The 56200-nt window shown below is 71.0% G+C and carries 55 protein-coding genes (1 of these 55 cut by a window edge); 32 read left to right on the top strand and 23 right to left on the bottom strand.

The window, feature by feature from the left end; genetic code table 11:
* The 4 genes from MKL01_RS24175 to MKL01_RS24160 all read left to right on the top strand — a co-directional run.
* Positions 1–767: the 3' portion of a methyl-accepting chemotaxis protein gene (locus MKL01_RS24175; RefSeq protein WP_243907714.1), read on the top strand. It extends 925 nt beyond the left edge of the window; 767 of the gene's 1692 nt are visible here — the last part of the coding sequence; the start codon falls outside the window, past its left edge; the stop codon is at positions 765–767.
* A gap of 118 nt (positions 768–885) precedes the next feature.
* Positions 886–1782: an EamA family transporter RarD gene (gene rarD / locus MKL01_RS24170; protein ID WP_243907713.1), complete on the top strand. Its 897-nt coding sequence runs from the start codon at positions 886–888 to the stop codon at positions 1780–1782.
* A 129-nt stretch (positions 1783–1911) separates the two neighbouring features.
* A complete protein-coding gene (locus MKL01_RS24165; protein ID WP_243907712.1) occupies positions 1912–4302 on the top strand; it encodes a response regulator in 2391 nt (796 codons plus the stop codon).
* On the top strand, positions 4299–4580 hold the full coding sequence (locus MKL01_RS24160; RefSeq protein ID WP_243907711.1) for a hypothetical protein: 282 nt from the start codon (positions 4299–4301) through the stop codon (positions 4578–4580). Before MKL01_RS24165 ends, MKL01_RS24160 begins: the two co-directional genes overlap by 4 nt.
* Before the next feature lie 746 nt (positions 4581–5326).
* Here MKL01_RS24160 and MKL01_RS24155 read toward each other — a convergent pair.
* On the bottom strand, positions 5327–6352 hold the full coding sequence (locus tag MKL01_RS24155) for a P1 family peptidase (protein ID WP_243907710.1): 1026 nt from the start codon (positions 6350–6352) through the stop codon (positions 5327–5329).
* Positions 6353–6455: 103 nt separating this feature from the next.
* On the opposite strand from MKL01_RS24155, the gene MKL01_RS24150 reads away from it, so the two are divergent.
* On the top strand, positions 6456–7325 hold the full coding sequence (locus tag MKL01_RS24150; RefSeq protein ID WP_243907709.1) for an NAD(P)-dependent oxidoreductase: 870 nt from the start codon (positions 6456–6458) through the stop codon (positions 7323–7325).
* Positions 7326–7422: 97 nt separating this feature from the next.
* Complete coding sequence (locus MKL01_RS24145; RefSeq protein ID WP_243907708.1) at positions 7423–9141, top strand: methyl-accepting chemotaxis protein; 1719 nt, start codon at positions 7423–7425, stop codon at positions 9139–9141.
* An 18-nt stretch (positions 9142–9159) separates the two neighbouring features.
* Here the strand turns inward: MKL01_RS24145 and MKL01_RS24140 are convergent, their stop codons facing one another.
* On the bottom strand, positions 9160–10026 hold the full coding sequence (locus MKL01_RS24140) for a S49 family peptidase (protein ID WP_243907707.1): 867 nt from the start codon (positions 10024–10026) through the stop codon (positions 9160–9162).
* A gap of 216 nt (positions 10027–10242) precedes the next feature.
* Here MKL01_RS24140 and MKL01_RS24135 point away from each other — a divergent pair, with 216 nt between their 5' ends.
* From MKL01_RS24135 to MKL01_RS24100, 8 genes are all read left to right on the top strand, one after another.
* Positions 10243–10560, top strand: a complete 318-nt coding sequence (locus tag MKL01_RS24135) for a hypothetical protein (protein ID WP_243907706.1) — start codon at positions 10243–10245, stop codon at positions 10558–10560.
* Between the two features lie 175 nt (positions 10561–10735).
* Entirely contained in the window at positions 10736–13507 is a 2772-nt protein-coding gene (gene gyrA / locus MKL01_RS24130; RefSeq protein ID WP_243907705.1) for a DNA gyrase subunit A, read from the top strand.
* A gap of 240 nt (positions 13508–13747) precedes the next feature.
* Positions 13748–14251: a pantetheine-phosphate adenylyltransferase gene (gene coaD / locus MKL01_RS24125; RefSeq protein ID WP_243907704.1), complete on the top strand. Its 504-nt coding sequence runs from the start codon at positions 13748–13750 to the stop codon at positions 14249–14251.
* A 27-nt stretch (positions 14252–14278) separates the two neighbouring features.
* The gene (locus MKL01_RS24120; protein ID WP_243907703.1) at positions 14279–14827 is read left to right on the top strand and encodes a peptidylprolyl isomerase; all 549 of its coding nucleotides are present in this window, start codon (positions 14279–14281) and stop codon (positions 14825–14827) included.
* A gap of 7 nt (positions 14828–14834) precedes the next feature.
* Positions 14835–15332, top strand: coding sequence for a hypothetical protein (locus MKL01_RS24115; protein WP_243907702.1), 498 nt, complete (start codon positions 14835–14837; stop codon positions 15330–15332).
* Positions 15333–15411: 79 nt separating this feature from the next.
* Complete coding sequence (locus tag MKL01_RS24110; RefSeq protein WP_243907701.1) at positions 15412–15873, top strand: peptidylprolyl isomerase; 462 nt, start codon at positions 15412–15414, stop codon at positions 15871–15873.
* 135 nt (positions 15874–16008) lie between these two features.
* Positions 16009–16395 (top strand): type II toxin-antitoxin system RelE/ParE family toxin, encoded by a 387-nt coding sequence (locus MKL01_RS24105; protein WP_243907700.1) that lies wholly within the window; start codon positions 16009–16011, stop codon positions 16393–16395.
* On the top strand, positions 16373–16696 hold the full coding sequence (locus tag MKL01_RS24100) for a helix-turn-helix domain-containing protein (RefSeq protein WP_243907699.1): 324 nt from the start codon (positions 16373–16375) through the stop codon (positions 16694–16696). The genes MKL01_RS24105 and MKL01_RS24100 overlap by 23 nt, the downstream gene beginning before the upstream one ends.
* Here MKL01_RS24100 and mobA read toward each other — a convergent pair.
* Together mobA and MKL01_RS24090 are read right to left on the bottom strand one after the other, a co-directional pair.
* Positions 16647–17300 (bottom strand): molybdenum cofactor guanylyltransferase MobA, encoded by a 654-nt coding sequence (mobA, locus tag MKL01_RS24095; protein WP_313901485.1) that lies wholly within the window; start codon positions 17298–17300, stop codon positions 16647–16649. The genes MKL01_RS24100 and mobA overlap by 50 nt on opposite strands.
* Before the next feature lie 10 nt (positions 17301–17310).
* Entirely contained in the window at positions 17311–18459 is a 1149-nt protein-coding gene (locus tag MKL01_RS24090; protein WP_243907698.1) for an Mrp/NBP35 family ATP-binding protein, read from the bottom strand.
* 239 nt (positions 18460–18698) lie between these two features.
* Here MKL01_RS24090 and MKL01_RS24085 point away from each other — a divergent pair, with 239 nt between their 5' ends.
* From MKL01_RS24085 to MKL01_RS24050, 8 genes are all read left to right on the top strand, one after another.
* The gene (locus MKL01_RS24085; RefSeq protein WP_243907697.1) at positions 18699–19202 is read left to right on the top strand and encodes a pyridoxamine 5'-phosphate oxidase family protein; all 504 of its coding nucleotides are present in this window, start codon (positions 18699–18701) and stop codon (positions 19200–19202) included.
* Positions 19203–19324: 122 nt separating this feature from the next.
* Positions 19325–20617, top strand: a complete 1293-nt coding sequence (pncB, locus tag MKL01_RS24080; RefSeq protein ID WP_243907696.1) for a nicotinate phosphoribosyltransferase — start codon at positions 19325–19327, stop codon at positions 20615–20617.
* 115 nt (positions 20618–20732) lie between these two features.
* The gene (locus MKL01_RS24075; RefSeq protein ID WP_243907695.1) at positions 20733–22187 is read left to right on the top strand and encodes an MmgE/PrpD family protein; all 1455 of its coding nucleotides are present in this window, start codon (positions 20733–20735) and stop codon (positions 22185–22187) included.
* 114 nt (positions 22188–22301) lie between these two features.
* Positions 22302–24329, top strand: coding sequence for an AI-2E family transporter (locus tag MKL01_RS24070; protein ID WP_243907694.1), 2028 nt, complete (start codon positions 22302–22304; stop codon positions 24327–24329).
* 95 nt (positions 24330–24424) lie between these two features.
* On the top strand, positions 24425–25213 hold the full coding sequence (gene hisN, locus MKL01_RS24065) for a histidinol-phosphatase (protein WP_243907693.1): 789 nt from the start codon (positions 24425–24427) through the stop codon (positions 25211–25213).
* A gap of 88 nt (positions 25214–25301) precedes the next feature.
* The gene (locus tag MKL01_RS24060) at positions 25302–26438 is read left to right on the top strand and encodes a hypothetical protein (RefSeq protein WP_243907692.1); all 1137 of its coding nucleotides are present in this window, start codon (positions 25302–25304) and stop codon (positions 26436–26438) included.
* 72 nt (positions 26439–26510) lie between these two features.
* Positions 26511–27956 carry a YcjX family protein gene (locus tag MKL01_RS24055; RefSeq protein WP_243907691.1) on the top strand — a complete coding sequence of 482 codons (1446 nt, stop codon included), beginning with the start codon at positions 26511–26513 and terminating at the stop codon, positions 27954–27956.
* A gap of 83 nt (positions 27957–28039) precedes the next feature.
* Positions 28040–29068: a YcjF family protein gene (locus MKL01_RS24050; protein ID WP_243907690.1), complete on the top strand. Its 1029-nt coding sequence runs from the start codon at positions 28040–28042 to the stop codon at positions 29066–29068.
* Positions 29069–29082: 14 nt separating this feature from the next.
* Here the strand turns inward: MKL01_RS24050 and MKL01_RS24045 are convergent, their stop codons facing one another.
* From MKL01_RS24045 to MKL01_RS24035, 3 genes are all read right to left on the bottom strand, one after another.
* Positions 29083–29310 carry a hypothetical protein gene (locus MKL01_RS24045; protein WP_243907689.1) on the bottom strand — a complete coding sequence of 76 codons (228 nt, stop codon included), beginning with the start codon at positions 29308–29310 and terminating at the stop codon, positions 29083–29085.
* Between the two features lie 87 nt (positions 29311–29397).
* Entirely contained in the window at positions 29398–29949 is a 552-nt protein-coding gene (locus MKL01_RS24040) for an RBBP9/YdeN family alpha/beta hydrolase (RefSeq protein ID WP_243907688.1), read from the bottom strand.
* A gap of 45 nt (positions 29950–29994) precedes the next feature.
* Positions 29995–31068: a UV damage endonuclease UvsE gene (locus MKL01_RS24035; RefSeq protein ID WP_243907687.1), complete on the bottom strand. Its 1074-nt coding sequence runs from the start codon at positions 31066–31068 to the stop codon at positions 29995–29997.
* A 129-nt stretch (positions 31069–31197) separates the two neighbouring features.
* Between MKL01_RS24035 and MKL01_RS24030 the strand changes: the two genes are divergently transcribed.
* Complete coding sequence (locus MKL01_RS24030; RefSeq protein WP_243907686.1) at positions 31198–32421, top strand: YihY/virulence factor BrkB family protein; 1224 nt, start codon at positions 31198–31200, stop codon at positions 32419–32421.
* Between the two features lie 28 nt (positions 32422–32449).
* Here the strand turns inward: MKL01_RS24030 and MKL01_RS24025 are convergent, their stop codons facing one another.
* A complete protein-coding gene (locus MKL01_RS24025) occupies positions 32450–33439 on the bottom strand; it encodes an extensin family protein (RefSeq protein WP_243907749.1) in 990 nt (329 codons plus the stop codon).
* Between the two features lie 111 nt (positions 33440–33550).
* Between MKL01_RS24025 and MKL01_RS24020 the strand changes: the two genes are divergently transcribed.
* A complete protein-coding gene (locus MKL01_RS24020; protein ID WP_243907685.1) occupies positions 33551–34783 on the top strand; it encodes an amidase in 1233 nt (410 codons plus the stop codon).
* A 19-nt stretch (positions 34784–34802) separates the two neighbouring features.
* Here the strand turns inward: MKL01_RS24020 and MKL01_RS24015 are convergent, their stop codons facing one another.
* Complete coding sequence (locus MKL01_RS24015; protein ID WP_243907684.1) at positions 34803–35948, bottom strand: AI-2E family transporter; 1146 nt, start codon at positions 35946–35948, stop codon at positions 34803–34805.
* 161 nt (positions 35949–36109) lie between these two features.
* Here MKL01_RS24015 and MKL01_RS24010 point away from each other — a divergent pair, with 161 nt between their 5' ends.
* Positions 36110–36256 (top strand): hypothetical protein, encoded by a 147-nt coding sequence (locus MKL01_RS24010; RefSeq protein ID WP_243907683.1) that lies wholly within the window; start codon positions 36110–36112, stop codon positions 36254–36256.
* A gap of 5 nt (positions 36257–36261) precedes the next feature.
* Here the strand turns inward: MKL01_RS24010 and MKL01_RS24005 are convergent, their stop codons facing one another.
* Positions 36262–36729 carry a molybdenum cofactor biosynthesis protein MoaE gene (locus MKL01_RS24005; RefSeq protein WP_243907682.1) on the bottom strand — a complete coding sequence of 156 codons (468 nt, stop codon included), beginning with the start codon at positions 36727–36729 and terminating at the stop codon, positions 36262–36264.
* 126 nt (positions 36730–36855) lie between these two features.
* On the opposite strand from MKL01_RS24005, the gene MKL01_RS24000 reads away from it, so the two are divergent.
* Positions 36856–37875, top strand: a complete 1020-nt coding sequence (locus MKL01_RS24000; protein ID WP_243907681.1) for a gamma carbonic anhydrase family protein — start codon at positions 36856–36858, stop codon at positions 37873–37875.
* Between the two features lie 384 nt (positions 37876–38259).
* On the opposite strand, the gene MKL01_RS36285 is transcribed toward MKL01_RS24000, so the two are convergent.
* The 11 genes from MKL01_RS36285 to MKL01_RS23950 form a co-directional block, all read right to left on the bottom strand.
* Complete coding sequence (locus tag MKL01_RS36285; RefSeq protein WP_409566327.1) at positions 38260–38505, bottom strand: colicin E3/pyocin S6 family cytotoxin; 246 nt, start codon at positions 38503–38505, stop codon at positions 38260–38262.
* Positions 38506–38747: 242 nt separating this feature from the next.
* Positions 38748–39476 (bottom strand): amino acid ABC transporter ATP-binding protein, encoded by a 729-nt coding sequence (locus tag MKL01_RS23995; RefSeq protein ID WP_243907748.1) that lies wholly within the window; start codon positions 39474–39476, stop codon positions 38748–38750.
* 152 nt (positions 39477–39628) lie between these two features.
* The gene (locus MKL01_RS23990) at positions 39629–40321 is read right to left on the bottom strand and encodes an amino acid ABC transporter permease (protein WP_243907680.1); all 693 of its coding nucleotides are present in this window, start codon (positions 40319–40321) and stop codon (positions 39629–39631) included.
* 54 nt (positions 40322–40375) lie between these two features.
* On the bottom strand, positions 40376–41098 hold the full coding sequence (locus tag MKL01_RS23985) for an amino acid ABC transporter permease (protein WP_243907679.1): 723 nt from the start codon (positions 41096–41098) through the stop codon (positions 40376–40378).
* 227 nt (positions 41099–41325) lie between these two features.
* Positions 41326–42249, bottom strand: a complete 924-nt coding sequence (locus tag MKL01_RS23980; RefSeq protein WP_243907678.1) for an amino acid ABC transporter substrate-binding protein — start codon at positions 42247–42249, stop codon at positions 41326–41328.
* 402 nt (positions 42250–42651) lie between these two features.
* Positions 42652–43773 carry a branched-chain amino acid ABC transporter substrate-binding protein gene (locus tag MKL01_RS23975; RefSeq protein WP_243907677.1) on the bottom strand — a complete coding sequence of 374 codons (1122 nt, stop codon included), beginning with the start codon at positions 43771–43773 and terminating at the stop codon, positions 42652–42654.
* 50 nt (positions 43774–43823) lie between these two features.
* Positions 43824–44192 carry a DUF6867 family protein gene (locus MKL01_RS23970; protein WP_243907747.1) on the bottom strand — a complete coding sequence of 123 codons (369 nt, stop codon included), beginning with the start codon at positions 44190–44192 and terminating at the stop codon, positions 43824–43826.
* Positions 44193–44197: 5 nt separating this feature from the next.
* Positions 44198–44995 carry an ABC transporter ATP-binding protein gene (locus MKL01_RS23965; protein ID WP_243907676.1) on the bottom strand — a complete coding sequence of 266 codons (798 nt, stop codon included), beginning with the start codon at positions 44993–44995 and terminating at the stop codon, positions 44198–44200.
* The gene (locus MKL01_RS23960) at positions 44992–45897 is read right to left on the bottom strand and encodes an ABC transporter ATP-binding protein (RefSeq protein ID WP_243907675.1); all 906 of its coding nucleotides are present in this window, start codon (positions 45895–45897) and stop codon (positions 44992–44994) included. The genes MKL01_RS23965 and MKL01_RS23960 overlap by 4 nt, the downstream gene beginning before the upstream one ends.
* Positions 45897–47291 carry a high-affinity branched-chain amino acid ABC transporter permease LivM gene (gene livM, locus MKL01_RS23955; protein WP_243907674.1) on the bottom strand — a complete coding sequence of 465 codons (1395 nt, stop codon included), beginning with the start codon at positions 47289–47291 and terminating at the stop codon, positions 45897–45899. The genes MKL01_RS23960 and livM overlap by 1 nt, the downstream gene beginning before the upstream one ends.
* On the bottom strand, positions 47291–48208 hold the full coding sequence (locus MKL01_RS23950) for a branched-chain amino acid ABC transporter permease (RefSeq protein WP_243907673.1): 918 nt from the start codon (positions 48206–48208) through the stop codon (positions 47291–47293). The genes livM and MKL01_RS23950 overlap by 1 nt, the downstream gene beginning before the upstream one ends.
* Positions 48209–48452: 244 nt before the next feature.
* Here MKL01_RS23950 and MKL01_RS23945 point away from each other — a divergent pair, with 244 nt between their 5' ends.
* From MKL01_RS23945 to MKL01_RS23925, 5 genes are all read left to right on the top strand, one after another.
* Positions 48453–49733: a dicarboxylate/amino acid:cation symporter gene (locus MKL01_RS23945; protein ID WP_243907672.1), complete on the top strand. Its 1281-nt coding sequence runs from the start codon at positions 48453–48455 to the stop codon at positions 49731–49733.
* A gap of 243 nt (positions 49734–49976) precedes the next feature.
* The gene (locus tag MKL01_RS23940; RefSeq protein WP_243907671.1) at positions 49977–50882 is read left to right on the top strand and encodes an amino acid ABC transporter substrate-binding protein; all 906 of its coding nucleotides are present in this window, start codon (positions 49977–49979) and stop codon (positions 50880–50882) included.
* 159 nt (positions 50883–51041) lie between these two features.
* A complete protein-coding gene (locus tag MKL01_RS23935) occupies positions 51042–51713 on the top strand; it encodes a DUF1007 family protein (RefSeq protein WP_243907670.1) in 672 nt (223 codons plus the stop codon).
* Positions 51704–52693, top strand: a complete 990-nt coding sequence (locus tag MKL01_RS23930) for a nickel/cobalt transporter (RefSeq protein ID WP_409566324.1) — start codon at positions 51704–51706, stop codon at positions 52691–52693. Before MKL01_RS23935 ends, MKL01_RS23930 begins: the two co-directional genes overlap by 10 nt.
* 59 nt (positions 52694–52752) lie before the next feature.
* A complete protein-coding gene (locus MKL01_RS23925) occupies positions 52753–53469 on the top strand; it encodes a hypothetical protein (protein WP_243907668.1) in 717 nt (238 codons plus the stop codon).
* Here MKL01_RS23925 and MKL01_RS23920 read toward each other — a convergent pair whose 3' ends face one another.
* Together MKL01_RS23920 and MKL01_RS23915 are read right to left on the bottom strand one after the other, a co-directional pair.
* Positions 53470–54057 (bottom strand): histidine phosphatase family protein, encoded by a 588-nt coding sequence (locus MKL01_RS23920; RefSeq protein ID WP_243907667.1) that lies wholly within the window; start codon positions 54055–54057, stop codon positions 53470–53472. It abuts the gene before it with no gap.
* A 53-nt stretch (positions 54058–54110) separates the two neighbouring features.
* Entirely contained in the window at positions 54111–54506 is a 396-nt protein-coding gene (locus MKL01_RS23915) for a VOC family protein (RefSeq protein ID WP_243907666.1), read from the bottom strand.
* Positions 54507–54929: 423 nt separating this feature from the next.
* Between MKL01_RS23915 and MKL01_RS23910 the strand changes: the two genes are divergently transcribed.
* A partial coding sequence (locus MKL01_RS23910) for a methyl-accepting chemotaxis protein (RefSeq protein ID WP_243907665.1) occupies positions 54930–56200 on the top strand: 1271 nt, incomplete at its 3' end.

Genomic DNA, 56200 nt, shown 5'->3' with positions numbered 1-56200 from the left:
CCGCCCTGCAGGCCACCGCCCGGACCATGACCGACACCGCGGCGCGGACCGCCGACCAGTCCACGATGGTCACGGGCGCCGCCGAGGAGGCCGCCGCCTACGTCAACACCGTAGCGGCGGCGGCCGAGCAGCTCGGTTCCTCCGTCGGGGAAATCAGCCGACAGGTCAGCGGCTCGGCCGCGCTCGCTCAGAGCGCGGTCTCCGAGGCCGACCGGACCGCGACCCTCGTGCAGGATCTCAGCGCCGCCGCCGCCAAAGTCGGCGCGGTGGTGGAGTTGATCGCGGCCATCGCGAGCCAGACCAATCTGCTGGCCCTCAACGCCACCATCGAGGCCGCCCGCGCCGGCGAGGCGGGACGCGGCTTTGCCGTGGTGGCGGGCGAGGTCAAGGATCTGGCCGCGCAGGCGGCCCGGGCGACGGGGGAGATCTCGGGGCAGATCGGCCGGATCCAGGGCGCGACCGGTCAGGCGGTCTCGGTGATCGCCTCGATCACGGCCCGCATCCGCGAGATCGACGCGGTCGCCGCCAGCATCGCGGCGGCGGTCGAGCAGCAGGGCGCGGCCACCCAGGAGATCGCCCGCAACGTCGCACAGGCCTCCTCCGGCACGCGCGCGGTCACCGCCACCATGGCGGGCGTCGCCGCGGCCGCCGGAGAGACGGGGACGGCCGCCGGCCAGGTCCTGGCCTCGGCGTCGGCGCTGGCCCGGCAATCCGAGGACCTCGGCGGCGAGGTCCGGCGCTTCCTCGCCACCCTTCGGACCGCCTGAGGCCCCGGTCCGCGGCCTCCCGGATATCAGCCCTGCGCCGCTGCCCCTGACGCGCGCCGGCTACCCGCGCTACAGGCTGCGGACCCGGCCGCCCATCCGGGTCGACCGGGAGGAACCCGTGGGCTTGGTCTACGCGCTCGCCGCCTACCTGAGCTGGGGCTTGGTGGTCCCGCTGCATTTCCGGCTGCTCGGCGCCTATACGCCGAACCACATCCTGGCCGAGCGGATCGTCTGGTCGAGCCTGTTCGCCGGGGGGCTGGCCCTGGTCCTGGCGTCGCGCCACCGCCTCAACCTGCCGATGCCCCTGCGGCGGCGCCACGCCCTGCTGCTGCTCTCGGCCGCGATGATCGGGGTGAACTGGCTGCTCTACCTCTACGCCGTCAGCGGCGGCCACCTGCTCGACGCGAGCCTCGGCTACTACATCAACCCGCTGGTCAGCGTGGCGCTCGGGCGGATCGTCCTCGGCGAGCGCCTCCGCCCGATGCAGGCTGTCGCCGTGAGCATCGCGACGGCGGGAGTGGTGGTCGCGGTGATCTGGGCGGGCGAGCTGCCCCTCACGTCCCTGTCGCTGGCGGTGTCGTTCGCGCTCTACGGGCTCGCCCGGAAGATCGTCGCGGTGGACGCGCTCGTCGGCTTCCTGGCCGAGACGCTGCTCCTGTTGCCGGCGGCGATCGCGTGGCTCGTCCTCACCCCCGAACCCGTCCTGCCCGCGGAGCCCGCGAGCCTCGCGCTCCTGGTGCTCACCGGGTTGACCACGGCGCTGCCGCTAATCTGGTTCGCCGCCGCGGCCGTGCGTCTGCGCCTGACGACGCTCGGCCTGCTGCAATACGTCGCCCCGACCTGCCTGCTCGGCCTCAGCGTCCTGGCCTTCGGCGAGCGGGTCGAGCCGCCGCGGGCGGCGATGCTCGCCCTGATCTGGGTCGCGCTCGCGCTCTACACCCTCGATGCCCTGCGAGACCGCCGCAATCCCGTCCCCGAAACGGTCCGGTCCGATCCGGACACGATGCGTGTATAAGGAATACCGGTATAAGGGCATCTCAGACGCCCGCGCCGCGGAGTCGCGGGCACAGGGCTAACGGCCGGCGGTCGGGATCTATAGATGCGCAGGCCGCCGCGGGGCGGAGGATGGGATGTCGCGTGGCCGATGAGCGAAACTGAGCGCGGCGCACGGGCCGTCACGGATGCCGACTACCGGAACCTCGCCGAGACGCTGCCGCAGCTCGCCTGGATCGCCGAGGCCGACGGGACCATCATCTGGTACAACCAACGCTGGTACGACTACACCGGCACAACCCTCGAGGAGATGCGCGGCTGGGGCTGGCGCAAGGTCCACGATCCCGACCACGTCGCGGCCGTGACCGAGCGCTATCAGGCCGCCATCATGCTGGGGCGGTCCTGGGAGGACACCTTTCCGCTGCGCGGGCGGGACGGCAGCTATCGCTGGTTCCTGTCGAAGGCGATGCCGCACCGCGATGCCGACGGGCGGATCCTGCGCTGGTACGGGACCAACACCGACATCACCGGCCGCCGCGCCGTCGAGGAGCGCCTGCGCCATTCCGAGCAGCGCTTCCGCGCCCTGGTCGATGCTTCGGCGGCGGTGATCTGGAACACCAACGCGGCCGGCGAGCTGATGCCGCCGCAGGTCCGGTGGAGCACCTATACCGGGCAGAGCGAGGAGGCCTACCAGGGCTGGGGCTGGCTCGATGCGGTCCATCCCGACGACCGGGGCCACGCCGCCGACGCCTGGGCGGCCTGCGTGGAGGCGCGCCAGACCTACGAGGTCGAGTACCGCCTGCGCCGCCACGACGGGAGCTGGCGCGCCATGGAGGTGCGCGGCGTGCCGGTCCTCGCCGAGGACGGGACGCTGCGGGAATGGGTCGGCACCTGTGTCGACGTCACCGAGCGGAAGGAGGCCGAGGAGGCGGTGGAGCGCGCCCGGCAGGCCGCCGAGGCGGCCAACCGGGCCAAGAGCCAGTTCATCGCCAACATGAGCCACGAGCTGCGCACCCCGCTCTCGGCGGTGATCGGCTACTCGGAGATGCTCGGCGAGGAGCTGGAGGATATCGGCCAGGCCGCCCTCCTGCCGGACCTGCGCAAGATCGAGGCGGCGGCGCGCCACCTGCTGTCGCTGATCAACGACGTCCTCGACATCTCGAAGATCGAGGCCGGCCGCATGACCGCCTCGGCCGAGACCTTCGCGGTGGCGGACCTGCTCCAAGATGTGCGCGATTCCACCGGCTCCCTGGTGGAGAAGAAGGGCAACCGCTTCGTGCTCGACGCGGGCGCGGAGGAGGGCGGCGCGCTCTGGTCCATGCACCAGGACCAGACCAAAATCCGCCAATGCCTGCTGAACCTGATCGGCAACGCCGCCAAGTTCACCGAGGCCGGGACCATCACTGTGACGGTGCGGCGGCACCGGGAGGCGGCGGCGGACTGGCTGTCTTTCGCGGTCGCCGATACCGGCATCGGCATGACCGAGGCGCAGATCGGGCGCCTGTTCGAGCGCTTCGTCCAGGCCGACGAGTCGACCACGCGCCAGTTCGGCGGCACCGGGCTGGGGCTCGCCATCACCCGGGCGTTCTGCCGGACGATGGGCGGCGACATCAGCGTCACCAGCACCCCGGGCGCGGGCGCGACCTTCACGATCCGCCTGCCCGCGATCCTGCGGCCGGAGGATGCGCCGCCGGCCGAGGCCGAGGCCGAGGCGCCGGTGGAGCCGCACGAGCAGCACGAGACCGTGCTGCTGGTCGACGACGACCCGGCCGCCCGGGAACTTCTCCAGCGCTTCCTCGAGCGCGAGGGTTTCCACGTCCGCAGCGCCAATGACGGCCGTGCCGGCCTGACGCTCGCCCGGGCGCTCAGGCCGCGGGCGATCCTGCTCGACGTCGAGATGCCGCGCATGGACGGCTGGGCGGTTCTGCACGCGGTGCGCAACGATCCCGACCTGGCCGGGACGCCGGTGATCATGACCTCGGTGGTGGCCGAGCAGGGCCTCGGACAGGCGCTCGGCGCCACCGACTACTTCGTCAAGCCGATCGACTGGGACCGGCTCAAGGGCCTGATGGAGCGCTACCGGCCGGAGGCCCCCGGCGAGGCCCGGATCCTCGTGGTCGACGACGACCCGGACGCCCGCGAGCGCCTGCGCCGGTCGCTGGGCCGGGAGGGCTGGACCGTCGACGAGGCGGAGAACGGCCGGATCGCCCTGGAGCGGGTCAGCCAGGCCCGCCCGAGCCTGATCCTCCTCGACCTGATGATGCCCGAGATGGACGGGTTCGGCTTCCTCCGGGCGCTGCGCGCCCGGCCGGACGGCGACGTGCCGGTGGTGGTCCTCACCGCCAAGGAGATCACCAACGCCGAGAAGGCGAGCCTCGGCGCCCAGGCCGACCGGGTGATCGCCAAGGGCTCCATGAGCCTCGCGGAGATCGGCCGGCAACTGCGCGTGCTCTACGCGCGTTCGGCGAGCGAGCCGGTGCCGGGGCAACTTCAGGGGCTGATCGCCCGGCTCGCCGAACAGGACGGGAAGGACAGGGCATGAGCGGCGACGGGATCGATCCGGACAAGGCGGTGGCGATCCGCCTGCGGGCGCGGCTGGCGGTGGTGGAGCGGGCGGCGTGGTTCGGCCTGGTCCACGCCATGAAGACACGGCCGGCCGAGACCGAGGCCTACATCGCCTCCGAGCGGGCGCGCTGCACGGACGGGTTCGGCAGGGGCGCCTGGGCGAAGGATCTGACCGACGCGGAGCGGAAGATGCTGGCGGATGAGGTCGATGCCGGGCTGGCGCAGCTGATCGAGGATGCCCGCGGGGAGGTGTAGGCGCCGTCTTTGCGGGCGACGCGAGGCAATCCAGGCGCTCTACGATGGCCGATGTCGCGCCGTCCTGGATAACTTCGCTGCGCTCGCGATGACGGGTATGCTCAAGCCGCGTGTTTGACCGCGTGTGAAGTGCCCGGGCGGGCACAGCGCAGGATCGAGACCCCTAAGCTCACGGCGCGCCCGTCCCGGACAGGTGGGGCGTTGGGGGAACCTGATTCGGGATCCAGCACGAAGAGCGGCGCGCAAGGGGCGCAACGAGATGGCACGCGATGCGTGAGAGTGGCGAATCAGTGCGGCCAAGTGCAATTCGTCCTGATCTCGCGGCCGCCTGTGTAGCCGTAAAGTTGGGGCGGCCAAACCGCGCACGCAAATACTTTGATTGCAATCAGGCCGGCCGGTTAACGAGACGGTGGTCGATGGGCCGGCAATTCTCCGCGATCCACCACGCGTCGAAACGGTCAGGAAGTGCAATGCGTCGCACAACCATACAGGATGGGAGCATAACCATATTGAACGCCGAAACAGCGTGGAGCCATGTTGTCGTAGGGTTCTTCAGGAAATCAGAGAGAATTTGACTTCACCACGGGATCCAACAAACTTTCCGGCCATGAGAGCGTTTTCTTCATAGCCGGACATTTTATGAGAAATACAAAGGAAAGACCATCGAATAAGCGCAGGACAAAGGGTTGTTCCTGGCGCCGAACTGACGAGACCAGCGCGCATCGTTTCGCGCGCAATCCCTGACCCTAAGCCCCACGAAACACGTCCTCCCAAGCCGGCGGCAGGCCCGTCCAGGCCAGCGGCGACGCCGCCGCGTGCCCCGGCAGCCGCGTGGCGGAAAACACCCCCCGCGCCACGGCCCGCGCCAGCACCCGCGCGGCCACGTCGCCGAGCCGCGCGAGATCCGCCACCGGATCGGCCAGCGGCACGGCGCCGGTCGCCGCCGCGAAGACCAGATCGCCGTCCAGCGGCGTATGCGCCGGCACGAGGGCGCGGGCGAGGCCGTCCTGGGCCGCCACCGCGAGGCGGCGGCACTGCGCCTTGGTCAGCGCCGCGTCGGTCGCCACAACGGCGAGCGTCGTGGCGGCGCCCGGCAGCGCCCGGGCCGGGAAGGCGATGGCGTCGGCCGGCACCCGGGCCGGAGAGCCCAGGCCGCCGAACTCAGCGCCCTCCTCGAAGGGCGCGGCCCAGAAATGCGGCCCGTCGCCGATCGTGGCGTTGCCGAAGGCGTTGACGGCGGCGAGCGCCCCGACCCGGAAGCCGGTGCCCGCCACGGTGGCGGAGGCCGAGCCGATCCCGCCCTTCAGGCGCCCGGTGCGCGCCCCGGTCCCGGCCCCCACCGAGCCCAGCTCGAAATCCTCGGCCGCCGCCGCTGCGGCGGCGAAACCCATTTCGCGATAGGGCGGGTAGCGGCCCCATTCCTTGTCGCCGCCGTTGAGCAGGTCGAACAGGATCGCACCCGGCACGATCGGCACGCGCAGGCCGCCCACCGGGAAGCCCCGCCCGGCCTCGGCGAGCCACGCGGTCACGCCCGCGGCGGCATCGAGCCCGAAGGCCGAGCCGCCGGAGAGCACCAGGGCGTCGATCCGCTCCACGGTGCGTTCCGGATCGAGCAGGTCGGTCTCGCGGGTCCCCGGGCCGCCGCCGCGCACGTCGACGGAGGCGGTGACGGGCGCGTCGAACAGGATCGCGGTGACGCCGCTGGCGACCGCCAAGTCGCTCGCGTGGCCGACCCGCAGGCCGGGAATGTCGGTGATGCGGTTGCGCAGCATGGACCCAGCTTGCCATGCCCGGAGATCGGGACAAATCCCCGCCTGCGCCATCGCGGTCCGCACCGGACCCGGGCGCGGGCCGATCAGCGTCAAGGAGCACGTCATGGACGTCGGATTCATCGGGATGGGGCGGATGGGCCGGGGCATGGCCGCCAGCCTCGCACGGGCGGGCCACCGGGTCCGGGCCTGGAACCGCACCCCGGAGGCCGCCCAGGGCATCGCGGGGGTGACACCCGTGGGGAGCGCCGCAGAGGCCTTCGCCGGCGAGGCGGTGATCACCATGCTGGCCGACGACGCGGCCCTGGAGGCGGTGATCGTGGCCGGCGGCCTCCTCGACCGGCCGGAGCGCCCGGGCCTGCATGTCGGCATGAGCACGATCTCGGTGGCGCTGGCCCGGCAGCTCACCGCCGTGCACGGGCGCGCGGGCGTGCCCTACATCTCGGCCCCGGTGTTCGGACGACCGGACGTGGCCGAGGCCGGCAAGCTCAACATCGTTGCGGCGGGCGAGGCGTCCCTGATCGATCGCGCAGCTCCGCTCCTCGACGCCATGGGCGCCAAGACCTGGCGGTTCGGCGAGGATCCGGCGCGGGCCAACGCCGTCAAGCTCGCCGGCAACTTCATGCTGATCTCGGCGATCGAGGCCATGGCGGAGGCCTGCGCCCTCACGGAGGGCCACGGGGTCGCGGGCGCCGACTTCCTCGATCTGATGACCAACACGCTGTTCGCCTCGCCGGTCTACAAGGGCTACGGCGCCTCGATCGCCCAGAACCGCTACGAGCCGCCGGGCTTCATCCTCAAGCTCGGCGCCAAGGACATGCGGCTCGCCCTCCAGGCCGCCGAGGGCGCCGGCGTGCCGATGCCCTTCGCCAGCGTCCTGCGCGACGGCCTGATCGAGGCGATCAGCCACGGCGACGGCGAGAAGGACCTCGCGGCCCTGGCACGCGTCTCTGCGCGCCGCGCCGGGCAGGGCTGAATCCTTGAACAATCGGGCGCCTCTGTCGGAGGGTTTAACGGTCCTTTCAGGCACAACTTTCAGTGTCCATGCGACCAATACGCGTGGATACCGCCCGATGCTAAGGAATTATTTCTCCCGACTGACGGCGACGCTGTCGACCAAGGTGATCCTGCTGGCGATGCTCGCGGTGACACTCACCGCGGGCGCGATCTGGATCACCGTGTCGCGTCAGACCTGGTCGCAGATGGAGGAGCGGCAGCGCAACAACGGCGAGCGCAACGTGCGGACGCTGGCGCTGATCCTCGCGGCGCGGCTGGACGGAGCGAAGGCGGAGCTTGCCGGCACGCGGATCACCCGGGTGGTCGCGCCGAACCTCTCCGGCTTCACCGATGCGGGGGTGGTGGACGATGCGGTCGCCTATTCCGGCGGCGTCGCCACGGTGTTCAGCTTCGAGCCCACCCGAGACAGCTTCGTGCGCCGCCAGACGACCGTGCGCCGCGAGGACGGCACCCGGGCGGTCGGGACGGCGCTCGCCGCCGACAGCCCGGCACAGGTCGCCGTGCGCGCCGGCCGGACCTACGAGGGCCCTGCGATCCTATTCGGGAACCGCTTCTACACGGTCTATCAGCCCACCTTCGACGCCGACGGAACGGTCAACGGCATCCTGTTCGCCGGCCTGCCGATCCAGATGTACTTCGACGCCTACGCGCAGACCATGACGAGCCTCAGCGTGGCGGCTTTCGTGATCGCGATGCTGGCCTGTGTCCTGGTCGGGATGGCGGCGGCGCGGCTGTTCCGGCCGTTCTCGGCGATCTCGGTCCGGATCGAGGCCCTGGCGGCGGGGGACCTGGAGACGGCGGTCCCGCATGCCGACCGGGGCGACGAGGTCGGCGCGGTGGCCCGCTCCCTGGAGGTGCTCCGCGGCGCCGGCCTTCGGACCCGGGAGCTCGAAGGCCTGCAGAGCGCCGGCGCCGCCGACGAGGCGCGCCGCCGGGCCGGCCTCGACCGCGCCATCGAGGCGTTCCGGGGTCAGATCGTGGTCCTGAAGGGCGCGCTCACCGCCAGCACCGGCGCGATGCGCGCCCGGGCCGGTGAGATGGCGGCGAGTTCCGCCGAGGCGGAGGCGGCCGTGGCGGAGACCGAGCGGGGCTCGCACGAGACCTCGGCCAGCGTCCAGACCGTGGCGAGCGCGGCCGAGGAGCTCTCCGCCTCGATCGCCGAGATCGGCACGCAGCTCGATCAGGCCGAGGCGCTCGTCGCCACCGCGACGGCCGAGTCGGAGGCGATGAACACCGAGATCGACGGCCTGGCCGCCGCGGCCGGGCGGATCGGCGACGTGGTCGGGCTGATCCGGCAGATCGCCGAGCAGACCAACTTGCTGGCGCTCAACGCCACCATCGAGTCGGCCCGGGCGGGGGCGGCCGGCAAGGGGTTCGCGGTGGTGGCCGCCGAGGTGAAGGCCCTGGCTGCGCAGACCGCCAAGGCCACGGAGGAGATCGGCAGCCAGATCGCCGGCGTACAAGCCTCCACTGCCGCATCGGTCGCGGCGATCGGCCGGATGGGCGAGCGGATGCGGGCGGTGAGCGCCACCACGGGCGGGATCGCCTCCGCGGTCTCGGCCCAGGGCGCGGCCACCGCCGAGATCTCGCGCAACGTCGCCGAGACGGCCGGCGCCACCGAGGCCATCGCCGGCGGCCTGGGCACCGTGGCGGGGGCCGCCCGGCGCTCGGCCCAGATGGCCGCCACCGTCACCGAGGCGGCCCAGACGGTCGACGTCGTCGCGGCCGACCTGGAGAGCGAGATCGAGCGGTTCCTGAGGCAGGTCGCCGCCTGAAGGGGCGAGGGCGCGCCGTCAGAGCCCGTAGCGGGCGTAGGCCGCGCGCTCCTCGAGGGCGGCCACGGCGCCCTCGGCGAGACCGATCCCGGCCTCGATCCCGCCCGGCGCGCCGCCCCGGCGCAGCAGGCGCGACAGGAATCCGCCCCGGGCCTCGGCCACGAGCCGGAGGTCCACCTTCTCGCCGAAGCGGGCGCGCATCGCCGTCCGCACGTCGCCCAGGGCATCGACGAGCCCGAGCGCCAGCGCCTGTCGCCCGGTCCAGACCGCCCCGGTGAACAGGTTCTCGGAGGTCGACAGGGTCGGACGGCGGGCGGTGACGAGGCCCGTGAACAGATCCTGGACATCGGCCTGGATGCGCATCAGGCGGTCCACGTCGGCGGGATCCTCCGGGCGGAACGGGTCGAGCATCGACTTCGCCTCGCCCTGCGTGTGCACCCGGCGCTCGACCCCGAGCTTCTCCAGCAGGCCGTGGAAGCCGAACCCCGCCGAGACCACGCCGATGGAGCCGACGATCGAGGTCGGGTCGGCGACGATCTCGTCCGCCGCGCAGGCGATCATGTAGCCGCCCGACGCCGCCACGTCCTCCACGAAGGCGATCACCGGCAGCCGCTTCTCCTCGGCCAGGGCCCGGATGCGGCGGTGGATCAGGTGCGACTGGGCGGGCGAGCCGCCGGGCGAATTGATCACCAGTGCCACCGCATTGGCCCCGGGCATCCCGAAGGCCCGCTCCAGGCTGCCGGCGACGCCGCCGATCGAGAGCCCCGGGCGGAGCGGCGAGACCGCCCCGATCGTGCCGGAGAGCCTGACCACGGCGACCCGCGGGCGGTCGCGGAACCGGCGCGGCAGGAGCGCGCGAAATGTGTCGGACAACGCGAACGCCATGGGGATCTTATGCGGCTCGTCGGGGGATCGGGCAGGGAACGGCCCGGATGCGTCCGGTGGAAACTGGGCGTTCCTTAACCTCAAGCAAGGGTGGTGCGTCTGCGCAGTCCGACGGATCGAACCGTTTGCCGACCTTGGCTGTTCCTGCCGACAGCGCGAGCCTCGCGCCGGCCCGGGTCCGCAGGATCATCCGGGCACCATCATGGGAGACAGACGATGCGACCCTGGCCTATCCTGGTCCTCCTCGCTGCGCTGATCGGCGGTCTGGCGAGCGCGCCCGCCCGCGCGGCGCCCCTTCCGGTCCCGGCGACCGCCGAGGCCGCGGCACCGGCCCCGGCGATCCAGCTGGCCCGCTGGCACTACCGGCGCCACTGGCACCGCCACCATCATTGGCGGCGGCACTGGCATCACCGCCGCCATCACTGGCACCGGCGCCACTACGGGTACCGGCACCTTCGGCACCACCATCACGGGTACCGGCACCACGCTTTCCGCGGCCGCCCCGCGGGCCACCGCCGCCTCACGTTCTACTGAGCGAACCGCCCCCCGTCCCGGCCCGATCCGGCCGGGACGCGGACTTGCGGGCGGCCTTGGAAAACCTTATTTAACCGTCTGATATCACTGCTCTTCCGCAAGGCCGTCCCGGCGCATCGCGCGCCGCCCACCGGCCGCGAGCACCGCCCGTCCGGGCTTCAGAACGGAATTCGACTTGGCCGAGAACGATCCGACTGGCGCCGCCCCGCCCGCCAGCGACATTCGCCCCGTCTCCATCACCGACGAGATGCGCCGCTCCTATCTCGATTACGCGATGAGCGTGATCGTGAGCCGGGCGCTTCCCGACGCGCGCGACGGGCTGAAGCCCGTCCATCGGCGCATCCTCTACTCGGCGTTCGAATCCGGGCATCTGCCCGAGCGGAAATACGTGAAGTCGGCCCGCATCGTCGGCGACGTGATCGGCCTCTACCACCCGCACGGCGACCAATCGATCTACGACGCCCTGGTGCGGATGGCGCAGGACTTCTCCATGCGCCTGATGCTCATCGACGGGCAGGGCAATTTCGGCTCGGTGGACGGCGATCCGCCGGCCGCCATGCGCTACACCGAATCGCGCCTCGCCAAGCCGGCGACCGCGCTGCTCACCGACATCGACAAGAACACCGTCGACTTCCAGCCGAACTACGACGAGTCGCGCGAGGAGCCGACCGTCCTGCCGGCCCGGTTCCCGAACCTGCTGGTCAACGGCGCCGGCGGCATCGCGGTCGGCATGGCGACCAACATCCCGCCGCACAATCTCGGCGAGCTGATCGACGCCTGCATGGCGCTCATCGACGAGCCCGGGCTGACGATCGAGCAGCTCACCGAGATCGTCCCGGGCCCGGATTTCCCGACCGGCGGCATGATTCTCGGGCGCGCCGGCACGCGCCAGGCCTACGCGACCGGGCGGGGCTCGGTGATCATGCGCGCCAAGTCGCATGTCGAGGAGCTGCGCAAGGAGCGCGAGGCGCTGATCTTCACCGAGATCCCCTATCAGGTGAACAAGGCGACGCTCGTCGAGAAGATCGCCGAGCTGGTGAAGGAGAAGCGGGTCGAGGGCATCTCCGACCTGCGCGACGAATCCGACCGCTCCGGCATGCGCATCGTCGTGGAGATCAAGCGCGACGCCATGGCGGACGTGGTGCTGAACCAGCTCTACCGGTTCACGCCGCTGCAATCCTCCTTCGGCTGCAACATGGTGGCGCTGAACGGCGGCCGCCCCGAGCTTATGAACCTGAAGGACCTGCTCCAGGCCTTCGTCGACTTCCGCGAGGAGGTCGTCTCCCGGCGCACCAAGTTCCTGCTCGGCAAGGCCCGCGAGCGCGCCCACGTGTTGTGCGGCCTGGCCATCGCGGTCGCCAACATCGACGAGGTGATCCGCCTGATCCGCACCTCGCCGGACCCGAACACGGCCCGCGAGGCCCTGATGGATCGCGACTGGCCGGCCCACGACATCGCGCCGCTGATCGCGCTGGTGGACGATCCGCGCCACCGGATCGCCGAGGACGGCACCTACCGCCTGTCCGAGACCCAGGCCCGGGCCATCCTCGACCTGCGCCTGCAGCGCCTCACGGCGCTCGGCCGCGACGAGGTCGGGGACGAATTGAAGTCGCTGGCGGACGAGATCGCCGACTATCTCGACATCCTGCGCTCCCGCGCCCGCATCCAGGCGATCGTGAAGCAGGAACTGATCGAGGTCCGCACGCAGTTCGCCACGCCGCGCCGGACCGAGATCGTCGATTTCGACGGCAGCGTCGAGGACGAGGACCTGATCGCCCGCGAGGACATGGTGGTGACCGTGTCGCATGCCGGCTACGTCAAGCGCGTGCCGCTCTCGACCTACCGGGCCCAGCGCCGGGGCGGGAAGGGCCGCTCCGGGATGGCGACCCGCGACGAGGATTTCGTCACCCGGCTGTTCGTGGCCAACACCCACACGCCGGTGCTGTTCTTCTCCAGCCAGGGCCAGGCCTACAAGGAGAAGGTCTGGCGCCTGCCGATGGCCGCCCCGAACGCCCGCGGCAAGGCGCTGGTCAACATCCTGCAACTGCAGGACACCTCCGAGCGCATCACCACGATCATGCCGCTGCCGGAGGACGAGGCCTCCTGGGAGACGCTGGACGTGATGTTCGCCACCGCGAGCGGCAACGTCCGGCGCAACAAGCTGTCGGACTTCACCACGGTGAATCGCAACGGCAAGATCGCCATGAAGCTCGATCCGGGCGACCACATCGTCCATGTCGAGATCTGCCGTCCGGACCAGAACGTGCTGCTCACCACGGCGATGGGCCAGTGCATCCGCTTCCCCGTGGAGGATGTCCGGGTGTTCAAGGGCCGCGACTCCACCGGTGTCCGCGGCATCCTGCTGGCCAAGGACGACCGGGTCATCTCGATGACGATCCTGAACGCCTTCGACGCCACCGCCGAGGAGCGGGCCGGCTACCTGAAGATGCGCCGCGCCGTCACCGGCGAGGCGGAGGAGGGCGCCGAGGCCGAGGCCGAGGACGGTGCCGAGGCGGCGGCGATCTCCCTCGACCGCTACAACGAGATGGGCGGGGCCGAGCAGTACGTCCTGACCCTGTCGGAGCGGGGCTACGGCAAGCGCTCCTCGTCGTTCGAGTACCGGACCTCCGGACGCGGCGGCAAGGGCATCACGGCGATGCGGGTCAACGCCCGCAACGGCAGCCTCGTGGCCTCCTTCCCGGTCGAGGCCTCGGACCAGATCATGCTGGTCACCGACGGCGGCCAGCTGATCCGGGTGCCGGTGGACGACATCCGCATCGTCGGCCGCGCCTCGCAGGGCGTCACGGTGTTCAACACGGCCAAGGACGAGAAGGTCGTCTCGGTGGAGCACATCGAGGGCGAGGACGAGGGCGGTTCGGAGAACGGCATCGAGGGCGGTGAGGAGAACGGCATCGAGGGCGGCGAGGAGAACGGCGAGCAGGCCTGAGGCCGTGGGCTGAGAGGAAGGGCCGCTCCGCGATAACGCCAGGGCGCCGGCCCGGGTCGCATTCCGCTGCCGCTTCATGCGTCCGGGAAAGGATCGGCGTTTCATCCTGAACCGCTGCCCGTTCCCCGACGGGGGAGCGGCAGCGGACCCTGATCCGCGATCCGGCACGCGACGTGCCGCGAAGCGGCACAACCGCGCGCAGGTTCCGTCCCGCGCGAAAATGCTCTAGGTCGGGCGTCGATGACCCGCACCGCCCTCTATGCCGGCTCGTTCGATCCGGTCACGAACGGCCATCTCGACGTGATCCGCCAGGCCTGCCGGCTCGTGGATCGCCTCGTGATCGCCATCGGCGTGCACCCCGGCAAGGCGCCCCTGTTCTCCGCCGAGGAGCGGGCCGCCCTGCTGCACGAGACCTGCGGGCCGGTCGCGCAGGCCGAGGGCGCCGTGCTCGAGATCGTCACCTTCAACGATCTCGCGGTCTCGGCGGCCCGGCGCTGCGGCGCCGCGATCTTCATCCGCGGCCTGCGCGACGGCACCGATCTCGACTACGAGATGCAGCTCGCCGGCATGAACGGCGCCATGGCGCCGGAGGTCCAGACCGTGTTCCTGCCCGCCTCCACGCAGGCACGCCCGATCACCGCGACGCTGGTGCGCCAGATCGCCGGCATGGGCGGGGACGTGTCGCCCTTCGTGCCCGCCGCCGTGGCGGCGCGCCTCCGGCAGCGCTTCGCCGCCAAGTCCTGAACCCTGTTACCCACCTGGGATGACCCGATGAACCGACGCCACGCTCTCCTCGCGCTCGCCCTCGCTTTCGGCACGGCCGGCCCGGCCTCGGCGGCCGACGCCAACACGGTCTATCTGCAGACCAAGGACGGGCGGATCACCATCGAGCTGCGGCCGGACCTGGCGCCGAAGCACGTCAAGCAGATCAAGACGCTGGTGGGCCAGGGCTTCTACAACGGCCTCAAGTTCCACCGGGTGATCGACGGCTTCATGGCCCAGACCGGCGATCCGAAGGGCAACGGCACAGGCGGCTCCAGCCTGCCCAACATCCCGGCGGAGTTCTCGCAGTCGGCGCAGTTCCGCCGCGGCACGGTGGGCATGGCCCGCTCGCAGGACCCGAACTCGGCGAACTCCCAGTTCTTCATCTGCCTCGCCGACGCGCCGAACCTGAACGGCCAGTACACGATCGTCGGCAACGTCACCGACGGGCTCGACGTGCTCGACAGGATCAAGAAGGCCGCCCCCGGCGCGCCCGGCGGCGCCGTGCAGGACCCCGACAAGATCGTCAGCATGACGCTCGCCGAGAAGGCCAAGTAGCGGCCGCATGCCGGGCTGGCGCGCCGCCTCGATCCTCCTGCTGGGCCTGGCTCCGGCAGCCGCCGCGCCTTACGAGGGCAGCCCGTTCTACGGCTACGCCTTCGAGCCCGGCGGCGCCTACCCGCTGAGCCTGCCGCAGACCCTGCGGGCCACGGTCGCGGTCCCGGTCTCCCGGATGGCGACGCGCCCTGCCGACACCCTGGCCGAGCTCTACCCGGCGCTCACCGCCTGCTGGCAGGTGCCGGCGGGGCTCGGGCGGCCGAGGGCCGGGTCCGACGACATCGAGATCACCGCGCGCCTCGCCCTCCGGCGCGACGGCAGCCTGCTCGGCCCGCCGCGCATCACATACGCGGCGGGCGTCGCGGGCGACCAGCGGACGACTTTGGTGCGCGGGACCCTCGATGCCCTGGCGCGCTGCACGCCGGTCCACGTGACGCAGGGCCTCGGCGGGGCGATCGCGGGCCGGCCGGTGGCGCTGCGCTTCGTCTACCGCCCGCCGGCCTGAGCGCCGGCGACCCTCTTCCCGGGCGCTGGCCGGACAAGGCGCGCCCCGATACAGTTCGCTAAACCGGAAGGATAGACTTATGGCCGACAACGAGACCATCGTACTGGAGACCACCAAGGGCCGCGTCGTGATCGCGCTGCGCCCCGACCTCGCCCCGGGCCACGTCGAGCGGATCAAGACGCTGGCGTCCCAGGGCTTCTACGACGGCGTGCCGTTCCACCGGGTGATCGACGGCTTCATGGCCCAGACCGGCGACCCGACCGGCACCGGCTCGGGCGGCTCCGACCTGCCCGACCTGAAGGCCGAGTTCAACGCCGAGCCGCATGTCCGCGGCACCTGCTCGATGGCGCGGACCAACTTCCCGCACTCGGCGAACTCGCAGTTCTTCATCTGCTTCGACGACGCCCGCTTCCTCGACAAGCAGTACACGGTCTGGGGCAAGGTCGTGGACGGCATGGACGTGGTCGACACGATCAACAAGGGCGAGCCGCCGCGCTCCCCGGACAAGATCGTGAAGGCGACGATCGGCGAAGCAGCCTGATCTGCAACTTTAATCGTTCGCCCGCGCACTCAACACTTGAGAGCGCGGGCGATCGTTCGCGGAAGATCGTGACCGGTCGACTGCGCTGTCGAGCCTGAGCTTGGCAGCATTGGCACGGAGCGCTAAGCTTCGCCCGTGTCCGCCCCCCGCAGCCGCGCGAGAACCTTCAAGACCGCTTGGTTCGCCAGAGCGGCGCGGAAAGCCCATGTCACCGATCAGGATCTGTGTGCGGCGATCCTGGAAGTCGCTCAGGGCCAGGCCGACGATCTCGGCGGCGGCGTCTTCAAGAAGCGCCTGAACCGGAACATGCACCGCAGCGTCATACTGGCCAAGATCGGCCCTTACTGGCTTTATCAATATCTGTTCGCGAAAAAGGATCGACCCAATATCGACGTCCAGGAGCTGACGGCGTTTCGCCTCCTCGCCAAAAACCTCGCGACAGCGACGGACGCCGACCTGGCTCGGCTCGTTGCGGCTGGCTACATCACGGATATCTGCGATGACCGGGAAGCGGGCCTTTAAAAGCGACGCCTTCGAGTCGATCCACGCGACCGCGATGGCGTTCCACGAGATCGGCGTGGCGGACGCCGAGACGATGCGTGCGTTCGACGCGCTCTGTCTTGCCGAGACGCCCGTCTTCGAGCCGGCGCAGATCAGGCAGCTTCGCGAGAGCCTCAACGTCAGCCAGCCGGTCTTCGCCCGCTATCTCAACACCAGCGAGAGCGCCGTGGAGAAGTGGGAGACCGGCGCCAAGAAGCCCAGCGGTACGGCTCTCAAGCTCCTGGCGGTGGTTCGGAAGCACGGCCTGCAAGTTCTGGCCTGAGGTCGAGATCCTCGGCCGCGGCCAGATCCTCCGGCGTGTTGACGTTCAGGAACGGATCGGCCTGCGGGATGGGCCATTCCACGACGGCTGCGCCGTGGCGGGCGATGAAAGCCCCGACCCGCCGCTCATCCCGCTCCACGAGGGCGCGGCGCAGGTCCTGCCGCAGGCCGACCGGCCAGAGCGCCACCGTGTAGTGCGCGCGCCCGCCTGAGGCGGCCAGCGCGATCGGGGCCGCCGCCAGTGCCGCACCGAGCCGCACGGCGAGGTCGGCCGGGAGGAACGGGGCGTCTCCCGGTACGCTCAGGACATGGGTGACGTCCGGGTCCCGCGCGGCAGCGAAATCGAGCCCCGCCAGCAGGCCGGCCAGGGGCCCCGGCAGCCCCGGCACGGTGTCGGGCAGGACCGGCCCCGGAAACCCCGCGAACCGATCCGGATCGCCGTTGGCGCTCAGAACCAGTCCCGCGTCGCATTGCGGGGCGAGCCGCGCCACCACCCGGTCGAGCAGCGTCCGGCCGCCCAACCGCATCAGCGGCTTGTCGACCCCGCCCATCCGCCGACCGAGGCCGCCGGCCAGGATCAGGCCGAGGATGTGGCGGCGCTCCACCGAGACGACCTCACTCGATGACGATCCGCGGCGCGGTGCGCCCGGCCGGGGCACCCGAGAGGTTCGCCCACAGGGACGCGGCGATGGCGCGGTAGACCTTGGCGTGCGGGCCGTCCGGATCGGTCGCCACCACGGGGCGGCCCGAATCCGAGGTCTCGCGGATCGTCATGTCGAGGGGCACCTCGCCGAGGAAGGGCACGCCGAGGCGCTGCGCCTCGATGCGCGCGCCGCCATGCCCGAAGATGTGGGAGGCGTGGCCGCAATTCGGGCAGACGAAGGTCGCCATGTTCTCGATCACCCCGAGGATCGGGACCGCGACCTTCTTGAACATGGTCACGCCCCGGCGGGCATCGATCAGCGCGAGGTCCTGGGGCGTCGACACGATCACGGCGCCCGAGAGCGGCGTCGCCTGCGCCATGGTGAGCTGGGCGTCGCCGGTGCCCGGGGGCATGTCGACCAGCAGCACGTCGAGCTCGCCCCACAGCACGTCGCGCAGCATCTGGGTGATGGCCGACTGCACCATCGGGCCGCGCCAGATCATCGCCGTCTCGGGCTCGATCAGGAAGCCGATCGACATGACCTTGAGGCCATAGCCGACCATCGGCTCCATGGCCTTGTTGTCGACGACGTTGGGCTTGCCCGAGAGGCCGAACAGCTTCGGCACGGACGGTCCGTAGATGTCGGCGTCGAGGAGGCCGACCTTCAGTCCCTGGGCCTGGAGGGCGAGGGCGAGGTTGCAGGCGGTGGTGGACTTGCCGACGCCGCCCTTGCCGGAGGCGACCGCCACGATGTGGCGCACGCCGGCGATCTGCGGACCCTGGTTCGGGGGCGCGCCGGGCCGCGGCGGGGCGACGGGCGGCGGCGTCACCGGGCGCGGCGCAACGTCGCTCTGGGCGGGCATGCCCGGACCGCGCTCGGAGGTGAGGCTCGCGAACACCCCCGAGACGCCCGGCATCTGCAGGACCCGCCCCTCCGCCTGCCGCCGAACCGGCTCGAACCGCTCGGCCTCGCTCGGATCGATCAGGATCGAGAACATCACCCGGTTGTTGGGATCGACCACCACCTGAGAGAGCCGGCCGGAGCCGGGCAGGGTGGTGCCGGCGGCATCGACGGTGACACCGGCGAGCGCCTTCAGCACGTCGTCGCGGGTTATGGCCAAGATCTTCGACTCCTGATGGGATGGCCAGGACCCGGCGGACATCGCCCGTATCCACCGGCGGTCGCGGCCCTGAACATGTACCCCTTGTAGTCTTGCAGGCGCCAAACGCCAGCCTCCCCCGGAAGCCCCGCCGGCATCCTGAACCAACCGGCCCTTCGCCCGTTGTGTCGAGACTCTTTCGGGCCCGGCCCGCCACCCGTGCGCGCCCCCCGCAGACGACAATCAGGAGACCGTTACCGATGCATCAGGGCAACCACCGCGACCACGAGGGCGCGAAGAAGCTGTTCGAGTTGGTCAAGGACGTGAAGATCGCCATGATGACCACCGTCGATGCCGACGGGACACTCAACAGCCGCCCGATGTGGAACAACGACGCCGACGAGAACGGCGACCTGTGGTTCTTCACCAAGCTGCACTCGCCCAAGACCGCCGAGATCAGCAAGGACAACCAGGTCAACCTCGCCTATTCCGACCCGTCGAGCCAGACCTACGTGTCGGTGGCCGGAAAGGCCGAGATCGTGCGCGATCAGGCCAAGATCAACGACAAGTGGAATGAGAGCCTGAAGACCTGGTTCCCCAACGGCAAGGACGACCCAGAGGTCGCGCTGATCCGGGTTCACCCGGAGAAGGGCGAGTACTGGGACAGCCCCAACAGCACGATGCTGCACCTCTACGGCTACGTGAAGGCGTCGCTGACGGGCGAGAGCCCCAAGACCGAGACCAAGAAGGTCGATCTCGCCTGACGATTGGCCGTCGGGTCCGGAGGTTTCGCGGGCGGTCTCCGAGAGGCGGCCGCCCGTCTCCTTGACGGGCACGGGGCGGACATGCGCTCTGCGCGCTCGATGTGCCGCAGAGTGCCTGAAGAATGCTCGATCTGGCGAAGCGGGTCTACGATCACAGCTTCCGCATCGATCCGATCGTGCGGTCGCTGCTCGACACCGATTTCTACAAGCTCCTGATGGCGCAGACGATCCTGCGCCGACACCCCGACATCCAGACCACCTTCGGCATCACCAACCGCACGCGGCGCATCCGAATCGCCGACGAGGTCGATGCCGGGCTGTTGCGGGAGCAGCTCGACCACGCCCGCACCCTGCGGCTCAGCAAGGGCGAGGTCACGTGGCTGCGGGGCAACGTGTTCCGCGGCCAGGGACGCATCCTCGGTCCCGAATTCGTGGCGTGGTTCGAGCAGTTCCGGCTCCCGGATTACGAACTCGCCGTCCATGACGGTCAGTACGAGCTGACCTTCCACGGTCCCTGGCTCGAGACCACGATGTGGGAAGTCCCCGCGCTCGCGATCCTCAACGAACTCCGCGCGCGCGCGGTGCTGCGCGGTCTCGGCAAGCTCGACCTGCAGGTGCTCTACGCCCGCGCCATGACCCGGGTCTGGGAGAAGATCCAGCGGTTGCAGAAGCTGCCGGACCTGTCGGTGGCGGATTTCGGCACCCGCCGCCGCCACGGCTTCCTCTGGCAGGACTGGTGCGTGCAGGCGATGGCCGAGGGGTTGGGCGGCGCGTTCCTCGGCACCTCCAACTGCCTCATCGCCGCCCGACAGGAGGTCGAGCCGGTGGGCACCAATGCCCACGAGCTGCCGATGGTCTACGCGGCGCGCGCCGAGGACGATGCCGCGCTCGCCGCCGCGCCCTACGCGGTCCTGGCCGACTGGCAGGAGGATTACGGCGGCAACCTGCTGGTGATCCTGCCCGACACCTACGGCACCACCGAGTTCCTGGCCAACGCCCCGGACTGGGTCAGCGACTGGACCGGCCTCCGCATCGACTCCAAGGATCCGATCGAGGGCGGCGAGGAGGTGATCCGGTTCTGGCAGGCGCGCGGCTACGATCCCCGGGACAAGCTCGCGATCTTCTCCGACGGGCTCGACATCGACGAGATCGAGCGCATCCACGCACGGTTCCACGGCCGCATGCGCATCGGCTACGGCTGGGGCACGCTGCTCACCAACGATTTCCGCGGGCTCCTTCCGGACGGCAAGCTCGATCCGGTCTCCATCGTCTGCAAGGTGACGGAGGCCAACGGCCGCCCGACCGTGAAGCTCTCCGACAATCCCACCAAGGCGCAGGGACCGGCCGATGAGATCGCCCGCTACCGGCGGGTCTTCGGGGTCGGCGCATTGCCGGCGCTGCCCGTGGTCGTCTGAGCCCGCGTATCAGTCCGGGTGCGGTGAAACCCGTCGCCTGACACAGCAGCGTTTAATTCAGTATGGAGTCGACCAACCGGGGTCGCCGCGGGTGGCTCCAGCGCGGGAGAACGCCATGCCGATGAATCGCCGCTCGCTAATGGGGGCCGCGGGCCTCGCCCTCACGATGCCCGTCCTGCAGGACGCGCAGGCTGCCGAGGCCGCGAAGCCGGCCGCCAAGGCGCCACCGCCGCCGGTGACAAAGATCCTCGCCCAGTGGATCCTGGCCTCGTCCTACGACACGCTGCCCGACGCAGTCCGCCGCGAGGGCGTGCGCAGCTTCCTCAACTGGGTCGGCGTGGCGATCGGCGGCTCGCACCACGAGACCGTGGACGTTGCGGTCTCGGCGTTGCAGCCGTTCTCGGGGCCGCCGCAGGCCGGGCTGTTCGGCCGGACCGAGCGGTTCGACATCATGAATGCCGCCTTCCTCAACGGCGTGTCGAGCCACATCTTCGACTTCGACGACACGCATCTCAAGACGATCATCCACCCGGCCGGACCGGTCGCCTCGGCGATCCTGGCCTGTGCCGAGATGAAGCCGGTCTCCGGCAAGGCCTTCCTCGACGCGCTGGTGGTGGGCATCGAGACCGAGTGCCGCATCGGCAATGCCGTGTACCCGAACCACTACGATGCCGGCTGGCACATCACCGGCACCTGCGGGCCGTTCGGCGCCGCGGCGGCGGCCGGCAAGCTGATGGGGCTGACCGAGCAGCAGATGGTCTACGCCCTCGGCCTCGCCGCCTCGCAGCCCGTTGGTCTGCGCGAATCCTTCGGCTCGATGAACAAGAGCTTCAACCCGGGCCGGGCGGCCGCCAACGGCCTGTTCGCGGCGATCCTGGCAGGCAAGGGCTACACCTCGTCGGACGGGATGATCGAGGCGCGGCGCGGCTGGGCCAACACGATCTCCACCAAGCAGGACTGGTCCGAGATCACCGACGGTCTCGGCAGCCGCTACGAGTCGCTGCTGAACACCTACAAGCCCTTCGCCTGCGGCATCGTCATGCACCCGACGATCGACGCGGCGATCCAGATCCGCGACGAGGACCACGTCCGGCCGGAGGACATCAAGCGCGTCGACCTCAAGGTCCATCCGCTGGTGCTGGAATTGACCGGCAAGACCGCGCCGAAGACCGGGCTCGAGGGCAAGTTCAGCATCTATCACGCCGCCGCGGTGGCCTTCGTGGAGGGGGCGGGCGGCGAGAAGCAGTTCAGCGACCGGGCGGTGAACGACCCCCGCGTGGTGGCCCTGCGCCAGAAGGTCAACCCGGTGATCACCCCCGGCATCGACGCCGCGCAGGTCGACATGACGGTCACGCTGAACGACGGGCGGACCATCCACCGGCACATCGAGCACGCCATCGGCAGCGTGGAGAAGCCGATGTCCGACGCGCAGCTCGAGGCGAAGTTCTCCGACCTCGCCGCCGGGGTTCTGCCGGACTCCCAGGCCAAGCGGGTGATGCAGCTGTGCTGGTCGCTGCCCGAGCTGAAGGATGCCGGCGAGGTGGCGCGGGCCGGCGTGTCGGGGGCCTGACCGGCCCGCGAAGCCCCCGGGATCGTTTTCGCACGCCGTGCCGTTCCCCGTCCGCGAGGCGTCGGTTGGTCCCGACGGACGCCCGCGCGTGGCGTTCGGGACGCGGATCACGGCATGCGAAGCAGAACCCCGGTCGGGGTCGAACCGGCAGCGCGGCTCGAGCCGCCTCTGATCCCGCCGCGTCCCACGCGCATCGCTGCGGCGGAGACGCCGCGGGCCGCGATGGCGTCGCCGGTGGTGGTCGGCGCCACCATCATCGCGGCCCTGTATTTCGGCCGCGAGATCTTCATCCCGATCGCGATCGCGCTGCTCCTGTCCTTCGTGCTGACGCCGCTGGTGAGCCGCCTCCGGCGCCTGCGCCTGCCGCGGCTGGCGGCGGTCGGAATCAGCGTCCTCCTGACCCTGGGCATCGTCGCCGCCCTGGCGACCCTGATCGGCATCCAGGCGGCCGACCTCGCGGGCGACGTGCCGCGCTACCGCGCCACCATCGAGCGCAAGATCGACGGGCTGCGCGACTCGCCCGTGGGACACCTGACCGGCTACGTCGCCAATATCGGGCGGGCGCTTCACGGCGGCGGCAAGGACGCCGCCGGCGCGGCGACGCCACCGGCAGCCCCGCCGTCGGACGCGCCGAAGCCCGTCCTGGTCGAGGTCGCGGCCTCCCAGCCGGGCCCGCTCGAGACGCTCGGCACCGTGCTGTCGCCGGTGATGCATCCGCTGGCGACCGTGGGCATCGTCTTCGTGGTGCTGCTGTTCGTGCTGATGCAGCGCGAGGATCTGCGCGACCGGATGATCCGCCTCGCGGGATCGAGCGACCTGCATCGCACCACCGTGGCGATCGACGACGCCGCCCGGCGGCTGAGCCGCTACTTCGTGGTCCAGCTCGCCCTCAACGCCGCCTTCGGCATCGTGATCGGCGTCGGCCTCTACGTGATCGGCGTGCCCAATCCGGTGCTCTGGGCGATCTTCTCGGCCCTGATGCGCTTCGTACCCTATCTCGGCGCCGTCCTGTCGGCGACCCTGCCGATGGCGCTCGCCGCGGCGGTCGATCCCGGCTGGAACATGATGATCGCGGTGGCGATCCTGTTCGTCATCCTCGAGCCGCTCACCGGCCAGGTCTTCGAGCCTATCTTCTACGGGCAGTCCACCGGCCTCTCGCCCTTCGCGGTGCTGGTCTCGGCGCTGTTCTGGACCTGGCTGTGGGGGCCTGTCGGCCTGCTGCTGTCGACGCCGCTCACGGTCTGCCTCGTGGTGCTCGGGCGCCACGTCGAGCACCTGGAGTTCCTGGACGTGCTGTTCGGCGACAGGCCTGCGCTCACGCCGGTGCAGAACTTCTACCAGCGGATCCTGGCGGGGGATTCCGAGGAGGTGCTGGGGCATGCCGAACTGATCCTGCAGCACTGCGCGCTGTCGTCCTACTACGACGAGGTGGTCCTCAAGGCGCTGGAACTCGCCGCCCGCGACGCGGCCCGGGGGGTGCTGACCACACGACAGAAGGGCGCGATGCGTGCGGCGCTCGCCGAGCTGATCGCCGACCTGTCCGAGCGCAGCGACGCGGCGACAGGCGCGGCGGCCGACGGCGCGGGGGGCGCCTGCAGCCCGCTCCCGGTGGGTCCGCCCCCCGAGGCGCTGCCCGCGGCCTGGACGCGCCAGGGCGCGGTGCTGTGCGTCGCCGGGCGCGGCTTCCTGGACGAGGCCGCAACCGCCATCCTGGCGCAGATCCTGGAGAAGCGCGGCCTCGGCGTCCGGACGGTTCCCTTCGCCGAGACGGCCTCGGTGCGGATCGGGCGTTTCGAGCCGGGTCCGGCGCGCATGGGCTGCGTGGTCTCCCTGGCGCTCGACGGCGAGCCGACCCACCTGCGCCGGCTGGTCCGTCGCCTGAAGGGCCGGATGGCCGGCGTCCCGATTCTGCTCGGGCTCTGGCTGACCCGGGACGGTCCGGCCAGCCGGGCGGCCGGCGGACCGGGACGCGCCGCGGAGGCGGACGGACAGGTGGGATCGCTGCGCGAGGCCATCGAGGCGGTTCTGGCGGCCGCGCAGGAGTCGGCCGCTCAGGAGTCGGCCGCCGCCGAGACCGGAGCCGGCGCGGCTCCGGACATCCGGGACGGGACGTCGCGCCGACCGGCGCCGGCCGGGGCATGAGCCGAGGGGGCTTGACGGGCGGGGCCGCACCCCGGCTTCGTCGGGCGGCGGCCGTATGGCCGGGCGGCCCGCGGGTCCAACAGGGAAGAGAGCCGATGAGTGTCGTTGAACTCGGGCGGTTCATGGACGACCTCGCGGACGCGTCCGGGAAGGCGATCCTGCCCTTCTTCCGCGCTCAGTTCGGCCTCGACGACAAGGCCCGCGGAGGCGCGCCCTTCGATCCGGTCACCGAGGCCGACCGGGCCGCCGAGGTCGTCCTGCGGGCGATGATCGGCCAGACCTTCCCGGGCCATGGCATCCTCGGCGAGGAATTCGGCGCGGAGCGCATCGACGCCGAATGCGTCTGGGTCCTCGATCCGATCGACGGCACCCGCGCCTTTATCGCGGGGCTGCCGACCTGGGGGACCCTGATCGGGCTCACCCGCAACGGGGTGCCGGTGCGCGGGCTGATGCACCAACCCTATCTGGCCGAGCGCTTCACCGGGGACGGGCGCAGCGCCCGCCTGCGCGCGCCCTCCGGCGAGCGCACCCTGCGCACGCGCCGCTGCGCGGATCTCACCCAGGCGATCCTCGCGTCCACCGATCCGCGGCTGTTCGCGGCCGGCGCGGAGGCCGAGCGTTTCCGGGCGCTGGAAGGGCAGGTGCGGCTGTCGCGCTACGGCACCGATTGCTACGCCTATTGCATGCTGGCCGCCGGCCAGATCGACCTCGTGGTCGAGGCGGGACTGAAGCCCTACGACATCGTCGCGCTCATCCCGATCGTCGAGGGTGCGGGGGGCCGCGTCACCGCATGGGACGGCGGCCCCGCCGCCGCCGGCGGGCGCGTCGTCGCGGCCGGTGATCCGCGGCTGCACGAGGCGGCCCTCAAGGTGCTGAACCCGTGAGGGCGGGGCGGCGCACGCGGTCTCCCGCTCCCCGCCGCGCGGGGGCGGACCGCGTTGCGGCGCCGGGACCCCACCGGGACCTGTCCGCGTGCTGCTGAACGCCCTGATCCTGGTCACGACCTTGGTTCCCGGCGCGGAGGCCGGCGCCGATGCCTGGCGGCGCGCCCTGCCTCCCCTCGCGGCGACCGCCGCCCCGGCGGAAAGCCCGCCCCCGCGCTTCGATCCCGCGACGCGCTCCGTCAGCAACTGGCACGCGCAGACCGGCGCCGCGCTGACGCCCCGGGCGCTGGCGGTCACTGCCTCGCTGGCGGACGATCCGCCCTACGTGGCGCGCTGCGTGCGGCTCAACAACGGCTGGTGCATCAAGTCGGCCCGTTGGCCCGGCGAGATCGGCGCCGACGGGGAGGGCCACACCGCCTTCGCCACCCTCGCCGACGGCGCCGACGCGGCGGCGAGCCTGCTGCGGCGCTACTATCGCGATTACGGCCGCCGCACGGCGCTCGCCATCGTGCGGCGCTGGGCTCCCTCGGAGTGCCGGCTCGCCCCGGCGCGGCCCGGACGGGGCGCGCCGGCATCCGCCGTCTCGGCGGCGCTCGCCCCCCGGGGCCTCGGCCGGACCCTGCGCGCCCGCTTCCTCGCAGGGCACAGGCCCGGCGGGGCGCCCCGGGGCAGGGCGGCCCTGCGGGTGCAGCCCTGGTCGCCGCTCGCCCGGATGGCGGGTCGTGCCGCCCGCCGCCCGGCCGCGGTGCCGCATGTCGCGGCGCTCCAGCCGATCCCCGACATCGCGGTCGGCATCGCCCCGCCGGCCGGGCCGGCGCGGGGGCGCACGGCCCGGGGCGTCTCAGACCCGGCGGCGCTCCTCGACCGGAAGGCGGATCAGAGGGTGCCGAATGCCGACCGGATGGTGGCGGAATCCGCGCTGCTGCCGGCCATCGCGGGCGGTCTGCCGCTCCTCGACCTGCGCCTGCCGGCCCCGCTCTGCACGGGCGACGAGGTGCGGATCCAGGCCTATGCCGCCCGCATCAGCGGCAGCGTCGGACTGAAGCCCGGCGACGATCTCGACCTGTTCGGGCCGGACGGAGCGCCGCGCGCCAATCTCGCGCCGGTGATGCTGGCGATGTCGGCGGTGGAACTCGGCACGCTCAGGGCCGGTCCGGACCTGGTCGCCGGAGCGATCGCCCGGCTGGGGGCCTTCACGCCGGCCGCCGACAACGCGCCGCGATAGCGTCAAGCCTTGCGGTTCGGCCCGGTCCGCGCCACCTCTGCCCGGCCTGTTCCCCTCACGACGAGCCCGCCCGTGCCCCTGACCGACCTTGCCGCGCGCGCCGGCTCGGCCGTCAAAGCCTTCGCCGAAGCCTCGCACGACTTCCTGATCCAGCCGACGCTCCGGCTCGGGGTCACGGGGCTCGCGCGTTCGGGCAAGACCGTCTTCACGACGGCGCTGATCCACCACCTCGTTGAGACGCACGCGCTGCCGGCCTTCGCGCCCGCGCAGGAGGGGCGCCTGCGCCGCGCGCGACTCGTGCCGCAGCCGGACGACGACGTGCCGCGCTTCCCCTTCGAGGAGCATTTCGCCACGCTCACCGAGGCCAGGCGCTGGCCGCGCTCCACCGACCGGATCAGCCAGTTCCGCCTGGAGATCGATTACGAGCGCGCGGGCGGTTGGCGCACCGGACCCGCGACCCTGATGCTCGACGTCGTCGACTATCCCGGCGAATGGCTCCTCGACCTCGCGCTGATCGAGACCGGCTACACCGCCTGGTCCCGGGCGACGATCAACGGCACCCGGCGGCCCGGCCGCGCCCCGGTCGCGGCGGCGTGGCTCGACGCGCTCAAGGGCTTCGACCCGAACGGCCCCCTCGACGAGGTCGCGGCCGAGCGGGCGAGCGACGCCTTCAAGGCCTACCTCGCGGGCCTGCGCGCGGGCCCGGAATCGGTGGCCACGACGCCCCCGGGACGGTTCCTGATGCCCGGCGACCTGGCCGGCTCCCCGGCGCTCACCTTCGCGCCGCTCGACGGCCTGACCGAAACGATCGCGCCCGACAGCCTCGCCGGGCTGATGGAGCGGCGCTTCGAGGCCTACAAGGCCAAGGTCGTGACGCCGTTCTTCCGGGACCATTTCCAGCGCGTCGACCGGCAGATCGTTCTGGTGGACGTGCTCTCCGCGGTCGATGCGGGACCGACCGCCCTGGCGGAGCTGGAGGAGGCGCTGGACGCGGTCCTGCTCAGCCTCAACATCGGCCGCAACACGGTGCTGTCGCGCCTGTTCGCCCCCCGGGCTGACCGGGTGCTGTTTGCCGCCACGAAAGCCGACCACCTCCACCAGACGAGCCACGACCGCCTCGACGCGCTGCTGCGGCTGCTCGTGTCCCGGGCCATGCGGCGCACCGAGGCGGCGGGCGCCCGGGTGGGCACCGTCGCGCTGGCCTCCGTGCGCGCCACCCGGGAGACCACCGTCCACGACGGCGGCGAGACCCTCCGGGCGGTGGCGGGCACGCCCGAGGCCGGCGAGATGGTGGGCGACGAGGTCTTCGACGGCAACGCCGAGGCCGCGATCTTCCCGGGCGAGCTGCCCGCCCGCGCGGAGGCGGTGCTGGAGGGCGCCGTGGAGCCCGGCTCGCTCCGTTTCCCGCGCTTCCGGCCGCCGCTGGTGCGGCCCGACGGGTTCGGCCGGCCCGGGCACCTGCCGCAGATCCGGCTGGACCGGGCCATGCAGTTCCTGATCGGGGACAAGCTGGCGTGAGGACGCGCGCGGAGTTCCGGAGTGCTCGCTCGGATGCGCGCGTTTCCCTCCCCCCTCTGCGGCATCGACAGGAGCTCTGAGCCATGACCCCCGGCCAGAAACCCCGGGCCTTCCGGATCACGCCCGAGCCGTCCGTCGAGCCGAGCGTCACCACGACGCCGCTCGCCGCCCGGCCGCCGCAGGCGCGGATCGTGGAGGAGCCCTTCGAGATCGTCGACGCCGCCGACGGCGTCGCGGTGCCGGTGGCGCCGCGGCGGCGCTCGCCCTGGGGCGGGCTGTTCCTGTCGGCGGTCGGCGGCCTGGTGTCCCTCGGCATCGGCCTGTCGGTCGAGCGGATGATCGCCGACCTGTTCCAGGCCGCGCCGTGGCTCGGCTGGGTGGCGCTGGTCCTGCTCGCCCTCGCCGGGCTGGCGCTCCTGGCCATCGTCGTGCGGGAACTCGCCGGGCTGCGGCGCGAGCGCAAGATCGAGCGGCTGCGCCAGTCCGCCATCGACGCCCTGGGCAGCCGGGACCATACCGGCGCCCAGGCGGTGGTGCAGGCGCTGTCGGCCTTCTACGCCGACCGCGACGCCCTGTCGGCCGGCCGGGCGCGGATCGACGCCGCGGCCGATGCGATCCTCGACGTGGACGACCGGATCGGCCTCGCCGAGCACGAGCTGCTGGCAGGCCTCGACCGGCAGGCGCGCAACGCCATTGCGGCTGCCGCCAAGCAGGTCTCGGCGGTGACGGCGCTGAGCCCGCGGGCGATCGTGGACGTGGCCTTCGTGGTCTTCGCGGCGGTGCGGCTGCTGCGCCGGATCGCCGCGATCTACGGCGGTCGCCCGGGCTTCCTCGGCTTCCTGCGCCTGGCGCGCGCCGCCGTGGCGCATCTCACCATCACCGGCGGGATGGCGGTGGGCGAGAGCGTGATGCAGCAGGTGCTCGGTCTGGGGATCGCCGCCCGGGTCTCGGCGAAGCTGGGGGAGGGCGTCCTCAACGGATTGATGACCGCCCGGTTCGGCCTGGCCGCCCTCAACGTCTGCCGGCCGCTGCCCTTCGTGCGGGAGGCGCCGCCGCGGCTCGCCGACGTCGTCGGTGAGCTTCTGCGCGCGGCCGAGGCCGAGCCGAAATAGGCGCTCTCGACCGGCTACTTCCCGGCCGCAGCGGCGCGGCGGTTGGCGATGCGGGAGAACATGTTTCCGGTGTAGTCGGCCACCTTCGGCTTCTCGGGCTCGCCGAGCTTGGCCTCGAAAGCCTCGATCCGCTTGAGCAGTGCGACGTCGTTGAACAGCGAGCTGTTGAAGTTGCTGTGGGCCCGCGGCCCGAGGGCGGCTTGCACGACGTCCAGGCGTTCCAGAAGCTCTTTGCGCGTCACGGTGCTCTCCAGGGGCGGCTTCGGGACGAAGGACCGCCCGTGCCGCCACTGAAGGCGGCGACGGTAAACGACGCGTTAACGCGCCGCCTACAGCCCCTTGAGGAACCCGGCGAGCCGCATCAGCCCCTCGGGCCAGGGCCCGTGCCCGCTCGCCGCGTTGATGTGGCCGGCCTCGCCCGCGTCGACCGTGAGCGCCCCCCAGGCATGGGCGAAATCGTCGGCGCGGTCGTAGCGGCAATAGGGATCCGTCCGGCTGGCGACGAGGAGCGACGGGAAGGGCAGGGGGTCCCGCGGGATCGGCGCGAAGGCGCGCACCGAATCCGGCAGGTCCTGCGCCTCCTCCACGTCCGGGACGGAGACGAACAGGGCGCCGCGCACGCGGCCGGCGGGAAACCGCGGCACCGCCTCGACGCACGCCACCACGCCGAGGCTGTGGGCGATCAGGATCACCGGCCGCGTCGCGGCCGCGACCGCCTCGGCGATGCGGCCGCACCACGCCTCGGGCGTCGGGGCGTGCCACTGGTCCTGTTCCACCAGGCGCGCCGTGCCGAGGCGCCCCGCCCAGCGGGCCTGCCAGTGACCCTCCTCCGAGCCTCCGAGCCCCGGGACGATCAGGATGTCGCAATCGGCGGTCTTCATGGCGGGATGCCTAGAGCGGTCCGGGAGAGGCGTCGAGGCCCCCCGTCATTCCGCCGCGATCGGGCGCGCCCGGTCCAGGTCCAGGATCTGGCGGGCGATCTGCATGGAGGCCCAGTTCTTCGCCTTGGCCTCGATCTCGAAATCGGCCCAGACGAGGTGGCGGGCCACCAGATCGTTCACCGCCCGGTTCCACATCATGTCGGAATGGGCGGCGAGGTCGCGAACGGCATGGCCGGCGGTGCGCAGGGCCGGGAAGTCCGGCAGGGCGTCGGGGCCGCAATCGGCGGAGACCGCCTCGCGCGAGACGCTGATATGGGCCACCGGCCGCACCCCCCGCCAGGAGTCCCGCACCCGGGCGATCCGGGGCTCGTCCGGCTCGAGGTATTCGCCGCCGCTCTGGACCCAGTGGTGGTGCAGGTCGAGCACCACCGGGACCACGTCGGCGAGCCGCAGCACGGCGTCGAGGCCGAAGACGTTCTCGTCGTTTTCCACCGTGACGAGGTCGCGCGCGACGCGGGAGGCCCGGGACAGGGTGGCGCGGAACCCGTCGACGCCCGGATCGCCCGCCCCGACATGGATGTTGATGTGGGCGCCGTGCGGGTGCCAGCCGCCGCCATAGCCCATGCGGTCGAAGATCTCGGCGTGGTAGTCGAGCTCCGACAGCCCGTTCTCGATCGCCGCCGGGTTCCGGCTCGCCAGCAGGCAGAACGGGCCCGGATGGAAGCTGAGGCGCACGCCGAGGCGGCGCGCCAGGGCGCCGGCCTCCGCAAGGCCGCGCTCCACCAGGGCGGCCAGCTCGGGCTCGGCATAGAGGCCGCGCGCGATCGGATGGGTGTAACCCGGCAGGACGTTGCTCGCCATGCGCAGCAGGCGCTCCAGCGGCGGACGGGCGCCGACCCAGGCGATCTGGCGGGCGAGGGCGTCGAGGTTGTGGGCCACCAGGCCGGAGAGCTTCGTCCGCCGGGCCGCAGGCTCCAGCTTGGCGAGGTGGGCCATCGTCACGCTGGTCAGGTTCATGTGGAGCGTCGCGTCGCGCTCCGCCTTGAGGGTGGCGTGGGTGCCGGGCGGCTCGTCCAGGACGAACTTGCAGCAGAATCCGAGGCGTGGCTGATCGCGCATAACGGGCACAACGCGCGGAGGCCGCCGGCGTCCCCGCCTCCGGCGCGGATCCGCGCGGAACGGCGGCCCCGGCTCGACGTTTGAAGCGTCAGAGCGCGGCAGTTCCGCGCGCACGGCCCTTCCCGATCCATGCCCCCGTCGACCACGCAATCGAGCGGACAGCCGGATACCGGCTCGGTCCTGTGGATCCTGATGCTCGGCTCCGCGCTGGTCGCGCTGGCGGCATCGCCCCGGCGCGGGGGCTCACCGGCCCTGCGCGCCGATGCCGAACCGTCCGCCGCACGGGATCCATCCGGAGTGACCGGCGCTCCGGCGGACTCCCCCGAGGGTCCCCTCGGGAGCCCGCTCAAGGGCGCCGCGGCCGGTGCGCGCTCGATCTCGGGACGCGCCGCGCAGCTCACGGCCGCGACCCAGCCGGAACGCGGCCGCGCCGCCGACAGCCCCGCCGAGATGACGCGGTCCGGCTGGAAGGACATCGCCGTCCGCGTCTATCTGGAGTTCAACAAGGACCGGGTGCTGGCGGTCGCGGCGGGGGTGACCTTCTACACGCTGCTGTCGCTGTTCCCGGCCATCGCCGCGCTGGTGACCTGCTACGGCCTGTTCGCCGACGTGACCGTCATCAACGACCACTTGGCGCAGCTGCACGCGGTGCTTCCCACCGGGGCGGTCGAGCTGATCGGCGACCAGGTCAAACGGATCGCCGCCAAGGGCAGCGGCTCGCTCAGCATCACCTTCTTCTCCAGCCTGCTCCTGTCGATCTGGAGCGCAAACGCCGCCATGAAGGCGATGTTCGATGCGCTGAACGTCGTCTACGAGGAGGAGGAGAAGCGGAACTTCTTCTGGCTGAACCTCCGCTCCCTCACCTTCACGGTCGGCGCCCTGCTGTTCATCATCATCGCGCTCAACGCGATCGTGGTGGTGCCGGTGGTACTGAACTACCTGGGGCTCGGCTCCACCGCGTGGCTGCTCGCGGCCCTGCGCTGGCCGGCCATCCTGATTGTGCTCCTTGGCGGTCTGTCGGTGCTCTACCGCTTCGGACCGAGCCGCGAGAACGCCCGCTGGCGCTGGGTCGGCGTCGGCAGCATGGTCGCGGGCCTGCTCTGGCTTGCGGCGTCGCTGCTGTTCTCTTGGTACGTCGCCAATTTCGGCACCTACAACGAGACCTACGGCTCGCTCGGCGCGGTGATCGGCTTCATGACCTGGATCTGGATCTCCTCGACGATCGTCCTGCTGGGCGGCGAGATCAACGCCGAGCTGGAGCACCAGACCGCCCGCGACACGACCACGGGCCCGCCGCTGCCCATGGGCGCCCGCCGGGCACGGATGGCCGACACCGTCGGCGCGGCCGCCTGAGCGCCGTGTTCGGGCCAGCGCCCGCCGCTCAGTAGATCGGCCCCGTGCTCGGCGGCGGTGCGCCGAGCTGCAGCGGCTCGTCGTACTCCTGCGCGGGCTCGTCCGGGGCGGCGGTGGCGACGCGCGGGGCCGTCCGCACCGGCGGGGCGGACGCATAGGCCGAGGCGGCGGGCGGGCGCGCCGGGGCGCGGGCGACCTGGGTCGGGCTCGCGGCCTTCGACATCGGCGACAGGCCGTAGGGATCGTCCTCCTCGACATCCACGGGTGCCTGGGGGGCGGCGGGCTGGCGCGGCGGCGGAACCGGCCGGGACAGGGGCCGCTCGACGCCGGTCCCGAGCTGCGGGGTGAACTTGATCAGCGGCTGGCAGATCCGCTTCAACCCCCGCGGATCGTGCCGCGCGAGGTCGACGTGGATGTGGTCGTAGTGGAACACGTTCGAGCCCGGGGCCAGGACCGTGGTGAAGCGCTGGCAGGCGCCGAGGAAGATCTCGCGCAGGAAGCCCTGCTCGGCTTCCGTGCCGCGCCAGCCGCCCTTGACGGTGATCACGTGGCCGTCGGCGAGCTTGACCGACATGACGTCGATCGCGTTGCCGAAGCCGTGTTCGGAGAGCTTGGCACCGGGCTGGTTGTTGCGGCCGCGGCAGGAATAGGAGCCGGCGTTGATCTCGGCGACCGCCACGCCGAAATACAGGTTGGCGGCCGGCTGGATCGTGTCGGCGAGCCACGCCTCGGCCTCGGCGAGCGCCGGGCAGCCCAGGGTCATCCGCTGCTTCATCAGGACCGAACCGCCCGCGAGCCGCGTCACCCGGAAGGGCTGCTGCATGCCGCACGGCCCGGGCCCGTCCATCGCCGCGACGGGCGTGATGAACTCCGAGGGCTCGACGAGCTTCTTGGCCAGGCAGACCTGCTCCGCCTGGTCGCGCCACGGGTCGCGCCGCTCGAAGTGGTTGATCGAGCACGCGGTGAGCCCAGCGCCGAACAGCGCCAGGGCAGAGAACAGGGATACGCCACGCCACATGACGCGGACGATGCGCACTTTCCCGTAAAGCGTTCGTCAACGGCGTTTCGGGAATGGCGCGGCCTGTGGCGTCCCGGTTGACAGGGCGGCGGCCCGGGGACTGAATGCATTATGCTCTCGCTCCTCGACCTCCGCGCCCGCATCGCCGCCGGCACCCTGACGCCGGCAGGCGCCATCGACCTGTGCCGCGCCGAGATCGCCGCGCGGGAACCGGGGCTGCGTGCCCTGGTCACCCTCGACGAGGCCCCGGCGATCCCGGAGGCGGGCCCCCTCGCGGGGATCGCGGTCGGCGTGAAGGACATCATCGACAGCGCCGGCCTGCCGACCCAGATGGGCTCGTCGATCTACGCGGGCTGGCGGCCCCGGGGCGACGCCGCGGTGGTGGCGCGCCTGCGGCGGCTCGGCGCCGTCCCCCTCGCCAAGACCACCACCACGGCCTTCGCCAGCAGCGACCCGACCGAGACGGTCAACCCGCACGATCCCGGCCACACGCCGGGCGGCTCCTCGGCGGGCTCGGCCGCGGCCGTGGGCGTCGGGATGCTGCCGCTGGCGCTCGGCACCCAGACGGCGGGGTCGGTGATCCGGCCGGCGAGCTTTTGCGGCTGCGCCGCCGTGAAGCCGTCGTTCCGGCTGATCCCCACGGTCGGCGTGAAGACCTATTCGTGGGCGCTCGACACGGTCGGGCTGTTCGCCGCCGGCGTGGCGGACGTCGCCCACGCCCTGGCGCTGGTCACCGGCCGCCCGGAGATCGAACGGGCCGCGTCAGGCTCGGCGCCCCGCATCGGCCTCGTGCGGCAGGACTTCGCCGCGGCGCCGGAGCCGGAGGCCGAGGCGGCGCTGGTTCTCGCCCGGCAGGCGGCGGAGCGCGCCGGGGCGCGGGTGAGCGACCTCGTCCTGCCGGCGGAGCTGGCCCAGGCCTGGGACCGCCACCGCTTCATCCAGGACTACGAGGGCCGGCTGGCGCTCGCCTGGGAGTACGACACGCAGGCCGACGCGCTGCCGCCCCTGGTGCGGGCGCATCTCGACGCCGGGGCCGCGATCAGCCCGGCCACCTACGACGATGCCCGCCGCCACGGCCACCACGCGCGCCGGGTGCTGAAGGGGCTCTTCGCCGATTACGACGCGCTCCTGACCTTCTCGGCCCCCGGCCCGGCGCCCGCGACCCTGGCGTCCACGGGCGACCCGCGCTTCAACCAGCTCTGGACGCTGATGGGCGTGCCCTGCGTGAACGTGCCGGTGCCGGGCCAGCGCCTGCCGGTGGGCGTGCAGGTGATCGGCCGGTTCGGCGACGACGGCCGCGCCCTCGCCGTCGCCCGGACGATCGAGGACGCGCTGCGCGGCTGACGGCGGCGCGTCCCTCCGCTCAGGCGGCCGGCTGCTCGTGGAGCGTATCCTCCACGTAGAGCTGCTCCAGCAGCACCTTGATCACCGCCATCATCGGCAACGCCAGGGCGATGCCCCAGAGCCCGAAGATCACCCCGAGGATCAGCTGCCCGGCGAAGATCGTGGCCGGCGGGATGTCCAGGGCCCGCTTCTGGATGAACGGCGTCAGGCCGTAGCTCTCCAGGCACTGCACCGCCAGATAGACGCCCACCGCGCCGATCACCGCCTTGGTGCCCGACGCCAGGGCGGCCAGGATGATCACGAGGCCCGCCACCAGGGGCCCGACCGTGGGCACGAAGGCGAGCAGGCCCGCCTGGAGCCCCAGGATCAGCGCGCCGCCCAGCCCCAGGAAGGCGAGGCCCGCCCAGGTGCAGAGGAAGATCACCGCCATGATGATCAGCTGGCCGAACAGCCAGTGCCGCAGGGTCTCGCCGGCCCCGTCGAGGACCTGAGACGCGCGCCAGCGCTTCGCGGGCGGCACGAACCGGACCACCCCGTCCCGGTAGGCCGCGGGATCGGCCGCGAAGGCCAGGCCCAGGAAGGCGATCACCAGCAGGTTGCCGAGGGCGTCGAACAGACCCAGGATCACGGCCGCGGCCGGTCCGAGGACGCTGCCGGCATCCGACACGATGGAGCCGCCGCCCTTCAGGAGACCGGAGGCGAGGCCGGCGAGGCCGCCCTCCTTCTGGCCGGGCTCGGTCGAGCCGTCCTTGGCCCCGCCCTGGGGCGCGAGGCTCGGCACGTCGATGCCGCGCTCGGACAGCCAGCTCGACACCGTGCCGGCCTGGTCCTTGATCGTGGTGCCGAGGTCGCGGCCCTGCTGCACGACGGTGGCGCCGCCGTAGCTGCCGAAACCGATCACCGCCACCGCCACCGCGAGGCTGGCCACCGACAGCCGCACGGCCCGCGGCAGGGGCAGGACCCGGCCGAGCCCGCGCGTCAGGCCGTCGAGGAACACGCCGAGGAGCACGCCGGCGAAGATCAGCAGCAATGTGCCCACCGACATCCAGGCGAGCGCCAGCATCGCCACGAAGCACACCACGGCGATCCCCGAGGCGGCGAGCGGCGCCGTCCCGCGCCAGGGCCCAACCGGGCCGTCCAGTTCCTTGAACTTCTTGTCCGACATCTTCGCTCCTGCGCCGCGGGCTCACGAACGCCGCGGGCCCTCCCGGGTCAAGGGCCGCACCGGCGGGATCTGTGCGCGGCGGCCGGGGACCGGACGGCGATCCGCGCGTTGTCCGGCGGCGCGGCCAGATCCCGGGCGGCGTCCCGATCAGGAGAGACCGCATGAGCACCTACGGCGACACCCCGTCCCGCTCCCTCGGCCCGGGCCGGACCGTCGATACCGGCGATCAGCTCAGCAGCGTGACGCTGTTGGGGATCTCCCTCGTCGGGGCGGCGGTCGCGGTGCTGCTCAACGCGCTGATCGTGTAGCGCCCTCAGGTCCAGCGCTCGGCCGCGGATTCGTCCCGGGCCGTCGCCGCGACCCAACCGCCGGTGGTGCCGTCGGCGAGGTGCTCGCGCTTCCAGAACGGCGCCCGGGTCTTGAGATAGTCCATCAGGAAATCCGCGGCCTCGAACGCCGCGACCCGGTGGCTCGCGGCGGTGACCACCAGCACGATGCCGTCGCCCGGGCGCACCAGACCGTGGCGGTGGACCACCCGCAGCGCCTGGAGCGGCCAGCGCGCCATGGCCGCCTCGGCGACCCGGAGGATCTCGGCCTCGGCCATGCCGGGATAGTGTTCGAGTTCGAGGGCCGCCAGCCGCCCGTCCTCGTCGCGGCACAGGCCGGTGAAGGTGACGACGGCCCCGGCCCGGCCGCCGAGTTCGGCGCCCACGCGGGCGATCTCGGCAGCGGTGTCGAAGGGCTCGGCCTGGATGCCGACGCTCGGAACGGGCGCACTCATGTCCTGATCCATAGGTATCCGCGGCGGTGCCGACCAGCCCCGCGCCTGTCACACGCGGTCCTGCCGCTATATGAGACGGTCCGTCGCGCCCTGCGGGCCCGGCCCGCGGTGGAGGAGAATGTCCGCGTGACCCCCGACCTGATCCTGCCCTACGACGGCGTGCAGCCGGATTTCGCGAGCCGTCCCGTCTGGTGCGGCCGCGGCAGCACGGTGATCGGCGCCGCCCGGATCGGCGCGCAGGCCTGGATCGGCGACGAGGCGGTGATCCGCGCGGACGGGCAGGCGGTCGCCCTCGGCGATCGGTTCTGGCTCGGCCACCGCTCGACCGTGCACATCGCCACCCTGACGCACGGCACCCAAGTCGGCGACCGCGTCACGGTGGGGCGCAACAGCGTCGTGCATGCCTGCACGGTCGGTTCCGACGTGGTGATCGAGGACGACGTGGTGATCCTCGACGGGGCGGAGATCGGCGACGGCACGGTGATCGAGGCCGGCGCGACGGTGTTCCCCCGGACGCACCTGCCCGGCGGCTATGCCTATGCCGGCAGCCCGGCGCGTCAGAGCCGCCCGGTCGCGCCCGAGGAGGTCGCCGAGCTGGCCGAGCGGCTGCGGGAGCGCATGGGCGACGGGCCCGCCCTCCCGCCCTGCGACGCGCCGGAGGTCGAGGCGAGCGTGTTCGTGGCGCGCACCGCGCGCCTGCGCGGACGGGTGAGCCTCGGGGCCGGGGCGAGCGTGCTGTTCTGCTGCGATCTCAACGCCGAGGTCGGTCCGATCGTAGTCGGCGCCGACACCAACATCCAGGACAACACCGTCATCCGCACCCGGGCCGAGGGGGTGGTGATCGGCCGCGACACCACCATCGCCCACAACGTCCGCATCGCCGATTGCCGGATCGGCGCTCGGGCGCTGATCGGCATCGGCGCGACCATCGCCACCGGCACCCTGATCGCCGACGACGTCATGCTGGCCGCCGGCGCCACCACCGATCCCGGCCAGATCCTCGAGGCCGGCTACCTCTGGGGCGGCCGGCCGGCCCGGATCCTCGCCCCCCTCGACGCCGGGAAGCGCGCCATGATGATCCGCATCGTCGAGGGCTATTGCCGGCACGGGCGGGAGTACCGGGCGGCGCAGGCGGCGCTGGGTTAGAACGGCCCTCGGGGCCGAAGCCGACACGGCTTTGGCGCAGGCGATTGCGAGGGATCGGGGACTTGGAGCGCAGCCCGATGGCGGCGCGATCGGGATCGACTGCAGGGCGCTACGTTTGGAGCAGATGTCCTGCGTAACGTCAGGCCTCGGATGCGACAGGCTCCAAGTACCAGTCGTAGGCATCGACATTGAGCGGAGCCGGTAGTCTCAGGGCAAGTCTACGTATTGCGGAGACACTGAGCGGGTACGAGCCGAGGGCATGCCGATCCGTGTCGGGCACTTTTGCGAGACTTCGCACCTCTTCGAAGATCGAGGCTGGAACGTCGTGTTCGATCGTCAGGCGTTCGGTGCCCTTATCGTATCCAGCCACGATATGTCCGAGGTTCATGGCTCTACGCGCCTCGTGCTGTCGGCCCGTGAAACCGGCTCACCGGTGACCGCGTCGAACGCACCCAGATGGCTCCCGCGCGCATCGTACTTCTCGACATGCCCATGCTGGCAGTCCCATTCGTAGATCCCGCCGTTTGCGTCCTTCCAGCGCACTCGCAACCCGCCGCCTGATCGGGATGTCTTCGGCCGCACCCGCACGGCGTCCGGAAAGCCCGGCACACTCCGTGGTGGGGGCACCATCGTTTCGAGCCGCACCGTTCGGCAGACCCCGCAACGGCTCAGGGCTCCGATTCCCGTGCGGCATCGTCTTGCAGGCCATGCTCCGATTCAAGCGGCCTGACAGAGCGGGGTCGTCCAGCGGACCAACCCACACGGAACAATCGACGCTTTCGAGCAGACGACGGAACAGGTCTTCCGCCTCGTCGAGAACGGTGCCTGTCAGGCGTGCTCCGCGTATTCGGTCGTGAACCGAAGCGAAGCCCTCAGTGCTGCAGGATCTTCGACAGAAACGTCTGCGCCCGCTCGGAGCGGGGGCTGCCGAAGAAGTCCTCCTTCTTGGCGTCCTCGACGATCTCGCCGCGATCCATGAAGATCACCCGGTCGGCGACCTTGCGGGCGAATCCCATCTCGTGGGTCACGACCATCATGGTCATGCCCTCCTTGGCGAGTTCCACCATCACGTCCAGCACCTCGCCGACCATCTCGGGGTCGAGGGCGGAGGTCGGCTCGTCGAACAGCATCACCACCGGGTTCATGGCCAGAGCCCGGGCGATCGCCACCCGCTGCTGCTGACCGCCCGAGAGCTGGCCGGGGAACTTGGTCGCGTGGGCGCCGAGCCCGACCCGGGCGAGGAGGTCGAGGCCGCGTTTCTTGGCGTCCTCGGCGCTGCGGCCCAGGACCTTGCGCTGGGCGATGGTGAGGTTGTCGGTGATCGAGAGATGCGGGAACAGCTCGAAATGCTGGAACACCATGCCGACCCGGGAGCGGAGCTTGGGCAGGTTGGTCGCCTTGTCGGCGACCTTGGTGCCGGCCACCGTGATCTGGCCCTTCTGGAACGGCTCCAGCGCGTTGACGCACTTGATCAGGGTCGACTTGCCCGAGCCCGACGGGCCGCAGACCACCACGACCTCGCCCTTGGCGACCCGGGTGGTGCAGTTCGTCAGCACCTGGAAGTCGCCGTACCATTTGTTGATGTTGTCGATGGCGATCATCGTCTCGCCGGGCGCCGCCGCGGGCACGCCGGAGACGAGGCCGCCGGGCTGCAATCCGGCATCCGCGGGCGCGTGGGCGGCGTCGAGGGCGGGCTCGGCGGCGGTCGGGGCCGGCATCGGGGACGAGGTCATGATGCGGTCTCCAGTGTCGGTCAGCGGATGATGGCCACGCGGCGCTGCAGGCGGCGCACCAGGAACGAGGCCGAGAAGCAGATCGCGAAATAGACGACGGCCGCGAAGATATACATCTCGACGAGGCGGCCGTCGCGCTGGGCCACCTTCGAGGCGGCGCCCATGAAGTCGGTGAGCGAGAGCACGTAGACCAAGGAGGTGTCCTGGAACAGCACGATGGTCTGGGTCAGCAGCAGCGGCAGCATGTTGCGGAAGGCCTGGGGCAGGACGACGTTGCCCATGGTCTGCCAGTAGTTCATCCCCAGCGCCTGCGCGGCGGCCGTCTGCCCCTTGGAGATCGACTGGATGCCCGCCCGCATGATCTCCGAGAAATAGGCCGCCTCGAAGGCCATGAAGGTGATCAGCGCCGAGGGGAAGGCGCCCACCTGGATCGGCGTCGAGGCCCCGGTCACGTAGGCGCCGATATACGGCACCAGGAAGTAGAACCAGAAGATCACCAGCACGAGCGGCAGCGAGCGGCACAGCTCGACATAGCCCTTGGCGAGGTGGCTGAGGCCCGGGATGCCCGAGAGCCGCGCCATCGCCAGCAGCGTACCGATGACCACACCGCCCGCGGCCGCCATGGCGGTGAGGGTCACGGTGAAGACCATGCCCTGTCCGAACAGGTAGGGCAGGGACGACAGGATGACGTTGAAGTCGAAATTCGAGAGCATCGGGGCCTGTTCGCGGTGGCCGTCGGACGGCGGAGGATAGGAAGCGGGTGGCCCTCAGCGCTGGCCGGGGATGGCGACCGCCTTCTCCAGGAAGGTCGCCGCCGTGACGACCACCAGGTTGACGACGACGTAGAGCAGGGTGGCCGCCGTGAACGCCTCGAACACCTGGAAGGAGAATTCCTGCATCGAGCGGGCCCGGGCGGTCAGTTCCAGGAGGCCGATCGTCAGCGCCACGGAGGTGTTCTTGAGGTTGTTGAGGAACTCCGACGTCATCGGCGGCAGGATGATCCGGTAGGCGTTGGGGAGCAGCACGTGGCGGTAGGTCTGGTAGGTGGTGAAGCCCATCGCGGTGCCGGCCATGCCCTGGCCGCGCGGCAGCGACTGGATGCCGGCGCGGACCTGCTCGGCCACGCGGGAGGCCGTGAAGAACCCGAGGCACACCACTGCCGTGTAGAACGGCGCGTCGGGCAGTTGCTTGATCGCGTCGCCGATCCGGGTCGGGACCACCTCCGGCAGCACGAAGTACCAGAGGAACATCTGCACCAGCAGGGGCACGTTGCGGAACAGCTCGACGTAGGCGGTGCCGATCGCGTTCGCGGTCTTGGACGGCAGGGTGCGCAGCACGCCGATCAGGGAGCCGAGGAAGAAGGCGATGACCCAGGAGCAGAGCGCGGTCGTGATCGTCCACATGAGCCCGGAGAGCAGCATGTCGAGATAGGTGCCGGTGCCTTCCGGCGAGGCGTCGAAGAAGATCCGCCAGTTCCAGTTGTAGTTCATCGCGCCGCTTCTGAGAGAGTTAAGGCTCGCCTGGTCTGTCCCGGTCCCCGCCTCATCCCGAGGGGACCGCGAAGCGGGCCTCGAAGGAGGGCTCCGCTGCGCTTGGGCACCTCAGGACGAAGGCGAGGACGGGGGAGCCGTGAACGCCAGGACCGGACGTCGCGTGCGCCGCCGGTCGCGACGCGCCGCAGGCCCTCGCCCGCGGTGCGCCTGATCGTGCACCGACCTCAGTAGGCCGCCGGATCGGGGCTGGCGATCGGCGTGGTGAACTGCTTCTTCATCTCCGCGCTCATCGGCAGGTTGAGGTTGATGTTGCGCGGCGGGATCGGCTTGGTGAACCACGTGTCGTAGAGGGCCTTGCCCTCCGCGCTGGTGTAGAGCTTGGCGGTGGCGTCGTCCGCCACCTTCTTGAAGGCCGTGTCGTCCTTGCGCAGCATGATGCCGTAGGGCTCGGGCTTCGACAGCGCCTCGGTGGAGATCTCGTAGGCCGAGGGATCCTTCGAGGACGCGGCGAGGGAAGCCAGCAGCACGTCGTCCATCACGAAGGCGGCCGCGCGGCCGGTCTCGACCATCAGGAACGCCTCGGCATGGTCCTTGGCGGGCAGGATCGTCAGGCCGAGCTTCCGCTCCGTGTTGGCCTCGTTGATCTGCTTGATGTTCGTGGTGCCGGAGGTCGATACCACGGTCTTGCCCTTCAGGTCCTCGATCGTGTGCAGGTTGGCCGACTTCTTCGAGACGTAGCGGGTCGCGGTCAGGAAGTGCGAGTTGGTGAACCAGACCTGCTTCTCGCGCTCGGCGTTGTTGGTCGTCGAGCCGCATTCGAGGTCGATCGTGCCGTTCGCCATCAGCGGGATGCGCGTGGCGGAGGTGACCGGGTTGAGCTTCACCTCGAGGTTGGGGAGACCCAGATTGGCCTTCACGGCGTCGGCGATCTTGTAGCAGATGTCCATCGCGTAGCCGACCGGCTTCTGGTCGCCGCCGAGGTACGAGAACGGCACGGAGGCGTCGCGGTAGCCGATGGTGATGGCCCCTGCGTCCTTCACCTTCTTGAGGGTGCCGGTCAGTTCCTCGGCCCGGAGGCTCAGGGGCGCGAGGGCGACGGTCAGGCCCAGCGCCGTGGCAAGGCCGCGGCGAGCGAAATCAGACTGCATCGGTACGAAACTCCTGGATCGGGCCGAACGGCGTCGGCTGGCGGCTGGGCACGCGGGCCCGCCCGCTCGGGCGACGCCTTTGCAATGATGGTGCCGGGCGAAGGGTCGAGCATCCGCCGGAACGGCGGTCGAATACGCACGGATCGCGGTCGGGGCTGCGGTCAAGCTCGCGCCGCCCCATCGTAGACGCGATCCCCGCCGTCCTCATCGCCGTCTCCCAGGCGCAGAGCCGGCCTATCGCTCGCGCCGGCGGCATCATGCACATTTCTTAGGCGCACGCACGCGCCGTCGGGAACGGATACGGGCCCGGGGCTGACGAATTCGCGGTATAGAAAACGGCGGCGCCGCCCCGCACGATCGTGCGGCGCGGCGCCGGGCCGAAGCCTGCGGAACCGTTGCGGCCTACTTGGTCAGCTCATTGCCGCTGTAGTCGATCTTGCCGTCGGCGCCCTTCTTCCACTCGTACATGACGTAGTCGGGCCGGGTGATGTCGCCCTTCTTGTCGTACGCGATCGGGCCGACCACGGTGTCCACCGCCTTGCCCTGGTGCAGCCAGTCGGCGAGCTTCTTGCCGTCGCTGGAGCCGGTCTCGGCCATCGCCTTGGCGAGCACCTGCACGGCCGCGTACGAGTAGAGCGTGTAGCCCTCGGGATCGATGTTCTTGGCCTTGAAGGCGGCGAGCGCACCCTTGGCGTTGGGGTTCTTGCGGGCGTCCGGCGGGAAGGTCGTCAGCGTGCCCTCGGCGGCGGGACCCGCGATCGACACGAGTTCGCGGTCGACCATGCCGTCGCCGCCCATCATCGGCGCCTTGAGGCCCTGGTCGCGCATCTGACGCAGGATCAGCCCGGCCTCGGTGTAGTAGCCGCCGAAATAGACCACGTCGACGTTGGCCGACTTCAGCTTGGAGACCAGCGCCGAGTAGTCCTTCTCGCCCGGGTTGATGCCCTCGAACATCACCGGCTTGATCCCCTTGGCCTTGAGCACCATCAGGGTCTCGTCGGCCAGGCCCTTGCCGTAGGGGGTCTTGTCGTGGACGAAGGCGATCTTCTTGTCCTTGAAGTGCGCGGCCAGGTAGTTGCCCGCCACCGCGCCCTGCTGGTCGTCGCGGCCGCAGGTGCGGAAGGTGTTCCACATGCCGCGCTCGGTGAACTTCACGTTCGTGGAGGCCGGGGTGACCTGGATGATGCCGGCGTCGAGGTAGACGTCGGAGGCCGGGATCGAAACGCCGGAATTGTAGTCGCCGACGACCATCTTGACGCCGTCGCTGGCGAACTTGTTGGCCACCGACACGCCCTGCTTCGGATCGGAGGCGTCGTCGCCCACCGTGACGGAGAGCGTCGTGCCCTTCAGGGTGCCGGCCTTGTTGAGGTCCTCCACCGCCTGGCTGGCGCCGTTCTTGAGCTGTGCGCCGATGGCGGCGCTGTTGCCGGTGATCGGCGCGGCGATGCCGAGCTTGACCTCGGCGGCCTGCGCGGCCGCCACCATCGCGCCGAGCGCGAGCCCAGCCAGCAGAATCGATCTCATCGCGTACATCCCCTTGGTTGTCAGGACCGCACGTGCGGATCCGGCCGCACTCATACGACCTCGCCCGCTCCGGGCGCCCGTTCGCGCCACGTCAGCGGAGAGGTCTTCTCGTAGAGCCAGCGGTACTGGCTCGTCATCTGGCGCGTCCGCGTGTAGCGGAAGCCCGCCGCGCCGATGATCATGACCACGACGGCGTCGACCGCATAGTAGTGCAGCGACAGCAGCGTCCCCGAGAACAGGGCGTAGTGGATGAAGCGCACGGCGGCGGCCACGAGGAGCAGCGCCAGGGCGCATTGCCAGAACGGCCGCCAGCCCCGGGCGATGCCGCGGGCCGCCATCCAGCCGGCCCAGCCGCCCATCACCACGGTGACGAGCAGGAACAGCCAGGCCGAATCCTCCTCGTACAGCAGCCCCTGCAGCATGCTCATGCTCCGACCGGGCCGGCATGGCCCCCTTCCAGATAGGCGGCCTTGACGTTGGGGTCGTCGAGGAGCGCGCGGCCGGTGCCGCTCATGGTGACCCGGCCGTTGACCAGCACGTAGCCGCGATGGGCGAGCTTGAGGGCGTGGTAGGCGTTCTGCTCGACCAGGAAGATCGTCATCCCGTCGGTCCGGTTCAGCTCGCGGATCGCGTCGAAGATGCCCTTCACCACCAGCGGCGCGAGGCCGAGCGACGGCTCGTCCAGCAGAAGCAGGCGCGGGCGGCTCATCAGCGCCCGGGCGATGGCCAGCATCTGCTGCTCGCCCCCCGACATGGTGCCGGCCCGCTGGTTCAGGCGCTCCTTCACCCGCGGGAACAGGGCGCAGACCTTCTCCAGATCCTCCGCGAAGAAGCGCCCGTCGTGGAGCGCGGCGCCCATCTGGAGGTTCTCGTAGACGCTCATGCGCGGGAAGACCCGGCGGCCCTCCGGCGACTGGGCGATGCCGAGCCGGGCGATGGCGTGGGTCGGCAGCCGGGTGATGTCGCGCCCGTCATACGTGATGGTCCCCGAGCGCGCCTGGGGACTGCCGAAGATCGTCATCATCAGGGTCGACTTGCCGGCGCCGTTGGCACCGATCAGCGTGACGATCTCCCCATCGGCCACGTCGAGATCGACCCCGCGCAGGGCGGCGACGCTGCCGTAATAGGTCGAGACGTCGCGCACCGCGAGGAGCGGCGGCTTGCCGCCCGCCTGGATCGCCCGGGTCTCCTCCACCAGGACGTTGATGCCGGCGACGCTCATGCCGGGGCTCCCGTATGCGCGTGCGGCACGACGATGCCGACCTCGGCCTCCACCGCCTCCACCTCCTCGTCCTCGACGCCGAGATAGGCGGCGATCACCTTCGGGTCGGCGCGCACCTCCGCCGGCGTGCCGTCGGCGATCTTGACGCCGTAATCCAGCACGACCACGTGGTCGGAGATCTCCATCACCACCGACATGTCGTGCTCGATCAGCAGTACCGAGGTGTCGTGCGCGTCGCGGATGTGGCGCAGGAGGCCGTTGAGCTCGGCCGACTCGCGCGGGTTCAGGCCGGCGGCCGGCTCGTCGAGGCAGAGCAGCACCGGGTCGGTGCACATCGCCCGGGCGATCTCCAGGCGCCGCTGCGCGCCGTAGGGCAGGGCGCCCGCCGGGTCGTCGGCGCGGGCCATCAGGTCGATGCGCGTGAGCCACGCCTTGGCGCGCTCGATCGCGGCGGCCTGCGCGTCCCGGTAGGTCTTGAGGCCGAGGAGCCCCAGGATCGTGTAGCCCGAGGCGCGCATCAGCGGCGCGTGCTGGGCGACCAGCAGGTTCTCCAGCACCGTCATGCCCTGGAACAGGCGGATGTTCTGGAAGGTGCGGGCCACCCGGGCGGTCCGGTTGACCCTGTGGTTCGGCAGCCGCTCCAGCAGGTGCGCCGCGCCGTCGGCATGGGTGAGCCTGAGCATGCCCTCGGTCGGCTTGTAGAAGCCGGTGATGCAGTTGAACACCGTGGTCTTGCCGGCCCCGTTCGGCCCGATCAGCGCGGTGATGTCGCCGCGCCGGGCCTCGAAGGACAGGTCGCCGACGGCGGTGAGGCCGCCGAACCGCATGGTCAGGTGCTCGACGGCGAGCACCGGCGGGGCGACGGAAGGTGCCGCCGCCCGGATCTCGGGATGCGCCGTCATCAACCGTGCCCCTCGCTCACATGCGCGCCCGAGACGGCCCGGCGCTCGCCGAGCGACACCGACGGCAGGCGCACCGAGATCAGCCCGCGCGGACGCCAGACCATCATGGCCACCATGGCCAGCCCGAACAGGAGCAGGCGGTACTCGCTGGGATCGAAACCCTCGCCGAACACGGCCTTGAGGAAGCCGAGGTTGCGCAGCATCTCCGGGCCGCCGACCATCGCCACCGCGGCGATCGCGACGCCGACCTGGCTGCCCATGCCGCCGAGCACCACGATCGCCAGGATGATGGCGCTCTCCAGGAAGTTGAAGCTCTCGGGGCTGATGAAACCCTGGCGGACCGCGAAGAACGAGCCGGCGACGCCCCCGAAGGCCGCCCCCAGCGCGAACGCCGTGAGCTTCGTGGCGGTGGTGTCGATCCCGAGGGACCGGCAGGCGATCTCGTCCTCGCGCAGCGCCTCCCAGGCCCGCCCGATCGGCAGGCGGCGCAGGCGCAGGGTGACGAAGTTGGTGATGAGCGCGAGCGACAGGATCAGGTAGTACAGGAAGACCAGCCGGTGCATCGAGTCGTACGGGATGCCGAACCGGGCCGCGAACCCGTCCTCGCCCGCGGTGAACGGGATCCCGAAGAAGGTCGCCCGGGGGATCGACGAGATGCCGGCGCCGCCGCCCGTGACGTCGCCCCAGTTGATCAGCACGAGGCGGATGATCTCGCCGAAGGCCAGGGTGACGATGGCGAGGTAGTCGCCGCGCAGGCGCAGCACGGGGAAGCCGAGGATCATGCCCCACAGGCCGGCGAACAGGCCCGCCAGCGGCAGGCAGATCCAGAACGACAGGCCGAAGGTGGTCGACAGCAGCGCGTAGGAATAGGCCCCGACCGCGTAGAAGGCGACGTAGCCGAGGTCGAGCAGGCCCGCGAGGCCGACCACGATGTTCAGGCCCCAGCCGAGCATCACGTAGGTGAGGATCAGGATGCCGAGGTCGATCCAGTAGCGCGCCGAGGACAGGCCGCCGGTGGCGAGCGCCGCGATCATCGGCAGGGTCAGGGCGATGCCGATGAACAGCCGGAGGCCGAGTTTCGAGGTCTTCTGCCCGGCATCGGGCTCGCCGTGGACCGCCTCGGTGGCCTGGGTCGGGGCGGGGGTCAGGGCCCGCCGGGCGTCCCGGCGCAGGAGCACGAGCCGCTGGACGAGGCGGACCGCGAAGATCGCCGCGCACAGGGCCGCCACGAGCCCCCAGCGCGGAACCAGCACGAGGTCGGTCCCGGGCCCCGGATCCGTGCGGTAGGCGATGATCGGCACGCAGAGGCCGAAGGCGACCAGGGCGTAGAGGGCGGCGTCGCGCAGGATGCCGGCCATCGCCGAGCCGGGGAGCGCAGTCTGGGAACGGGCCATCAGACCTTCTCGACCTCCGGCCGGCCCAGGATGCCCGAGGGCATGAAGATCAGCACGATCGCCAGGATCGAGAAGGCGGCGACGTCCTTGTACTCGATGGAGAAGTAGGCCGACCAGAAGGTCTCGATCAGCCCGATGATCAGGCCCCCGAGGACCGCGCCCGGCAGGGAGCCGATGCCGCCCAGAACCGCCGCCGTGAAGGCCTTCACGCCGGGGACGAACCCGTCCGAGAAGGACACGACGCCGTAGTACATGAGGTACAGCACCCCCGCGACCGCCGCCAGGGCGGCGCCGAGCACGAAGGTCAGCGAAATCGTGCGGTCGACGTCGATGCCCAGCAGCGCCGCCATCTTGCGATCCTGCTCGCAGGCGCGCTGGGCCCGGCCGAAGGGCGTCCGCTGCACCAGGTACCAGAAGCCCGTGAGCAGGACGGCGGTGACCGCCATGATCAGCACCTGCTTCCAGGCCAGGAACACCGCGTAACCGTCGCGCTCGAACAGCGTGATGCCGCCGGACAGCATGGGCGGTGTCGGCTTGTTGCGCGCGCCCTGCACCACCTGGACGAAGTTCGACAGGAAGATCGACACGCCGATCGCCGAGATCAGCGGCGCCAGCCGGAACGAGCCGCGCAGGGGCCGGTAGGCGACGCGCTCGATCGCCCAGCCCCACAGGGCGGTCAGCGCCATGGCAACCACCAGCACCACCAGGAAGGCCAGCGCTATGGAGCTGACGCCGAGCCAAGCCGTCAAGATCAGGAACGTGATCAGTGCAATGAAGCACGAGACCATGAACACGTCACCGTGGGCGAAGTTCACCATGCCGATGATTCCGAACACCATCGTGTAACCGATAGCGATCAGGCCGTAGATCGAGCCGAGAGTCAGCCCGTTGATCAGTTGCTGTACGAAGACGTCCATGTACGCTCGCGTGGGAAGGTTTGTCGTGCGGCCTACGCAGACCGCAGGCAGCGCGGCGGCGCAAGTCTCGTACCGCAACCGTAGCAGGCCGGCCACAGGTTTCATCGCCGCGCGAACGTCGCGTCAAAACAGTCGTCCTTTCCAGTAACGACCCGCCTCCGGGCTTGCGCATGGCGTAGTTCGTGCTTCACGTTGCCGAACTTCAGTGCTCGGTCACTCCGAGGGCAAGCGGGGAGCAGTAGCGATGACGGGTTCGCGACTCACGACGATGATTTTCGTCGGCATGCTCCTCGGGATCGCGGTGGGCTACGCCTGCAGCATCACCTGGCCCGATCCGCAGACCGCCAAGGAGATCGCCGGCTACATCGCGTTGGTCTCTGACATCTTCCTGCGCCTGATCAAGATGATCATCGCGCCGCTGGTATTCTCGACGCTGGTGGTCGGCATCGCGCATCTCGGCGACACCGCCTCGGTCGGGCGCGTCGGCGGCAAGGCGCTGCTCTGGTTCGTCGGCGCCTCGTTCTGCTCGCTGATGCTGGGCCTGATCCTGGTCAATCTGATGCAGCCGGGCCACAACCTGAACCTGCCGCTGCCCGATGTCGGCGCCGGGACCGGCCTCAAGGCGGCGTCGCTGTCGCTGAAGGAGTTCGTCACGCACCTCGTGCCCAAGAGCGCCGTCGAGGCGATGGCCAACAACGAGATCCTGCAGATCGTGGTCTTCTCGATCTTCTTCGGCGTGGCGCTCGCGGCGCTCGGCGAGAAGGGCCACTTCCTCGCGCAGGGGATCGAGGGCCTGGCCGACGTCATGCTCAAGGTGACGGGCTACGTGATGATGTTCGCCCCCGTGGCGGTGTTCGCCGCCATCGCGGCGACGATCACCACGCAGGGCATCGGCGTGCTGGTCACCTACGGCAAGTTCCTGATCGAGTTCTACATCGGCCTGGCCGTGCTCTGGTCGCTGCTGATGGGCGTCGGCTTCCTGATGCTCGGGGGCAACGGCATCATGCGGCTGTTCAACCTGATCAAGGAACCGTTCGTGCTGGCCTTCTCGACCGCGTCGAGCGAGGCGGCCTACCCGAAGATGCTGACCAACCTGGAGCAGTTCGGCGTGCCGAACCGCATCACCTCGTTCGTGCTGCCGATGGGCTACTCGTTCAACCTCGACGGCTCGATGATGTACTGCACCTTCGCGGTGATGTTCATCGCGCAGGCCTACAACATCCCGCTCACCTGGGGGCAGCAGCTCACGATGCTGTTCCTGCTGATGGTGACCTCGAAGGGCATGGCCGGCGTGCCGCGGGCCTCGCTGGTGGTGATCTCGGCGACCCTGACGCAGTTCAACATCCCGGAGGCCGGGCTACTGCTGATCATCGGCATCGACCAGTTCCTCGACATGGGCCGCTCGGCCACCAACGTGCTGGGCAACAGCGTCGCCACGGTCGCGGTCGCCAAGTGGGAGGGCCAGCTCACCGCCTCCGACCAGCGCCTCGACCATGTCGGCACCGTACCCTCGCCGGCGGAGTAGTGACACGGCGGGTTCAGCCGCGGAGCCGGTTCTGCGACACCTGCATCCCCGGGACGATCGAGGCGAGGGACGGTCGTCCAGCCCGCCCCCGCATCCTGCGGTGACCGCGCGAGCGGGGCTCGGAGGCGGGTTCCAGGGACCGCGGTGGCCCCCGCCGCGCTGCGGCACCTCCGGACGAGGGGCATGGCTGGGAGCGCCGGGCGTCGGGCGCTCCCCGATACGGTTCGGCACGGAGGGCAGGTTATGGCGATGCGGCTCGTAGCAGCTCTGGTCGTGGCGCTGGCGGCCTCGCCCGCCGCCGCCGTCGAGGTGCTCACCGGAACGCTCAAGAGCGTCGCCGAGCGCGGCGAGATCGTTCTGGGCTACCGGGAGAGTTCGGTGCCGTTCTCCTTCGTGGAGGGCAAGCACCCGGACGGCAGCCCCCGGGCGATCGGCTACGCGATCGACCTCTGCGGCGAGGTCGCCGACGATATCCAGGAGGCGATCGGCCGGCCGGTGAAGATCCGCTACGCGCCGGTCACCGCGGAGACCCGCATCCAAGCCGTGACGTCGGGCAAGATCGACCTCGAATGCGGTTCGACCACCGCCAACGCCGAGCGGCGCAAGCAGGTCGCGTTCTCGCCGGTGGACTACATCAGCGCCACGCAGCTGCTCGTGAAGCGCGGCTCGGCAATCGGGTCCTACCGGGACCTCGGCGGCAAGACCGTGGTGGTCACCGCCGGGACCACGAACGAGAAGGCCGTGCGCGACCTCCTCGGCCGGCTCAAGATCGACGCGCAGGTGGTGACGGCCCCCGATCACGCCGCCTCGTACGCGATGGTGAAGGCCGGCAAGGCGGATGCCTTCGCCACCGACGACGTGCTGCTCTACGGCCTGATCGCCACCGACGCGCAGGACGGGGCGAACTACGCCGTGCTGCCCGACAAGCTCTCCTACGAGCCCTACGGCATCATGTTCCGCAAGGACGATCCGGAACTCGCCGGCATCGTCGCCCAGACCTTCACCCGGCTCGCCGAATCCCGGGCGCTGCGCTGGACCTACGAGCGCTGGTTCCTCAAGCGCCTGCCCAACGGCGAACGCCTCGACATCCCGATGTCGAACGACCTGCGGGTGAGCTTCCAGCTGATGGGCCTCGACGTCGGGGAGTAGGCGGCGGCCTCCCGGGCTGACGGGTTGCAAGGCACGGCCCTGTGGCGGGCGCCGCCAACCCGAAGCCGAAGCTTGCCCCGGCGCCTCGCTTTCGCCCAACCGGCGCGAGAGGAGAGGCGGGCCTGACCGCTTCCCTCCGTCGTGAGCGTGCCCCGCCCCATGCCGATCGCCGCGCACCGCCCGACCCTGCGAGCCCTCCTCGCCGCCGGACTCGCCTGCGCCGCCTCGGCGGCCGCGGCCCACCCCCACGTCTGGATCACCGCCAGGGCGCAGCTCGTCTATCAGGACGGCAAGCTGGTCGGCGTGCGCGACAGCTGGCGCTTCGATCCCGAATACACCGCCTTCGTCACCCAGGGCCTCGACGCCAACAAGGACGGCGTCCTGAGCCCCGACGAACTCGCCGGGCTCGCGGCCGAGAACACCGCCAACCTCGCGGAGTTCGGCTACTTCACCAAGCTGAAGGTCGGCGGCCGGGATCAGGCCTTCGCCGACCCGAAGGAGCCGGCGATGCGCATGGACGGCAAGGCCCTTGAGCTGAGCTTCCTGCTGCCCCTCAAGGCGCCAGTCCAGCAGGGCCGGGGGGTCGCCGCCCTGGAGGTCTACGACCCGACCTACTTCGTCAGCTTCGCCTTCGCCGAGGGCGCCGAGGCCGTCACCCTGGCGGACGCGCCGCAGGGCTGCGCCGCCACCGTCACCCGCCCGAAGGCCGAGCAGCCCAAGACCGCGGAGGCGGGCTCCCCGGGCATGACCGAAGCGTTCTTCGAGGCGCTCACCGCCGCCTCGTCCTACGGGGTGCAGTTCGCCAGCCGGGTCCTGGTCGCGTGTCCGTAGGCGTCGGGTTCGCAGCGTCGTCCGGGTCGGGACGGCTGGGGCTCAGGCTCGGCCTCATGGCCCTCGCCATCGCGCTGGCCGCGCTGCTCGCGGCCGGGATCGCGTGGCTCGCCGCGCCGGGCCTCGCGGCGCCGCCGCGCTCGCCGTTCGGGATCGGGTTCCGCGAGGCCGCCCCGGCGGCGACCGGGCTCGGCGGGCTCATCCTGGCGCTGCAGGCGAGTTTTTCCCGCAGCCTCAACGCCGCGGTGATCGCGCTCCGGGGCGGCGGCGGCTGGGGGCCGCTGATCGGGCTCGCCTTCGCGTACGGGGTGTTCCACGCCGCCGGGCCGGGCCACGGCAAGGCGGTGATCGCCGGCTACATCGTGGCGGGCGAGCGGGCGCTCCGGCGGGGCTGCGCCCTGAGCGTCTGCGCCGCCCTGCTCCAGGCCCTCGTGGCCGGGGCGATCGTCGGCGTCGGCAGCCTGATCCTCAACGCCACGGCGGCGAGCCTGACCCGGGCCGGGACCCTGATCGAGACCGCGAGCTTCGCCCTGGTGGCCCTGGTCGGGCTGGTCCTGACGTGGCGCAAGGCCGGGCGCCTCGCCGGTCTCGGCGCCGCCTGCGGCCCCGGATGCAGCCACCTGCCCGGGCCTCAGGCGCTCGAGAGCCTGGATTCCTGGCGCGCCCGGGCCGGCGTGGTGCTGGCGGCGGGGGCGCGCCCCTGCGCGGGGGCCGTGCTGGTCCTGATCTTCGCGGTGTCGCAGGGTGTGCCGGCGGCGGGGGCGCTGGCGGTGCTGGCGATGGCGCTGGGGACGGCGCTGACCACCTCGGCGCTCGCCTGCCTGGCGGTCTTCGCCAAGCGCGCGGCTTTACGCCTCGCGGGCGGCCGGGGCCAAGCCGGCCTGCTGGCCCTCGGCGGCCTCGAACTGACGGCGGCCGCCTTCGTGCTGGTGCTCGGGGTCGCGATGCTCGCCGGCCTCGCCCCGGGCGTCGCCGGCTGAAGGGTCTCGCCTTCGGGCGCGGCGCGTGCCACGCTGCGTCCCGACACGGGAGAGCGCCGATGCACGCCGACTTCCAGGCCATCCTGAACTGGCGCCTCCTGGCCGGATCGCACCCGTTCCCCGGTCCCGACGGCGGGACCTGTATCAACGAGGCCGCGCTCGTGGCCGCGGGCCTGCCCTATCGGGCGATCCGCTCCAGCGCGGACTGCCCGCCCTGCTTCTCGCGGCCGATCGCGGCCTACGCCCTCGGGCTCAACGACGCCATGCCGGACGCCGCACGACCGCAGCTGATGGCGTTCGTGCTGCGGCTCTCGGGCAGCGCCGACACGCCGGAGATCGAGGCCGCGCGCACCCGCCGCCTGGCCCTGGAGAGCGTCCGCCGGATCCTCGCCCCCCTCTGCACCCTGGCGGGCATGGCCGGGAGTGCCGAGGCCTGCGCCGGATCCCCGGATCTCGCCGCGGCGCTGGCGGCGGCGCGGGCGGCCGCCTGGGCGGGCGGGGCACGCTCCCAGGCCGCCGCCCGGGCGCGGCGGTGGCGCGAAGGCGCGGTCACGGCGGCGGTCGCCCGGGCGGCGACGGCCGTCTGTCAGGCCGGGGACGATGCCCGCTGTGCCGCCGAGGTGGCCGAGGGCGCCGCCCCGTTCCTGCCCGGCACGTGGGAGCAGGCCTGCGCGATCCTCGCGTCGGCCCTCGCGATCGGCCGGCAGGCCCCCGAGATCCCCCTCACCGGCGCCCGTCGGCGCCTCGACGCGGCGCGCGCCACGGCGGCGGCCTGATCAGGCCGCCACGGGAGCGGCGTCGAGATCCAGCTCGACGAAGCCGCAATTCTCCAGGAACGTGCCGGTGAGGTGGTAGAAGAACGTGCCGTGGCCGACCACCGCGATGGTCCGCTCCGGCCGCGCCCGCAGCCATTCGCGGAAGGCGGCGACGCGGGCGTCGAACAGGGGCCGCGGCTCCACCGGGTAGCCGCCGACCTCGCAACCGGGCTCCGCGTGCCACCAGACCTCGGGCAGGTGCCCGACGTCGAGGTGCGGGAACTCGGCCGCGATCTCCGAGGCGGCGCGACCGACATCGCAGCTGCTCTCCTGGCATTCCCGGTGCAGCACCTCCACCAGCACCCGGGGCCGGCTCGGATGATCGCCGAACAGGATCGCGGTGGTCTCGATCGCCCGGGTCAGCGGCGACACCACCACCAGCTCGAACGGGATCTCCCGCAGCCGCTCCCGCGCCTCCCGGGCCTGCGCCTCGCCGCGCGGTGTCAGCCTGGCATCGAGGAGGCCGGGATCGCCGCGCCCGAGACGGTGGGCGGCGTTGAAGGTGGATTCGCCGTGGCGGATGCAGACGATTCGCGTGGTCTCGCGCATGATGCTCTGATGGGTCGCTCGATGGCCGGACGGCGGGGCGGGGCTCGGGATGGTCAGGCGAAACGCCCGCCGCGCTGGATGACCTCGATCTTGTAGCCGTCCGGGTCGGTGGCGAAGAAGAAGCGCGCCAGCACGTCCTCGCCGTGCTTGAGCGTCTTCACGTCCGTCGCGGTGAAGCCCTCGCGCCGGTGCCGTGCGTGCTCGGCCTCGACGTCGTCGACCACGAAGGCGATGTGGCCATAGCCGTCGCCGAGATCGTAGGGCGTGTCGCGCCCCTTGTTCACCGTCAGCTCCAGCTCGAACGGAGAGGCCGGATCGCGCAGGTAGACCAGGGTGAAATCCGGGAAGTCGAAGCGACCGGAGACCTCGAGCCCGAAGGCGCGGGCATAGTAGTCGCGCGCGCGCTCCTCTTCGAGGACGCGGATCATGGCGTGGACGGGCTTGGGCATGCGTCGGGCATTCCGTGTGTGAGCGGACAGGGTGCGGAGGCCTATGTGGCGCCCCGCCCGGTCCATGGAAAGATCGCGCGTGACGAACGCGGCGCGCGAGGCCCCCGTGGCGCGGCGAACGCCTCCGACCGGCCAAACCTGCAACTTGCAGGCGGAAAACCCCCAATATACGCCTCAGGCAACCATAAAAGGCGTATTCGCGCCATACAAGTCCATAATTACTGATATCGACGCCATAAATCGAATATTCGGAACATTATCTCGCGATTTTAGACGTTATTTAGCCGGTAGTCGACTTCGTATTGTTTTCACAAAAAGCACTTCCATTTTTCGTCGCTTAAGATATGTTTCACATCTGGAAATTAAAATCGAATCACCGCGTGCCGCTCCGGTAGAATCGGCCGTAACGGAGGCAACATCGTCGTGCTGAGACTTTCGAATATCAAAATACTACCCAAGCTTAGCATCGTCATTGCTTTGATTGCTCTGGTCGTCGGCAGCTGCGTCTGGTATGCGCAGTCGCGCATGACCAAGATCGACGACGCGTATAGCCGCTTCATCGTCAGTGAGGCAGCGGCAGTCGCCGAGGTGCGCCAGCTCAACCGCCTGGTCGTCGAACTCAACTACTGGGTGTATCAGATCATCGCGGAGACCGACCAGCGTCAGATGCAGGACGCCAACAGCGGCTTCGAAGCCGTGCTGCCCCAGGTGAAGCAGCTCTTCACCACGCTGCGCGGGCACGCGCCGACGTTCCAAGCCCGGATCGACGAGCAGGAGGCCCGGGTCGAGCGCTATGTCGAAGCCGTCCGGGAAGTCCGCCGCCTCGGGACGTCCAATCAGAACGAGCAGGCGATCGCGCTGGTGCACACCGCGATCGATCCGGGCTTCACCGGCATGATCCAGGACGGCGCCAGGCTCTCCGAGGACATCAAGCACTACATGGAGCAGAATTCCGACCAACTGACCGACCAGACCAATGCCACGCGCCAAAGCCTGATCCTCTTCAGCGCCCTGGGGATGCTCGTCGGCCTGGTCGCGGCGGCGTTCGTGGCGATCATCGGCATCACCCGGCCCCTCGATCGCCTCGTCTCGGTCCTGCAGCGCATGGCGAAGGGCGAGGTCGAGGCCGAGATCGCCGAGGCGGCCCGTCGGGACGAGATCGGCGCCGTCGGCAAGGCCGTGGAGGGGATCAAGGCGATGGTGGCCCGCAAGGCCGCCGAGGAGGCCGAGGTCAAGCGGCGCGCCGAGGAGGCCGAGGCGGCGGCGCGCAAGCGTGCCATGCTGGAGCTGGCGGACGGGTTCGAGCGGGCGGTCGGCGGCATCGTCGGGCTGGTGTCGTCTTCCGCCACGGAGCTGCAGGCCACCGCCCAGACGATGACCGCGAGCGCCACCGAGACCGCCAGCCAGTCCACCACCGTGGCGGCCGCCGCCGAGGAAGCCGCCACCAACGTCCAGACCGTGGCGGCCGCCGCCGAGGAACTGGGCTCGTCGGTCCAGGAGATCGGCCGGCAGGTGCTCGGCTCGGCCAACCTCGCCCAGACGGCGGTGGGCGAGGCGGACCAGACCCAGCACCTCGTGCAGGACCTGAGCCAGGCGGCGACGCGCATCGGCGAGGTGGTCGGGCTGATCTCGACCATCGCCGGACAGACCAACCTGCTGGCGCTCAACGCCACCATCGAGGCGGCCCGGGCCGG

Origin of the sequence: Methylobacterium sp. J-070 (assembly GCF_022829385.1) — a bacterium.
Taxonomy (GTDB): Bacteria; Pseudomonadota; Alphaproteobacteria; order Rhizobiales; family Beijerinckiaceae; genus Methylobacterium.
This window is presented reverse-complemented; position numbering and strand designations above follow the sequence as displayed.

Excerpts from the sequence above, each read along its gene's own strand:
- MKL01_RS23980 (WP_243907678.1), bottom strand. The coding sequence starts at position 42,249 with ATGCAGTCTGATTTCGCTCGCCGCGGCCTTGCCACGGCGCTGGGCCTG.
- MKL01_RS24100 (WP_243907699.1), top strand. The coding sequence starts at position 16,373 with ATGACCGGGAAGCGGGCCTTTAAAAGCGACGCCTTCGAGTCGATCCAC.
- MKL01_RS24115 (WP_243907702.1), top strand. The coding sequence starts at position 14,835 with ATGCCGGGCTGGCGCGCCGCCTCGATCCTCCTGCTGGGCCTGGCTCCG.
- MKL01_RS24150 (WP_243907709.1), top strand. The coding sequence starts at position 6,456 with ATGGACGTCGGATTCATCGGGATGGGGCGGATGGGCCGGGGCATGGCC.
- MKL01_RS23915 (WP_243907666.1), bottom strand. The coding sequence starts at position 54,506 with ATGCCCAAGCCCGTCCACGCCATGATCCGCGTCCTCGAAGAGGAGCGC.
- MKL01_RS23920 (WP_243907667.1), bottom strand. The coding sequence starts at position 54,057 with ATGCGCGAGACCACGCGAATCGTCTGCATCCGCCACGGCGAATCCACC.
- MKL01_RS23965 (WP_243907676.1), bottom strand. The coding sequence starts at position 44,995 with ATGAGCGTCGCCGGCATCAACGTCCTGGTGGAGGAGACCCGGGCGATC.
- MKL01_RS24110 (WP_243907701.1), top strand. The coding sequence starts at position 15,412 with ATGGCCGACAACGAGACCATCGTACTGGAGACCACCAAGGGCCGCGTC.
- MKL01_RS24010 (WP_243907683.1), top strand. The coding sequence starts at position 36,110 with ATGAGCACCTACGGCGACACCCCGTCCCGCTCCCTCGGCCCGGGCCGG.
- MKL01_RS36285 (WP_409566327.1), bottom strand. The coding sequence starts at position 38,505 with ATGGTGCCCCCACCACGGAGTGTGCCGGGCTTTCCGGACGCCGTGCGG.
- MKL01_RS24040 (WP_243907688.1), bottom strand. The coding sequence starts at position 29,949 with ATGAAGACCGCCGATTGCGACATCCTGATCGTCCCGGGGCTCGGAGGC.
- MKL01_RS24020 (WP_243907685.1), top strand. The coding sequence starts at position 33,551 with ATGCTCTCGCTCCTCGACCTCCGCGCCCGCATCGCCGCCGGCACCCTG.
- MKL01_RS23960 (WP_243907675.1), bottom strand. The coding sequence starts at position 45,897 with ATGACGGCGCATCCCGAGATCCGGGCGGCGGCACCTTCCGTCGCCCCG.
- MKL01_RS24160 (WP_243907711.1), top strand. The coding sequence starts at position 4,299 with ATGAGCGGCGACGGGATCGATCCGGACAAGGCGGTGGCGATCCGCCTG.
- MKL01_RS24015 (WP_243907684.1), bottom strand. The coding sequence starts at position 35,948 with ATGTCGGACAAGAAGTTCAAGGAACTGGACGGCCCGGTTGGGCCCTGG.
- MKL01_RS24075 (WP_243907695.1), top strand. The coding sequence starts at position 20,733 with ATGCCGATGAATCGCCGCTCGCTAATGGGGGCCGCGGGCCTCGCCCTC.
- MKL01_RS24025 (WP_243907749.1), bottom strand. The coding sequence starts at position 33,439 with ATGTGGCGTGGCGTATCCCTGTTCTCTGCCCTGGCGCTGTTCGGCGCT.
- MKL01_RS23950 (WP_243907673.1), bottom strand. The coding sequence starts at position 48,208 with ATGGACGTCTTCGTACAGCAACTGATCAACGGGCTGACTCTCGGCTCG.
- MKL01_RS24165 (WP_243907712.1), top strand. The coding sequence starts at position 1,912 with ATGAGCGAAACTGAGCGCGGCGCACGGGCCGTCACGGATGCCGACTAC.
- MKL01_RS24030 (WP_243907686.1), top strand. The coding sequence starts at position 31,198 with ATGCCCCCGTCGACCACGCAATCGAGCGGACAGCCGGATACCGGCTCG.
- livM (WP_243907674.1), bottom strand. The coding sequence starts at position 47,291 with ATGGCCCGTTCCCAGACTGCGCTCCCCGGCTCGGCGATGGCCGGCATC.
- MKL01_RS24035 (WP_243907687.1), bottom strand. The coding sequence starts at position 31,068 with ATGCGCGATCAGCCACGCCTCGGATTCTGCTGCAAGTTCGTCCTGGAC.
- MKL01_RS24085 (WP_243907697.1), top strand. The coding sequence starts at position 18,699 with ATGCATCAGGGCAACCACCGCGACCACGAGGGCGCGAAGAAGCTGTTC.
- MKL01_RS24070 (WP_243907694.1), top strand. The coding sequence starts at position 22,302 with ATGCGAAGCAGAACCCCGGTCGGGGTCGAACCGGCAGCGCGGCTCGAG.
- MKL01_RS24135 (WP_243907706.1), top strand. The coding sequence starts at position 10,243 with ATGCGACCCTGGCCTATCCTGGTCCTCCTCGCTGCGCTGATCGGCGGT.
- MKL01_RS24155 (WP_243907710.1), bottom strand. The coding sequence starts at position 6,352 with ATGCTGCGCAACCGCATCACCGACATTCCCGGCCTGCGGGTCGGCCAC.
- MKL01_RS24140 (WP_243907707.1), bottom strand. The coding sequence starts at position 10,026 with ATGGCGTTCGCGTTGTCCGACACATTTCGCGCGCTCCTGCCGCGCCGG.
- MKL01_RS23925 (WP_243907668.1), top strand. The coding sequence starts at position 52,753 with ATGCACGCCGACTTCCAGGCCATCCTGAACTGGCGCCTCCTGGCCGGA.
- MKL01_RS24050 (WP_243907690.1), top strand. The coding sequence starts at position 28,040 with ATGACCCCCGGCCAGAAACCCCGGGCCTTCCGGATCACGCCCGAGCCG.
- pncB (WP_243907696.1), top strand. The coding sequence starts at position 19,325 with ATGCTCGATCTGGCGAAGCGGGTCTACGATCACAGCTTCCGCATCGAT.
- MKL01_RS23985 (WP_243907679.1), bottom strand. The coding sequence starts at position 41,098 with ATGAACTACAACTGGAACTGGCGGATCTTCTTCGACGCCTCGCCGGAA.
- coaD (WP_243907704.1), top strand. The coding sequence starts at position 13,748 with ATGACCCGCACCGCCCTCTATGCCGGCTCGTTCGATCCGGTCACGAAC.
- MKL01_RS23940 (WP_243907671.1), top strand. The coding sequence starts at position 49,977 with ATGGCGATGCGGCTCGTAGCAGCTCTGGTCGTGGCGCTGGCGGCCTCG.
- MKL01_RS23990 (WP_243907680.1), bottom strand. The coding sequence starts at position 40,321 with ATGCTCTCGAATTTCGACTTCAACGTCATCCTGTCGTCCCTGCCCTAC.
- MKL01_RS24005 (WP_243907682.1), bottom strand. The coding sequence starts at position 36,729 with ATGAGTGCGCCCGTTCCGAGCGTCGGCATCCAGGCCGAGCCCTTCGAC.
- MKL01_RS24145 (WP_243907708.1), top strand. The coding sequence starts at position 7,423 with ATGCTAAGGAATTATTTCTCCCGACTGACGGCGACGCTGTCGACCAAG.
- MKL01_RS23975 (WP_243907677.1), bottom strand. The coding sequence starts at position 43,773 with ATGAGATCGATTCTGCTGGCTGGGCTCGCGCTCGGCGCGATGGTGGCG.
- MKL01_RS23995 (WP_243907748.1), bottom strand. The coding sequence starts at position 39,476 with ATGATCGCCATCGACAACATCAACAAATGGTACGGCGACTTCCAGGTG.
- hisN (WP_243907693.1), top strand. The coding sequence starts at position 24,425 with ATGAGTGTCGTTGAACTCGGGCGGTTCATGGACGACCTCGCGGACGCG.
- MKL01_RS23945 (WP_243907672.1), top strand. The coding sequence starts at position 48,453 with ATGACGGGTTCGCGACTCACGACGATGATTTTCGTCGGCATGCTCCTC.
- MKL01_RS24120 (WP_243907703.1), top strand. The coding sequence starts at position 14,279 with ATGAACCGACGCCACGCTCTCCTCGCGCTCGCCCTCGCTTTCGGCACG.
- MKL01_RS23935 (WP_243907670.1), top strand. The coding sequence starts at position 51,042 with ATGCCGATCGCCGCGCACCGCCCGACCCTGCGAGCCCTCCTCGCCGCC.